We start from the raw sequence: 42777 nt of genomic DNA, 5'->3' as shown, positions 1-42777 counted from the left end.
GCACAGTATTAAAAGCACGCACCATATCAAACACGGCGGCTAGAGCAGATGGACTATTGAAATCGTCCTCTATAGCCTGCTTAAAGTCAGCATAAAACTTAGTTTTAGCAACGTTCACTTCGGCTGACAAATCAGCACCTTTTTTAGATGCAACAAAGTGCTCCAACTCATCTTTATATATATATATACGCTCTAACGCACTTTCAGCCTCTATCAGCTTTGAGTCTGCAAACTCAAGTGGTTGACGGTAGTGCGTAGTCAGCAAGAATAAACGCAACACCTCAGCATCATAACTCTTCAATATATCGCGTATAGTAAAGAAATTGCCCAATGATTTAGACATCTTCTCTTTATTGATATTAACAAACCCATTATGCATCCACACGCGGGCAAGTTCACAGTCACAGGCAGCCTCACTTTGGGCAATCTCATTCTCGTGGTGTGGAAACACTAAGTCTTGCCCGCCACCGTGTATATCAAGCGGCAGTTCCATAAGCCCCTTGCTCATAGCACTGCATTCTATATGCCAGCCCGGACGCCCTTTGCCAAACGGAGACTCCCAATAAGGCTCCCCCGCCTTTGCAGATTTCCACACGGCAAAATCAAGCGGATTTTCTTTCTGCTCGTTCACATCTATGCGCGCACCCGCTTGCATGTCTTCTAAATTCCTATGAGATAGTTTGCCGTATTCTGCAAAATTTGCCACGCTATAATACACATCACCATTTGATTCATAAGCAAGCCCTTTATCAACAAGGAGCTTGCAAAGCTCAATAATGTCGTCCATATACTCGGTTGCACACGGAGTATGAGTCGGAGGCAGAACACCCAGCGAAGACATATCTTCATCGTGCTTGGCAATAAACTCTGTGGTAATATCGCGCCAATCCCTACCAGTTTCGTTTGCACGTTTTATAATTTTATCGTCAATATCTGTGAAGTTCTTTACAAATGTCACCTTCATACCCAGCCACTCTAAGCTACGGCGCACCAAGTCAAAGGCTACAGCACTACGTGCATGTCCTATATGGCAGAGGTCATAAACGGTGACACCGCACACATACATAGATACCTCGCCCGCCCTCTGCGGAGTAAAGGGTTCTCGCTTACCAGTCAGGGTATTATAAATCTGCAACACTCCAATACCTAGTCCTTAGCAGGTATATTTTTAGCGAACACACTTTCGGCTGCGGCAATACCAACACCAAGCTTTACGTCAACCCCAAACACCTTAAGAGCCATTTCAAGCGCACTTATCGCTATAATAGTATCAAAATAGCCGTGATAGCCTAAATGCGATATGCGTATCGCCTTGCCCTTAACGTTGTCTTGCGCATTAGCTACGGTTACGCCTAGCTTAAGACCCATATATTTCTTTAGTTGTGTCCCATCTATCCCCTCTGGCACACATACCATAGTAGCAGAGTTTGCAGGACGCTCCTTGGCAAACAACTTCAAGCCTAACGCTTCAACCGCCTCACGAGTAGCATCGGCACAAACTGCATGACGTTTATATACGTTAGCCAACCCCTCACTATTTAATAGCTCAAGAGATTTCTTTAACCCGCGAACAATACTCACCGCTGGCGTCCACGCACTAACAGAAGTCGTTTGTTTCTTTAACTCAGTAGTCAAGTTAAAATAAAATTTAGGTAGCTTTGCAGTCTTTGTAAAACCCCACGCCTTATCGCTCAATGCAATAAACGCCAGACCGGGAGGCAACATTAACGCCTTTTGCGAACCTGTAATGAGTATATCTATTCCCCATTCGTCCATTTTGGTGTCATACACGCCCACAGTCGTGATGCCATCCACCACAAAAATTGTATTTTTATAGTTCTTTATAAGCTCCGCAAGCTCTTTAATTGGGTGGTATACAGTAGTAGAAGTTTCGCTCCCTTGTATGAAAACGGCACGGGTGTCGGGGTGCTTGTCCAAATAACCCTTTACATCCTCAACTTTAGCCGCATAGCCCCAATCATAGGTTAGCTCGTCCACTACTAGCCCATAAGCTTTAACAATATTAACCCAACGTTCGCCAAACTTACCCGCATTGATAACAAGCACCCGAACGCCAGCAGACAACGTATTAACTACAGATGCCTCCATAGCCCCAGTGCCACTACAAGCGAGAATCAACACATCACGAGAGGTGCCAAACACTGCCCTTAACTCTCTGCGTGCATCCTGAAACAACGCCTCAAAACGAGGGTCGTGGTGGTGCATTATGGGTTTGGCCATTTCCAAAAGAGATTCTTCTGGAATAGGTGTAGGTCCAGGTGCTATCAAATAATCTTTTAGCATAAACTACCCCTTAAAACATAACGAAACAACAGATATTGTATCACTATTTAATGAAATAAGCAAGGGGTAAAATGGCAGGGGTGGCTGAAAACTATTTTTTGCTCCATAGGCGCATACCGCTACTGATATATTCCCCCTCGTAGCCACGTTCTTGTAATAACTTTGCGGCTAGCGCATTGTAGCGGCTAGTGTTGGCACTCACTGACTCACGCTCATCATTTTCACGGGTAATGAGTCTGTCGGATGCCACCTCGTCTATAATTTTCAACAATCTGTCATAGTTATCATCATCTACGTTCACTATTATGCTTTTATCAAATGACATTAGGTATGGCATAAACACAAGGCTATTAGCAAACACAATGATAGGCACATTATGGTTACTCTCAACCAAAGTTGTCAAACTGGGCTTGTCCTGCACTGTTAGCTGGTCTAAATGCTTAAAAGTTGAGCTTATAAAAATGAAAGCAACCATTAGCCCTGCAAACACGCTGCGAGACAACTTGCCATCCGATAGCGTCCAGAGCAAGAAAACAATAGTTAGTGCTATCGTGGGGAATATAGGATAAACATAGCGAGGCGGTCTCCCCGCACCAATATTAGGCAGAATTATAATGTAGCAGACCATAGCTATTAGCAACAAAGCGAGCACCACAAAGTTAGCTCTTTTATCAGAAACAAAACGTTTTATTCCAACTGCCCGCACCTGAACGACAAGCATAACAGCCCCTATAAACGCTATGTAATAAAAGCCCTCTGCAAATAAAAATCTGTTTATATGACCAATATATGCCGTAATAACTCGTTTTACGGCAATAAAGGATGGATGAACAGCGTTAGCTCCAGCGGTATGCATGATAGCTGGATTTACGAGCAGATATAACACCCCTGCTATTGCTAGAGTAACTACACACCAACCGATGTCAACAAACCTCCGTTTGGCTAACAGATAAAGGAATACTGGAATGGCAATCATAGCAAACCATACACTAAAAAAATAATGTGTCCATAAGCCAAAAAAGAACGTTATGCCAAGTGTTACATAGCAACATTTGCTACGTAAGCCCCCCCCCCCCGTCTAACGCAGAGGTGGTGCAAGTATTCTTGACTATACACATAGCTACATACACAAGCAATATGTAAAAGAAAGTGGACATAGCATAAACTCTAGTATAAGTTTCAATTCCAATAGCGGCACCGCTGAAACCCCATAAAAGGAGCGGTAGCAATGCCAGCCTGTCTGGTAGCAGTAGCCGAGAGATGAAAAACAACACTAGGCACGTGCCTACAAAATAGAGCATATTCACAGCCACGCCAAGCCAAATGCTATACGTATCAGGAAACATTGATGAAACAAAATGTAGTTGCAAAAAAGGCAGTGAAGGTGCAGACCAATCATCATTTTTTGGTATATCAAGTATTTGTTTATATTGTTGCCAGCCCTCTCCACGTTGTGCAGTAAGTTTTTCAAGGTAATAACGCCCGAAATGCCATTCATCAAACACAACTTGTTTATTATCTGACTGGTCGTTTGCTAGCTGATAAGCCCATACTTCGTCAATTTCTAAATACGTCTTGTGTTTAGTATGGTATGCAATAACACCAAGCTGTGCGACTATTATCACAGCTACCAATATGCAATTAGAAAATCTTAACTTTTCTAGCTTGTTATAGACACCCTTATATAAAAACAGGTATAAAATAGTCACAACAACAGCAGAAAACAGCAAAAACAACGGAATAAAGCTATTAGGTAACATTGAATATCTGCTCAAATAAACCTTTTCAATATTTATATGTGCATACGTATTAGGTAACACCTCAAATGTAGTCCATTTACCTACTTTCAATCTATCCGAGCAGTTGTTCCCATTAAAAAAGCTACTAAACTCAGTCTGTTGTTTATTGCCCGCACTATCAGAGTATGTCATAACAGGCACAGCCTCAGTATAGTCTGTAAGTCCAGAGATTACAAATGACAGCCGCCTGTATTTATCGCTAGCTTTACCGCCTGCATTGACAACTATTTTTGCACCAGCACCAGTTTTAACAATGTATCGGTCACTATCCAACTCTACGTATTGCTGAAAAGCCATAGGGACCCCCGTATAGCCCACCATAGCATCGCCAAGTCCGCGATAGATTAGCACAACAGACATTAAAGTCGCTGAGATAAATAGAAACTTCCGCATAATGTGTGGCATTGTATAGAAAATAAACGTAGGTGTCCAGCTAATAGTTGCCTTTATCCCTTTAACCTTGTCATAACTTCCCACAATACATACCTCCAATAAAAAATATATGAGGGGCATTTTAACTTGTGGAATTCACAGGGGTAAAATACGCTTGACCTTTTAGAAATAGAGCACTATAATCGCCCGCTATATGGACTTTGATTTATCTATAACATCTTTTCTTATCGTATGCCCGCTGGTATTTCTTGCTGGGCTGGTTGATGCTGTCGGCGGCGGCGGCGGGCTAATAGCCTTGCCCGCATACATACTGGCAGGTGTCCCTATTCACTACGCACTAGGCACAAATAAACTATCTGGCATACTAGGGACTGCTACCGCCACATACCGATACTATAAGAATAACTTTTTAGATATGGGACTTGCCGTTCCCTGCCTTATCAGTGCACTTATAGGCTCTGCAATCGGAGCAAACCTCACACTGCTGGCAAATGAAAAGCTCTTGGGAAGTTTATTGCTAATCGTTCTGCCTGTTGCCACTTTCTATGTTATCAGGGACAAGACATTCACAAGCGAGCTATCCCCTTATCCCAGACACTATCAGATTGCAGGCACTGTAGCGATATCGTTTTTTTTGGGAGCTTATGACGGATTTTATGGGCCTGGAACGGGGACATTCCTTGCCTTACTATATGGTGGACTAGTAAAGATGGATATACGCACAGCCACTGGCAATGCTAAATTCATCAATGTGGCATCTAATGTGGGTGCATTGGCAGTGTTTTTGACTAACGGCAAGGCAATTATCCCGCTGGGGCTATGCGCAGGATTATTCAGCATATTGGGTGGGTATGTAGGCTCAGGACTGGTAATAACTAGAGGGAGCAAAGTTGTCCGCCCTATTATAGTTGGGGTGCTGACACTGCTTATGATAAACGTTGCATACAATACTATAATAAAACAATAACTTCCCACAATACATACCCCTAATAAAAAATATATGAGGGGCATTTTAACTTGTGGAATTACACTAATAAAATTCTGATTGACTTTTAACGCTCATCAGGCTAGATTAACGCAATAATATTTAGGGAGGCGACTTATGGCTTACACTATAGACAACGAAAAATGTTTAGGCTGCGGTGCTTGCGCCGCTACATGTCCCGTTAGTGCTATTGAAAGTGACAGCGGTAAATACAAAATAAACGCTGATGTCTGTATTGAATGTGGCTCTTGCGCAAGCGATTGCCCCGCAAACGCAATACACAAATAACTGGTTTCTGAAATGGGACGTCTCTTTCAGGCGTCCCATTTTTAATGCGTTACTATGGTGCCTACGTCCTCACCTGATACAATCTTAGCTAAATCGCCTTTATTATACAGACTAAACACCACTATTGGCACGCTATTTTCCATACAAAGCGTAATGGATGCGACTGCTATTACGCTTTGTATGGAAAATAGCGTGCCAATAGTGGTGTTTAGTCTGTATAATAAAGGCGATTTAGCTAAGATTGTATCAGGTGAGGACGTAGGCACCATAGTAACGCATTAAAAATGGGACGCCTGAAAGAGACGTCCCATTTTTAATGCGTTACTATGGTGCCTACGTCCTCACCTGATACAATCTTAGCTAAATCGCCTTTATTATACAGACTAAACACCACTATTGGCACGCTATTTTCCATACAAAGCGTAATAGCAGTCGCATCCATTACGCTCAAATTTTGTGTGATAACGTCCATATAGTTGATTTTATCATATTTAGTAGCAGTTTTATCTTTCATAGGGTCTGCGGTATAGACCCCATCCACCTTTGTGGCTTTAATCAACACATTGGCATCTATCTCTGATGCCCTTAGTGCAGCCGCCGTATCGGTGGTAAAATATGGATTGCCCGTTCCAGCTGCAAATATCATCGCTCTGCCCTTTTCCATATGGCGCATAGCCCTCTGGCGGATAAATGGCTCAGCTATCTGATTCATCTGTATTGCTGTTTGCAGTCGGCACGGAACGCCAGCTCTTTCCAGCGCATCCTGCACAGAAAGGGCGTTGATAACGGTAGCCAACATACCCATATAGTCGCCTGTCACCCTGTTCATCCCCGTTGCAGCACCAGATACACCACGATAGATATTGCCACCGCCTATAACTATCCCAATTTTAGCACCCATAGAGTGTATAGTGGCAACTTCATCTGCTATATAGCGAACTACATTGCTGTCTATACCAAACTGCTGTTCGCCCATAAGTGCCTCGCCACTCAACTTCAACAATATCCGATTATATTTCATAACACGCCCCTCACCTTATCATCTTGAAAAACCGCTCAAAACGAATAGAACCTCCCGGCTCTTTAGAAAAATAAACTACAACAGCCTTGCCCTTGATAATTTTCTCAGATACGAAACCCCAATAACGGCTATCTAAACTGGAATCTCTGTTATCCCCCAACATCAGATACATACCATCAGGCACAACAAATTCTGCCACGTTGTCAACTATATCTATGTATGATGTCAGACGTTCCTGCGGAATATACGGCTCTACAAGCTCTTCTCCATTTAAGAAAACTTTCTTATTCTTAATAGCAATCCTATCGCCCGGTAGCCCTATAACACGTTTAATAAAATTCTTGTCAGGTTCCAGCGGATATTCAAAGACGACTATCTCGCCAAATTTAGGTTTGCGAAACAGATAGCTTACCTTATCAACCAATATTCTATCGCCGATTTGCAGCGTTTCAAGCATAGAACCAGAGGGGATAATATAGTTCCCCATAACAAACGTAAGGATAAACATAGCTATAACGAACGCTACAATCAGCGAATCAATAAATTCTTTAACCACTTTCATAACACCTCTTATAACTTACTGAAACCTATACACAACTATAGACTGCTTCTGCCTATCATACCACGCACTAAATATATACTCCATCTGCTGCTCCATCAGCACATACGTTACGTCTCTACGGACAGAATCAGGTATATACCGCGAGGCGCGCACCCCAACAACACGAACAACAGCCACCTTGCCGCTTACATCGGTTAAAGGGCTACTGAGTTTGCCTTCATCTGTCTGCGCCACTGCCGACCGCAACTCTGGCGAAACATCCTCTAAACGCACCCAATCCATATCCACATAGGTGCCGCCAACTGACTCTACTGCACCCTTAAAATCTTTCTTATTTTTCTTGAGCTTGTCATACTGAACCTGACTATCAAAGAATGCAAGCTCTACACAGTATTCCACCCCTGCTTTATAGGCACTACCCTGCTGCAAAAAATCGTGCAAGTCTTCCTCTGTAATGATTGCACGATTTAACATTGCAGAAAGCAACTTGTTTCTTATAATGCCATTCTTGGCGATAAACGTCAGTTCTGGTGTCAGCCGCTTTTCTCTGGCTAGTATCTGACTAATAAGCCCGCGCAAAGACGAGTTCCTGTCTTGCAGCCTGATGAGCGTATCCTGTATCTCTTTATCAGTAGTGGCGATTCCTATACGCGCTGCCGCTACCTGCAAGGTGAGATTGTCTATAATAGTATCCAATGTTTCGCTATAGTAAGCGTCCCATTTGAGCTTACGCTCATCTTCGTTTTTAATGGCGTTAATAGCCCGCACCCGTGCAGGCGCAAAACGCTCAACATCGTGCTGAGTTACTATCTCGTTGCCGACCTGTGCGACTATTTTATCAACAATATCAGCGTTTGCTTTTTGTGGCAGACAGAAATTCGTTAAAATTAAAGTCGTCAAGATAACGTATGTCAGCTTTGCTACGAAGCGCATTTATAAAATCCTCCATCATACTCTGACGTTTTACAGTGTATAGTTCCGCTATGAGCAACGGTTTCATATTAGCAAAGGACGTTCGCGTTACATCTGCCCGCTCGTCCATCCTAAATATGTGATAGCCATATTCCGACTCCACAATGCGACTCACTGCCCCCGGCGACAGCTTAAACGCCGCAACAAAGAATTCTGGATAGTTGCTCTCTCTGATAAAGCCTAAATCTCCGCCATCAGTTTTTTCTGCTCCATCAGAGTACTTACGGGCTACCTCAGAAAATGTTATGCCCGCTCCAAGTTCCTCAATAACCTTTTGCGCCTTAATCTTATCAGTAGTGAATATATGCCTTATACGTGCTACATTGCCAACTGGAACGCCTTTTGTCTTGCTTTCGTATAATTTGCGCAACTCCTCTTCGGTAATATTGCCTATATTTAAGGTTATATTTCTAACAAGCTCATCAACGATTAACCTTTCTTCTGCCAACTTTGCTAGCTCGTTAGCATTAATATCGTATCGCCCCGTTATAGCCCTTAATTCCTTAGCCCCTTGAGCTGTTAATAATTGCTGGGATAACTTATTTTGGTGGTCATCATGGCGCGTAGTAATCCCCCGCCGTTCCGCTTCCTCTAATAGTAATTTATGCTCTACAAATCCTTGTGAAATCGCATTTTTAACACTTGTGTTATTCATATCGCTAGCACCTATCTCCCAGATAGTAGCACTGGAGTAGTTCCATAGGTCGCTAACAGTGTAAGCCCTACCATTTATCTCAACGATAGCTTTTACGTCTTTGCCGCCTCCACCCTTGCCCGAGTCTCCGCAGGCAAAGCAGATTAGCGATAGCAAGACAGCTGACATGATAGCACGATAGCGTTTCATACACCTCCCATTATGGCACAATTGTAACTCAATAAGGCAGATATAGCAATTAGTTATTTAATAATTCCTGCGCCTGCTGGATAGACGTTTCGCTCACCTCGCCTGCTATCATCTTGGCAACAATATTCTTGCGCTCATCAGAACCTAGCAGTCTTATCGTAGTCCGTGCGGTGTCTCCGTCTGTCCCTTTCTCTATATAATACTGTGCATCGCCCTTTGCCGCTACAACGGGCAGATGAGTTATAACTAACACTTGTTTCTTTTTAGCCAGATGTATCAGTCGCTCAGCCACCCGTTTAGCTGTAACGCCACTTATACCCGTATCTATCTCGTCAAATATAAGCGTAGCTACAGAGTCGCTCTCACTAAATACCTCTTTCAAGGCTAACATTACACGCGATATCTCACCGCCTGATGCCACATGCGCCAAAGGTGCAGGCTCAAAACCTTTATTCACTGATATATGAAACTTAGCCTCAATACCACCACGCTCGTCCAATTCATCTTTATCAACAAAAACAGTCAGAAATTTACTATTCGGTAGCTCTAGCTCATTCAATATCTCTACTACTTGGGCAGAGATTTGAGCGGCGGCTTTCCTGCGCTCTGTATTAAGTTCATCCGCTATTTTTTGTGCTGTAATGCGCAACTCCTCTCCCCTAGCGGCAAGTTTTTCTGCAAGCCCATCGCTGTCAACAAAATCCTTCAGCCGCCCTGCCAGCTCGCTACCTTTACTGACAACGGCTTCAAGCGTGCCTCCATGCTTCCTCATTAAATCTTGCAACATATATTTGCGCTGAACTAACCTGTCTAGTTCAACGGGAGAAACGTCTTGTTTGTCAAGCATCGCGGACAACTCTTTTGAGGCACTGCCCAGACTATCAACCGCTAGCGTCAGGCTCTCTAATATCGGCGATACTTCACCAGTTAAAGCCGCAAACGGCTCTAGTGCCCTAATAGCCTTTGACACAAACCCTACGGCATTGCTCTCCCCCTCAGAAATATCGTCTAGCGAAGCACTTGCCGCAAGTCTAATATTTTCAATATTAGACAGAAACTGCACCCTGTTTGGTAGCTCTTTGTCATCGTCTATAGCAATATTCGCCCGCCGTATCTCATCAAGCTGAAACTCCGCTATCTCTCTATTTTTACGCAAATCCTCTATGCTCTCCAATAATGCTCTATGCTCGTCCTTTGCTACTTTATATGCCTTAAAAGCAGTGCTGTAAGCGTCCCGTAGCTCACGAGCAACGATATGGTCTATAAAATTTATATGGCGCGACTCGTCTAATAGCACTTGATGTTCATGCTGTCCGTGAATATCAGCCAGATAAGGCGCAAAACTTTTTAACTCCGTAACACTTGCCATCTTGCCATTCACAGAAACTTTATTCTTGCCTGTGTCGTCAACTTCTCTGCGAATACTCAGCTCTTCATCTATATTGTATTGCTCACGCAAGTCCTGCGGGATATGTCCAACATTATCAAAGATTGCCTCAACTGATAGCTTACTAGCTCGCTCACGCAACATATCTCGTTGAAACCGCCCGCCTAACAGTAGCTTGAACGCACCTATCATTACAGATTTACCAGCACCCGTCTCGCCTGTAAGGGTATTCATACCCTTATTCAGTTCAAAGCTGACACTCTCAATAACAGAAACATTCTTTATAGAAAGATAGTTCAACATTTAGAAGTCGCCCCCCAGCCAAGTTTATTAGCTAGATGGTCAAAGAACCCGCGCCCCTCCTTATAGTAGAATAACGATTCAAAGGGCGACTGCCGCACCAGCATTTCGTCCCCCTTAGTCATTACTATACCCTGCTTGCCATCACAATATACGGTTGTATCGTGACGCGTGTCAGCCATTACAATTCGGACTACGCTTTCAGGTGATATTAAAACACTACGGCTATCCGTTGCATGTGCACATATCGGGGATAAAAGCATTAACCTAAGACTAGAATCAACAATAGGACCACCCACAGATAACGAATAGCCCGTAGAGCCTGTAGCCGTTGACACCATATAGCCATCTGCCCTGTAATGGTTTATCAACTTATCGTTCACATATACGTTAAACTCTGATATACGCGAGCCTTTATTTATTGCAATCTCATTGAGCGCATTATAGCTAGCTTTTTCTACACCCAACGAATCTTTTACCACACACTCCACCCGCATAAGACGCCTAATAGGTAACTTTCCAGCTACAGCCAGCTCTAACGTGTCGTTCGCTTCCTCAATATCAAACTCTGCAATAAAGCCTATCTTGCCAACAAATATCCCAAATATTGGCGCACAACTTGCCCCGCTAGCCTGCGCAGCAGACAAAAGCGTGCCGTCTCCACCTATGGCTATGATTATATCAGCATTAGAATTAGTAGCCTTGCATTCTGGCAACACCTTAACTCCGAGCTGTTCCAGCTTGCTCGCTACAGACTCTAAAACCTTGCAAGCACCGCTGTGAGCATGATTTACAATAATAGCTGCTGACCTTATCATTGACTAACCTTGCTCGGCATCTCTTTACCCTTGACTTCAGTTTCAATAAGAACTTCAACATCTTTGACTTTGCCACCTTTTATAGAACGCAACATGCCGATGGTGTCCTCATTTATAAAGTATTTCTTTATAACACCAAACTCTTTAGTCAAAAAACTCAGCATAGAGAACGTCTCATCGTTATTGATAGTTGCCTTGTCTCTTATAGAGTTCAGAACACGTTCCATGCTCATAAACGAACGCTTGTTCAGGTTTGCATAGCGGTCTTTCTGCTCCTCTAGCTGGCTACGATAGTTCTTTATCACCTCATTAGAGCGGATATATTTATTGCGCACATCAACAACTTCTGCACGCAGGCGCAATAGTTCATTCGCCTTGTCCTCAGATACCAATTTTTCTACTATCTTCAACATCTTAGCATTCCTGTCAGACGCACTAGCGAGGTTCTGCGATAGTTTGCGGTTGGTCTCCTTTAAGTCCTCAATATTTTTCAGATTCTTGCCATGCTCCGTCCTGAAAGTAATGAGCTGCTCACGCAACCCTTTCATATTAGCATTAAGCGCAACCACATTACTGTTATCATGCATGTATTCCACTACACTCACAAGCTGCCCATTATCCAATATAGGGGAGAATACCAACTCATAAGTGCGTTCAGCACCAAAACTATTTACTTGCACAGTGGCTGATTTAGGCTCCTTTGACTCCACAACGTCTTGATATAAGCACCACTTGCAACGCGCCTCAAAGCCGTATAGCACCTTATGACATTTGCCCGCAAGGTCGCCACTCTGCCCGCAGAAAACCTGCGCCGCAGTATTGGATATGTCAATATTAAAGCCCTCTAAAACGGTTACAATAGGCTCACGGAAAGAGTCTATTATGCGATGGATTGCTAACGTGTCTTCTCTAGCTTTTTCAGTTTCACGTTTAGCGTCTTCTATAACGAGTTTTAAGTCGTCAATACTCTTTAATTGCTCATTAGAAAGCTTATTCATAGCATCAACATTATCACTGGCAGCAGAGATAATGCCGTCTTTGCCCTCTATGTCTTGCTTCAGCTGCTCTATGGTGACGTGGTAGCCCTTTATCTCTTCTGCAAGTGCCACCTTATCTTTGTTCAAACTCTCAATCTCTTTGGTGGCAACATCGTGCTGATTCTGCCAATCCTTAGTTTCATTTTGAGCCTTGACATACTCCTCGCTAGATACGTGCGATTTATGTATATCTTTAATCTGCTGATTCAACTCATTTATACTCTTGTCGCGCTCAGCAATCTGCTGACGGTAGTGAACTAAGTCCTCCTCATGTTCACTCTTCAACATGTAGTTTTCAAGTCTTTTAGCTGTAGCAGTCTCCATTGCTTTCATATTGATAACGGCTTTGGCTAGCTTGTCTTGTAAAATTTTCTTGTCCGTTTCCAGCAACTCAACCTTTTGGAGGAGTTTAGCATCAGCATTGTTGCCATCAATATCTTCCGCCATATCTGCGACATGCGCCAGTTTCTTGTCTAGCAAATCAACTTGCAACTCCAATTCGGCGGTCTTCTTAGATGCTTCCTCTACATCGCGCTCCCTAGCCTCCAATTTGAGCTGCAAGGCATCATATTCCGCCCGAATAGCAGCCACATCAGGAGCCTCTTTCTTGTCCTGCTCAATAGTTTTGCGCCGCTCCGCAAGCTCCTCTTCACGTTTAGCTAAATCCCGCTCCCGCCCTTTTGCATCAGCCAGACGCTTGTCAAGGTCTTCTACGTGGTCTTGCAGGTCTTTGTTAGTGTCCTGCAAGTCTCTAGTCTCACCTTTTAACTTTTTGTTGACATCGCGTAGCCTCTGATTCTCAGCAAGTAGCTCGCCACCAGACTCATACAGGCTATCGTCTATGTCAGGGATAATTCCGCCAAGCTCACCAATTTGACTCTTCAGCCCTGCAGCACTTTTCTTAGACCTTTCAAGCTGGACTAGCAGGTCATCGTTCTGCTCTTGCAGGAAAGAAAGCTCCTCTTCTAAATCATCCTTACTGCCCGCCAACTTCTCTTTCAGGCGAGCAATCTCCTTGTTTTTCTTTTTAATCGCTTTATCAAAGACATCTTTAGAGACAACACTATCGTGCTCGCCCTCTTCGCCCCCCTCATCCCCTTCGTATATATCCTCTACGTCTTCATCACCATCAGGTTCAACGCCATTCTGTGCCTGCTTTAGCTCTGTTATTTCCTTTTCTAAACTGGCAATCTGCTCCTCTCTGCCCTTTAGAAGCATTTCCAGCTCAGCTACTTGTAAATGGTCTTCCTCTAACACTGAGTCCGCTCCATATTCGTCTCTCACATGAGCAGATGAATATAATGCTGAAACAAACCTATTTAGCCTGATATGTTTTTGAGTATCTTGTAAAACGACAATGTATTTGCTATCAGACACCTTAAAGTGCAGAAAATACAAGACTATTACGCCTCTAGGTGTGTTAAAGTAGCTGCAATACTCCTTAGGTTTTTTAAGGCGAGCTGCAACAGCCGGTGGCATCTTAATAGGAACGACATCACCCTTGCGGATGCTGACCGCACCGCCAGTGCTTTCATTGTGAACGAGCACAGCAAATGGCAATTTGCGCGTTACGTTGGCGATTCTCTGAATAAATGGCTCTAAATGTTTGCTCACCTAACCATACCTGCCGCCAACGAATAGACATCTACCCTGCTCGCACCGCCCGATTTCAACACTCTAGCCGCTTCAGCTAGCGTCGCCCCTGTAGTCATAATATCATCCACCAGCAATATATCTTTTTCATGCACATCCACATCAGCATACAGTTCAAAAGCACCTTTAACATTTTCAAACCTAGCAGTTCTTCGCAATTTAGCCTGATAAGACGTGTTTCTAATGCGAACCAACGGCATTTCAACCTTCACTGATAACCTAGCAGCAACTTCACGCACTATCACCGACACGGGCTGAACAAAGCGAGCAAAACGTCTAATGATATGAAAAGGTATCGGCACAATCATATCGTAATGCCCATTCACATTAGCCAATATACACAGCCGCGCAAGCTGTGAAACACCCCTAATGCACCAGTCAAATTTTATACGCCGCAAGGCGGTTCTCAGCGCACCCTCATAACGGTAGTCAGCATAACAAAAATCTGCATCGGCACAGTAGCCCTCACAAGCTAAATTAAGTCTAGCTAAACCAGCCACACAATTGGCGCATAAAATCTCATCATATCCGCAATCCCCACCACAACTGATACATTTAGGGACAAATATACTAGACAACATACACTGGCTAACTAAATGGCTTTACTAAAATATCGCCCGTCATAGCCTGCGGCACAGGCAACCCCAATATTGCAAGTATTGTCGGCGCAATATCAGCCAACTTGCCACTGTCCTTTATAAACTGGCATTTATAGTTATATATTATCAATGGAACAGGGTTGGTCGTATGCGCAGTATGGGGCTGATTATGCGCCTCGTCCCACATCTCCTCGCTATTGCCATGGTCAGCGGTAATTATAAGCACCGCATCCATCTCATCAGCAAGATTAGCCACACTGCCTACCATAACATCAACTATCTTGCACGCATCAATAGCCGCTAACTCCACGCCAGTATGCCCCACCATATCAGGGTTGGCAAAGTTCATTATAACAACATCTAAATCATCGTCATAAAAAGCCTTTCTGAACTTGTCAACAACATTCGCAATACTCATCTCGGGTTTTAGGTCGTAAGTAGCTACATCCCTAGGAGATGGCACAAGTATGCGCCTCTCACCCTCAAAAGACTCCTCTCTGCCACCGTTGAAAAAGAAAGTCACGTGGGCATATTTTTCGGTCTCGGCGATTCGCAACTGACGCAAACCATGCTTGCTCAAAACCTCGCCAAGTGTATCAATCAATTCCTCTTTTCTAAATATTACAGGGACGGCTATTGATTCGTCATACTCTGTCATAGTGATAATATTTATAGCAGGTTTTGCACCCCTGTTAAAGCTATCAAAATTGTCGGCATAAAATGCCGCAAGCATTTCACGCACCCTATCTGAACGAAAGTTCATAAATATCAGACTATCGCCGTCCTTTACCCTGCCGTCCACACCCGATAACTTAGTCGGTTCAATAAACTCATCAGTAATGCCTTTGCTGTAAGAATCACGTAAAGCATCAGAAAGGCTGTTAGTTTCATTACACGCACCATCCACTATGCCATTACGTAGGAGCTGATATGACTCTTCAATGCGTTCCCAGTGTTTATCCCTGTCCATGCCATAAAACCTGCCACAAATATCTGACAGGCAACCCGTGTTATTTTCTTTCAGCCACTTTTCTAAATCTTCTACATACCCAACAGCACTATTAGGCGGAGTGTCCCGTCCATCTGTGAGAGCATGGATAAATATGTCTTTAACGCCCATAGATTTTGCTAGTTTCGCTACCCCCTTAAAGTGCGATATATGACTATGCACCCCGCCATCGCTCAATAGCCCTAACAGGTGCAACCTGCCACCTTTACCAGCTTTCTTAAAAAAATCTTGCAACTCTTGAATGTTGCGCACCGAGTCGTCCTCAAATGCTTTTGTAATCTTTAACAGGTCTTGATATACCACACGCCCTGCACCTATGTTGGTGTGCCCTACCTCAGAGTTGCCCATCTGTCCAGCTGGTAAGCCTACAGATTCGCCACTTGCACCTATTAAAATATGAGGGGCTACCTGCTGTATCCTATCCAGATTGATAGGGTCACTAAGTAGCACAGCGTTGTGAGAGGTCTCCGCCCTATAACCCCAGCCATCTAATATCAATAATATAACACGTTTCATAATTCTGCAGATTGTATCATAAAACAAACCTCTTGACAACCATTCTATTTTATGATAAAGATTATCTACAATTAGAATTGGGTATTGATTAGATATTGATTAGATATTGATTGGATATTAAGTTAGGTATTAAGATAATTAAGCCGACTAGTAGCTATTCGCCGTTTGGCGTTTATGGTATTAGTCGGCTTTCTATTTTTATCTAGTTTGCGCGTTTTAGGACAATGAATGCGTTAGTTGTCGCGGGCTTGGCATGGAGGATTATGGCTCTCTCTATTTACACCAATGTATGGTCTTCTGTGGCGCAGAGGAATCTTGAGTCTGCCAACAACACGCTTGGCAAGTCAATAGAACGGCTGTCGTCAGGGTTGCGCATAAACCATGCGTCAGACGATGCTTCGGGATTAGCCGTATCAGAGAAGTTGCGGACACAGATTAGTGCGTTGACTAAGGCTGCAAACAATGCGCAGGACGCCGTTTCGTTTTTACAAACAGCAGATGGCGGCATGGAAGTCATAGGCGATATGTTGCAACGTATGCGTGAGCTTGCGAGTCAGGCGGGCAATGGTAGCCATACGAGTAATGATAGACGGGAGCTGCAAAAAGAGTTTGAGCAGCTCAAGGCAGAAATTAACAGGGTATCAAACGCAACGGAGTTTAATACTAAGAGGTTATTATCAGGCGATGCTGCAGGTTTATGGTCGGCAACGAGCAACGATGTTGATGTTATATTCAGGAGTGCTCCTGTATCAGGAGATTACAAGCTAACATTTAGCACTAAGGCAGGGGAAAATGCAGTCTATCAGACAGCACAACTCATGGACTATACGAAGTCGTTGGTATATCCGAAAGGTCTGACTAACATACAGGTAGAGGGACTAGACGACGTCACACAAGTCCACTTCACCGTGAACGATGATACGGTGCATATAGAGCCATCGCAAGTTGCCAGTAACAACTGGGCAGTGCCGACGACTGGTGGGCTACAGACAAACAATATTGCTGACTACAGCCAAGTGATATTAGAGCAATTACATGGGGTTACTACTGTATTCACAGGTACTGTGACCAACGATGGTGTTCCCACTACGTATCTGGTTGACGGCTACAGCTATCCGTATGATAACTTCTCAGGCTTTTATATGGGATATGAGATAGTTTCTGGGGCTGACGCCGTAGACGGAACAACACATACACAATCTGGCATGGGCAATACCACCTTTATAAACCTTGCTGATGGCACAAGAGCATGGCAGCTTCAAGGCGGTGGCAGTTCTAGTAGCTATCTCCGCTCATTTTACGTGGACCCTGCCGACGGAACAAAGCATTATCCAGTTGTTTTTGGAACACTCATCAATTGGGGCGGAATTATGAATTACAGGGCAAGCATATATACGCCAAATACTAATGGCCATTATAACAGTATTCAGTATTTCATCTCTGCAAGTGCTGTTAATAGCATGGCTGTTGGCGACAAGGCATTGTTTTACTACCAAGCGAATAGCCCCGATGTTGAGGTAAAACCGGGCATTAGTGCGTGGACAAGTCCAGCCAACAACTGGATTATTAACTCTGCGAATATGACGTATATAAAGACTGTTTCACTGAATATAGATGTGCCTAATGGGACTAATATAGTGGGTTCTAATTTATCTCCTAAGGTTTTTTGGGATATAAGAGACCCTCACGTTGAGTTCACAGCTATGACTATAGAGAACGGGGAGTTCAAGGAGATAAAGATTAGCTGGGATAGGGACTTGAACGTGCCCGATGATGAACTGACCGGCGGCGAATGGAGATGGACAATGCCGACACCAGCAGAGGTTAAGCTAAAAGATTCTATTGTTGGTGGCAGATATGTATTTAGTAACGATGATGGCAAAAAGCTATTAGACAATACGCAGACGTTAAGCATATATGGGAATAATAAGAATGTTGACGTATACATAGAGGGGGAAGATACTGTTGCTGATTTAGTCAAGAAGCTAGCCGATGCGATAGGTTTGTTAGGTATGGCAGGGGATATATCTGTTAATAATCTCGTTAAGATTGTTGAGCCTAATACAGCCACCACCACCACCAGCGGGGGGGGGGGGGGGGGGGGCAATTGCCGGCACTATATTTTTACAGACTGCGCTAACAGGGGGAGCATCAGAGTTAAGGTTTGCAGGAGATGAGGCGTTATTAAATGCGCTGGGCATATCAACTATACAGAAAGCAGAGGCTAGTGGCATAAATGCAACAGTGTCTGATGCACATACAGGCAGGCTAGTAGGCAGCGACACGGTATCGGACTTTATGCTACGAGGAGTTATAAAGGGAGTTGATATAAAGTTTGCGTCTGATATTGGAGTGAAGGCAAGTTTTAACGTTACAACAGGACAGGTTATATTTACCCCTGATGCTACTAAGCCTGTATATTTACATATAGTTGATAATTCTACCAGAGTGCAGACAGGTTCGGACGAGGGGCAATATATAGATATTACTATAGGGCGTATGGATACTATTGCGCTTGAGATAGATGATGTCTATGTAGTCACTATGGAAGATTCGCAGAGAGCATTAAGTAAGATAGATACAGCATTAGAGCGAGTGAATAGTGCTCGTTCAAACATTGGGGCGAAAATAAACAGGCTGGAATACGCACAGAATAATATTAGAGTGACGAAGCAGAACACCATAGCAGCAGAGTCTCGCATAAGAGACCTAGATGTAGCAGCAGAATCATCTTCATTTACTAACAACCAGATACTCGTGAACGCAGCAGTGGCTATGCTAGCTCAAGCTAACCAATTGCCACAACTGGCTCTGCAATTGATAGGAAGATAAATATTGACAGCGTATCAGATAAAGGCTAATCTGACTAGCTGAAACTATGTTTATTGCGCCTATAGCTCAGTTGGATAGAGCAACAGACTTCTAATCTGTGGGTCGCAGGTTCAACTCCTGCTGGGCGCACTCAAAATAAATTATATTGGGAGCGATAGCAGATGAAATACAACTTCGCCGAGTTTGAAGAGAAGTGGCAAAACGCATGGGAAATGTCAAACGTATTCAAGGTGGAAATTGACAAAACAAAGCCCAAATATTATTGCCTTGAAATGTTCCCCTACCCATCGGGCAACATACATATGGGACATTTGCGCAACTACGCCATAGGAGACGTAACAGCCCGATATAAAACAATGCGTGGCTTTAACGTAATCCACCCGATAGGCTGGGACGCATTCGGACTGCCCGCAGAAAACGCCGCCAAGCAGAATAACCGCCACCCCGCCGAGTGGACATTCGCAAATATAGAGAAGATGAAACACCAACTCAAGCAGATGGGACTATCCTACGACTGGTCGCGTGAGGTGGCTACCTGCACACCCGAATACTACAAATGGGAACAAGAACTATTTATAAAGATGTGGGAACGCGGACTTGCATATAAGCGGAAATCTTTTGTCAACTGGTGTCCGTCCTGCGAAACAGTGCTTGCCAATGAACAGGTAGAGGACGGCAAATGCTGGCGTTGCTCATCAGAGGTGTTCCAAAAAGAGCTAAGTCAGTGGTGCTTTAAGATAACAAACTATGCCGATGAACTGCTAGAAAACACATACAGCAAGCTATCGGGCAATTGGCCTGAAAAGGTGCTAGTTATGCAACGCAACTGGATAGGTAAATCCACCGGTGCCGAAATAGTATTTGACGTGTCTGCAGAGCAAGACAAGACAGGAGTTGATGAAAAAATCACAGTATTCTCAACCCGCCCCGACACGTTATACGGCGCAACCTTTATGCTACTAGCTGCCGAACATCCGCTCTCTAAAAAGCTGATAGCTGGCACTAAATACGAGCCTGACGGCTTGAAGTTTATAGAGGAGATTACCAGCGAAACAAAAGAAAACCGCACTAACGATAAAGCAAAGAAAGGGTTTTTCACAGGCAGATATTGCATAAACCCCGCAAATGGCGCAAAGCTACCGATATACATAGCTAACTACGTCCTGATAGACTATGGAACGGGTGCCGTTATGGCAGTGCCAGCACACGATGAGCGCGACTTTGACTTTGCAACTAAATACAAACTGCCTATCATACAGGTAATAGACTCTGGGAATGCTGAACCGCTGACAGAGGCTTACACGGGGGATGGCAAGCTAATCAACTCTGACAAGCTGAACGGCTTGTCGGTGAATGAGGCAAAAGTTGCTATCAGTGAAATATTAGAGAATAATGGTAGCGGCAAAAAAACCACTACATACAGGTTGCGCGACTGGGGAATTAGCCGCCAACGCTACTGGGGCGCACCAATACCGTTTGTGTATTGCGATAACTGCGGGATAGTAAGCGTTCCCGTAGAGCAACTACCCGTTGAACTGCCAAAAGACATTGACTTTCGCGTGAACGGCAACCCGCTGGAAAGTTCAGCATCATTCGTCAATACCACCTGCCCTAAATGCGGCGCACCCGCTCGTAGAGAGACTGACACGATGGATACGTTTGTTGAGTCGTCTTGGTATTTTCTGCGCTACTGCTCACCACACCACACTAAAGACATGTTTGATAAAGATAGCGTGGCATATTGGGCACCTATAGACCAATATATCGGCGGAGTAGAACATGCTGTCATGCACCTGCTATACGCCCGCTTTTACACTATGGTTCTGCGCGATTTCGGATATGTGAGCTTTGCCGAACCATTCACTAGACTGCTTACACAGGGAATGGTATGCAAGGAGACTGAACACTGCGATGAACATGGCTGGCTATACCCCAGCGAGGTGCAAGATGGCAAGTGTATCAAATGTGGCAAACCCGTTAAACGCGGACGCGTGGAGAAGATGAGTAAGTCTAAAAAGAACGTTGTTGACCCTGATGAACTGCTGCGCGACTTCGGAGCTGATACAATTAGGCTGTTCTCACTCTTCGCCGCCCCCCCAGAAAAAGAGATAGAGTGGTCGCAAAGTGGCGTTGAGGGGTGCTACCGATTTATAAACAGGGTCTATCGGCTGGTAGATGCACATATTGAGCTGTTAAATAGCAACATTACCCCACTAGAAAAGCCTGCAGGCGGTGTCAGTGTAGAAATACTGCGGCAGACACACACTGCCATTAAACGCGTAACAGCCGACATTGAACGCTTTCAGCTAAACACGGCAGTTGCAGCCATAATGGAGTTTGTCAATGCACTATACGTTTCACAGACGGAGCTAGCAAGCGATACAGACAAGGGGGCATTTAAGTTCGCCATAGTCGCACTATTAAAACTATTAGCCCCATTCACCCCGCACATAGCTGAGGAGCTATGGGAACGCACAGGCAATAATAAAAAAGTAAAATTCATTAGCCGTGCTGATTGGCTGGACTACGATGAAACTGTGCTTGAACGCGACGAGGTGACATTTGTCGTGCAGGTGAACGGCAAACTGCGCGCGCAAATGAGCCTGCCGAAAACAATATCAGAGCAAGATGCCGTAGTCGCCGCACTTAAAGACGACAAAGTTCAGGCGCATATTGCAGGAAAAGAGATTGTCAAAAAAATATACGTTCCGCTAAAGCTAGTAAATATAGTGGTCAAATGAAACGCCAAGTTGTTTTAATAAAACATCTAGTTGCTTTATTGCCCATCCTACTTGTAGTTTTGACTGCTACCGGTTGCGGTTATTCGTTTGTCCGCCACGGGGACACTGGTAGCTTTCAGGGCAGGACGTTTTATCTCGCTGAGCTTGTCAATGATACAGACGACTACACTATTACACGAGAATTTCAGCGTAGCGTTACGCACTATTTGCAACTGTATGGGCTGACAGCCAGTGACGGCAGGGCAGACTACATATTAAGAATACGCTTAAAAGATATTGGTATTAGCTCGTCCATCCGCTCTGCCACTAGAGAAGCACGAACGTCTAGCCTTACACTGACATATAGGTTTATATTAGAAGATAGAACGGGCAAGACGTTATACGACAACACCCTATCGGCTAGAGAGGATTTCACGGTTGGCGATGAGATAGCCATATACAACAAAGCATATTCCGTAGCCTTTAACAACATTACAGAGACGCTCTTTACGAGCTTTTACAATGGCATCAAAATCATCCGTTAAGACGTTACTAGTCGGTAGCGACCAATTCGTCAACAAGCGGCTTGATGCTATTTGTGCGAGCCTGTCTGATTGTGAGCGTCATACATATTTTGCCGAAGATATTGATGGAGCTGAAAAACAATCAGAGTTTTTTAGTGCATTTTTGAGCGTAAGTCTGTTTGACGAGGGGAAACTATTCATTATCCGCCATGCGGAGAAACTAAAAGGAACAGACAAATTCCTTGCCAACACCAGTCGCTCAAACACCAGCTCAATTATCATAATCAGCACTGATGTTGCTGCCAGCAAGCAGTTGCAAACAGCGGCTAGCGATGCGGGGTTCACGCTAGAGGCAGAATCTGCAAGACGTGAAGAGGATAGCAACTTTTCATTTGTGAATGCATTCCTCGCCAAAGACCGCAAAAAATGCGCAGAAATTGCCGCTAAACTAGGTGAACACAAAGACGGCGAGCGGGCATTCTATCTACTAACTAGCTATATTGCAGGGCTATACTTTAAGCTGGCACTGCCGAAACTATATACAGCAAATAACCCGTTCTTTAAGGGCAAAAGCTACTTTATGCAAAGCGTCAATAACTATGCTAACCGCTGGAAAGCCGAAGAAACCGTTGGCATTATTAACACTATGCTTGAAATAGATACCGACTTGAAAACGGGCAAAATAGCTCCCGAATATATGCTGACAAATCTGCTAGGCTACTGCGCCAGCTCTATGTAAAATCTAGCTACTTCCTGCCCGTCTATATCAACCGTCACTGGGTATTTAGCCCCTTTATTATCCACCGAAAAGCGTGAAAGCATAGAACGTTTGGCAATAATAATCCTATGCTTTCTATCGTCCCCTGTGTTCTCACGGACATAGCTAGCCACCCAGCCACGCAGATTGACAGGCACATTAAGGGATTTGCCATCTTTCTGTATGTCTTCCAACGTTAGCGTATCTCCATCTTTCACTCGTATTATCCTTTCTGGAGCGATAGATTGTCGCTTGCCGTTTAACACTACACTAAACATATATCCTAGCTGCTGCTTTGGAGTGCTACCAGATTCTTTTACTGGTTGGTTCACCACTGACGCTACGGCGGCTGGTTGAGCAGCTCCTGCAACCACATCTAACGATACCTCTGCAAACTTTACGTTGTCTTTGCGGAAGACTACCTTTGTTGAGTAGTCAACCGTTAGCTCCTTGCCTTGGTCGTTCAGATTGCCTAAGCCCAATATGTCACAGGTAATGCCTGTGGTGTAGTTGCTCTCTATACCCTTGATAGAAACCTTGTCGCCCTTTTTGAGCTGCAATTTTTCGTTATTCTTTAAGTATTTGGAACTGCCATTAACCGTCACAAGCACCTGTTCCAGCTTAGCGGAAGGCACGTATATGGGCGGGTTTTCAGGTATAATATCCATTATCTTCATAAACTCGCCGATTACGTAGTTGTGATACAGCACTTTCAGCTCGTTAGAAGTTATATCTTTAGCTGTTTCTATCCCGAATGCGGGGATGCAATAGTTGCGCAAAGCATACCACGTAGCAGTTTTCTGCATCTCCTTAAACTTAGTTTTAGGGTCGTTTGTCATAGTGTTAAAATATGCTAGCATGTGCGATTTATTCTCTATACGGGCGTTAGCCCCCTCTAATGCACGCATAGCCATAGACTTGAGGTCTAACACCTTGCCGTCTTTGCAGATATACTTGTCATCATCCACTATTACCGATTGCCCAAACTTATTCGGGTTGCGCTGCTCGTTCACGTAGCTACTTGTGTGAAACCCCCAGCCGTCATGCAAGTTAAGAAAAATATCAGCCTTTGACATATACTCTATTATCACTTGAACAACTTTTACATCCGTTCTATCGGTCGCTTTAATATCATCAGTAAATAGACGATTCATATCGCCATCTGGTCCCCTGTTGTTCAACATTATTGACTTTAAGTTGGTGCGCGGCATTAGTATAAGGTTGCCCTGCTCCAGCTTAAAGTTTATATAGGAGTCGGCTGAAAGGAAGCCCCCCGGCTCGTCCCCCTGAATGCCACCTAATATCAGCATTGTCTTGCCAAGTCGCCTGCCATATATGGAATAAACGTGCAGTTCGTAGTCCGTTCCCTCAAAATAGACCTTGTGAACCTGTGATGGGCGTTTTACGTCCGCCGCTATGCAGTTAACGGCACCTATAAAACATAGTGCTAAAGCTATAACTAGACGCATTATCTAGCCCTCCAGTCTTCTGATTTAATCTTAAAACTACCCGGACATCCTGTGATTACAAGCGTCTTCATACCCTTGTCTGCGTTAATATCTGATATGTAGTCTTGCTTAAAACGGATAATGATAGCATTGCCGCCCAGCACCTGATGACTAACATCGCTGATATTGACGGCTATCTTGCCCGATTTAGAGAACAAGTCCCGCTTTGACTCCTCCCATGCCGCACGTCTAGGGAAACGCATATCATAAAAAGCCATATATTTGTCTATATCGGCTGAAGTCCATACCTTGAGCCAGTCTGCTAAGAAGGCATCCACCCCTGCTTTTATATGCTCAGTAGCTGACAGCATGCGCATTTCCTCACTAATCAACTTCTCCGAGCCGTTGTCATAGACTAGATAAAACTTCTTATGCCCATAAGTTATCATATTGTCAGCACAATAGAACTGGTTGAAATCATAGACCAGCGTAGTCGCATTCTGGCGATATATATTGACGTTGTCTAGCTTGACCAATTTATTCGGATATTGCGCCATCAGTTGTCGTTTCTTGTCTAGGTAGCTTTGTGCATTCCAGCCGGAATAGCTTGAATATTGAGGATGAACGTAGCCTTTGAACGTATCATAGTCGGCAGAGTTCCAAGCAGCTATAAACCTATTAAGCTCCGATAGATGTTTTTCACGGGTAGCTTTATATTCCGCACTTGTCATCATTTGAGCGTCATCTATAATAACTATAGGCATCCCGATATAAACATATTTTTGTATGCGAGCTAAGTCTTCATCTAGCAAGGCAACGCAACCTTGCGTGATAGGCTTGTCGCGCTCATCTGGGTTAAAGCCATGCAGCCAAATGCCCCCGCCAGTGCGCTGCATTATCCTATCTATAGGGTTCGGGTAGTTCGTAGGATAAGCAGCTATGCCATACATCTTACCCCAGTTGCCATAGCGGGCGAGCAACTCTTTCTGTGTTATGTGCGATATAATGTAATACACACCCTCAGGCGTTTTGCCATCGTGAAGTGCCAGCTTGCTACCTTCTGCCCGTCCAAGCATAACGTCTGCACTCTCTAATAGACGCTCTGTATCGCCAGATATTTCAAGGATATATATTTTTTTTAGTTTTTTATCAACAACCGCTGTGTAGTGCGGGAGTGCACCTGCACTCATAACATTGCCTATCAGCCTGTTTCCCGTAGCATCGGCGGCGCATAGCGGCACAGACAGCAACGAACATAGCAAAAATGCAAAGGTAAAATACATAGCCCTAAACATTGGGCTAGGGTATAGATTTTTTATAGATTTGTCAAATGCATATATTGTTCAAGTTAGCCGTCATATCCTAGCCGTTTGGAAATCTCCCCTGCAAACTTTTGCAACACGGGCAATATTTCATCTGTCATCTTTTTGTGACTCATACGACTAGAGGGTGCAGTTACCCCGAGCACCGCAACTGGTAAATTAGAACAATCCTTTATTGCAGTGCCTATACAGGACACACCTAGCTCATATTCCTCCTCGTCAAAGGCATAGCCCTGCGTCCTTATCTCCGCAAGCTTTTTCCGTAGTTCAGTGACGGTGGATATGGTATTAGGGGTGTACTGTTCCAGCTCTTCGGTTTGGTATAGCCTACTAAACTCTTCCTCAGTGCTGAATGATAATAGTAGCTTGCCTACTGCGGTGGGATGTGCAGGCACGTCGCGCCCTGCGCGAGATGCTACACGCACAGACTTAGACGTCTCTTCCAACCCCAAATATATGACCCTGTCTTCACGCAAGATACCGATATAGACAGATTCGTCCACTAGTTCAACAACTTTTTGCATAAACGGGTGCGCTAGCGACAACAAACCTAGCCTGTTTATAAACTTCTGTCCCAAGTCAAACACCTTTGCGCCTAGCATGTAGTTTTCTGTCTTTGTGTTCTGCTCTATGTAGCCTTTATCACAGAGTGTGGCTAACAGACGGAAAATTTTATTCTTATGCAGTCCCAGTAGCTTGGAAAGCTCCGTCACGCCAAGCTCGCTCCCATCAGTTTTTCTAAAGACCTCCAATAGCATTAAGGCATGTGAAACTGATTGCACAGACTGAATTTTAGCATTAGCGCGCATAATCTGTTCTCCTAGCGTGCGCGAGCTGGCTTCAGCTCTAAATATAGGTCTTTCAGGTGCACATACTTTTGCGAGTTGTGCAAGGTCGCTGCTATATCAGCATCGGTTACTTCACGCACTACTTTAGCTGGAAAGCCCATGAGCATAGAGCGCGGCGGGAATATTTTCTTCGGTGGCACCAGCGAGCCGCCACCAACAATACAACCATCAGGGATAACCGCGCCATCCAACACAACTGCACCGATACCAACCAGCACACCATTACCTATGGTACAGCCGTGCAGACAAACATTGTGCCCAATGGTGGTATCTTCCCCCACTATGCACGGCAAAGAGTCCTTTGTGACGTGCAGAACAGCGTTATCTTGAATATTGCTACCCCTGCCGATAGATATATAGTCAACGTCGCCACGAAGAACTACGCCATACCAGATGCCTACATCGTCAGCTAGACGCACATCGCCAACAACAGTTGCCCCGTCTGCAATGAATACACGCTCTCCGCGTGTAATCCCCTTTAATAACCTATTCCTGACATTTTCCACAGACTCGCTCCTTAAATGTTTGCCCTTAACAGTGGGAAATTTAGTCTCTCACGTAGTTCAAGATACCTTTCGGCACACAGTTTCGCAAGTGCCCTGACTCTGGCGATATAACCCGTCCGCTCGGTTACAGATATAGCATTCCTCGCATCTAGCAGATTAAACGTATGACTGCACTTCAGAGTATAGTCATAGGCAGGCAATACTAGGTCTAGCCCAGATAGCCTTTTAGATTCCTTTTCATACATGTCAAATAGTGAAAACAGCATATCAGTGTCGGCAACTTCAAAGTTGTATTTAGAAAACTGAACTTCGTTCTGATGATAGACATCCCCGTAAGTAATGTTTCTATTCCATTTTAGGTCATACACAGAGCTAACGCCCTGCAAATACATTGTAATACGTTCAAGCCCATAAGTAATCTCACCCATAATAGGCTTTAATTCTATTCCGCCGACCTGTTGAAAATAAGTGAACTGGGTAATCTCCATCCCGTCAAGCCACACCTCCCAGCCTAGTCCCCAAGCACCCAATGTAGGCGATTCCCAGTCGTCCTCTACAAAGCGAATGTCGTGTTTGAGCGTGTCAATAGATAGCTCTTTGAGGCTGTCTAGGTATAGCTCTTGTATATCATCGGGAGAGGGTTTCAATACTACCTGATATTGGTAATAGTGCTGTAGCCTGTTCGGATTCTCACCATACCTGCCGTCAGTAGGACGTCTGCTAGGCTCTACATAAGCGGCGCGCCAAGGCTCTGGTCCAAGCGACCTTAAGAATGTTGCAGGGTTGAACGTGCCCGCCCCTACCTCAATATCGTAAGGTTGATACACTAAACAACCCCTGTCAGCCCAAAAGTGCTGCAAGGTCATTATAACATCTTGGAAATACATAGCACTAATCTACCACGTTTTACGCGTGCTGTCCATTGATTTTTAGAGGACTATGGTATATGAAAATTTTTTAACTCATGTAATGCCACAGTTAAAATGCCCCTCAATTCCACAAGTTAAAATGCCCCTATTTAGGTGTTAAAGGTATGCTGTTTTCCGTTGTAAAATATAGAGAATGATTTATCAATGAATTCGCGGACGAGAACTTTGTTAACTCTAGGGGCGTGAACAGACTTGGAGGGTATTTGAAAGAAGTGTCCATTTTTTTGTATAGTCCAGTCATTACGCAGTTTAGCCAAACTTTCCAGATAGCAGTAGTCTTTGAGTTGCGCTTTAGCTGGTAGTTGGCGGTGGGCGTCAGGCACTGTTTCTTTGGGTATAGATAGCTTTCTGTTATGAAGTTCAAGGTAGTCTGGTAATGCTGTATTTGCTTCTTGTAGTGATTTTATCTCATTGAGTGCTAACCAAGGGATAAGCCTATCTTTGAGTGTCCTGTTGGAACGCTCAACTCTACCTTATCTGGATTGCTATTGCTCTTGTTGTTAGATGGCTTATCCTTTAAGCCGTGTTCTAACCCACTTAACCCAAATAAACGATACTTCCTAACCGCCCTTACTACAATTGACCTGTTAACCTTTAACCTCTCAGCTACTTCGTCATACGATAACTTGCCACTGAGCACATCCTCTACCCCTTTAATCTTGCCATAACTTCCCACAATACATACCCCTAATAAAAAATATATGAGGGGCATTTTAACTTGTGCAATTCACAGGGGCATTTTAACTTGTGCAATTACAAAATTTTTTAACTCATTGACATTACATTTTTGTGATGTTATATTTAACTATGGTTAAGAAGTCAGAACCGAACAGGCAGTATAAGGATAGCATGTTCACTAAGTTGTTTGGCAAGAAAGCTGCCGCGCTGGAGTTATACAATGCAATAGCTGGAACTAGCTACGATGAAAATACTAACATTGAGATGAATACTCTTGGCAATATCCTGTATATGGGGATAAGAAATGATGTATCTTTTATAATAGACGATAGGCTTGTAGTGCTGGTAGAGCACCAGTCAACCATAAATGAAAACTTGCCAGTTAGATTGTTATTATATATAGCTAAGATATATGATAGTGTGATAAGTGATAAAGACGTGTATAGGAAAGATTTAATTAAGCTACCTCGTCCAGAGTTCATAGTGTTATATAATGGTGCGGAAACTATGCCCAATAAGAAGATATTAAAGTTATCAAAGGCGTATGAGCTAGGGAAGAATAAAGGCAAAAATAAGATAATGCTTGATTTAGAGGTGCCTGTGTATAATATAAACAAAGGGCATAACGATAAGATTGTGAGCAAGGGGGAGACGTTAAGGGGCTATGTAGAGTTTATGGCAAGTGTGAGGGAGTATAAGGAACAGGGCGATGAACTGAATATAGCGATTAAGAAAGCTATAGAGGCGTGTGTGAAACGAGGAATATTGGTGGAGTTTTTACATAGAAATGCTACGGAGGTTATGGGTATGTTAAATGCAGAGTTCAATATGGAACTAGCTCAACAGGTATGGAAAGAAGAAGGCGAAAGAAAAGGTATGAGAGAGGGAGTAATGAGCACTCTATCCCTTATGGAAAGGGGTTTGAGTGTTGCCGAGGTCAAGAAACAACTATTAGGTAGCACAAACAAGGCTACAAAGAGCAAAAACACGACTAAAAAGGCTAAGTAGCAAATCGGTAGGACTAAAAGGTTCTGCATCGTCTCCAGCCAGCGTTGAGGGCTTGCCAATACTGTCGTCCTTGCGTGTGGCAACCTCAAGATACATTTTCTTGACAGATGCCAAAATTTCTCTAACAGAAAATTAGTGAATACATTATAAAATTGCTCCGTATTGACAATGCTATAAACTAAGCATATAATATTATGCAATATGAGGTATGATATGATTAGCATTGAGGTAGTGCCTATTTCCATTGTTATGCCAGAGGACGTTGACTACGATAGTTTCATAGCTATTGCACGGGGTGTGATAAGCGAAAATGGGGAAGTATTGACACGGTTAGCCGTGATAGAGTGAATCTGTGGCGATAGACAAAAATTGGGTCTTATCAATAAATGAAGAGATTGTAACCCAATATGGTGGCACCAGCGGTGTGCGTGACTATGGGTTGCTTGAAAGTGCTCTAAACAGGGCTGATACTATAAGGCATTATAAGCCAACAGCGAATATATTTGAGCTAGTGGCTAGTGTGTCTTACTCTCTAATAAAAAATCACCCATTTTTTGACGGCAACAAACGTGTAGGCTTTGTTGTCTGTGAGGCTATGTTAGCTATAAATGACTATAAGCTAGAAGTCTCACAGGACGAGAAGTATCAGCAGTTTATGGCTGTTGCTAGCGGTGTTGCAAGCGAAGAAAACCTTGCTCAATGGCTAGAAACGAAAGCAACCAAACTAGCGAAATGAGATAGCCCTATTGACAATGCTATAAACTAAGCATACAATATTGCGGAATAGAGGTATGATATGCTTAGCATTGAGACGATACAAGACAATATAAACCAGCTTGTTGGCAAGTATAATGTCAAGCGCATTCATCTGTTTGGCTCTTATGCCAACGGCAATGCGACTGACAGCTCAGACGTTGACCTATTAGTTGAGTTTAATATAGCTGTGCCTTCAATCTTTGCCGTGTTGGGTTTTAGAGAGGAATTACAAAATAGATTGCAACATGATGTTGACGTGGTTAGCTTGCCATTAGTAAATCCTAGTGCACTACAATATAGACAAGACAATAAACGTTTATGATAGACCGCGTTCTTGAACGGGCTACTATGACAGAAAAATGAAAGCTAAACTCCTATCTATATTATCTGCCCTATTGCTATTTTTATTCATAAATGCTTGCGACAAAAGTCCGCACTATACCACTACGGAGTTCTACCTAATGGGGACGATTGTGTCTGTTAGTCTGCCTGATGCAGATGCTAAGCTCGCAGGGGAACTGAACACTTTCATAAAAATGTTGTCTGATACAGTCTGGAACGACAGCAAAAAAATATCAACCACAAGCGGTGCCGTGCAGATAAACGAATTTACATATAGGCTACTAGAAAAAGCACCACAATACGAACGTTTGAGCAACGGCAGTTTCAACATAGCGATAGGCACGCTCACCAGTCTATATGGTTTCCCAGAGGGACCTTTCCGCACCCCCGCTACTAGCGAGATAAAACTGGCGTTAGAGCTAATCAAAACACGTAAAGTGGAGCTTCACGTTGCTAATGAGAGTTTTTTTGCTAATGGTAATGGTCTAAATGTTGATTTAGGTGGCTTTGCTAAGGGTAGCATCGTGGACGAAGGGGTTAGATTTTTACGAGACAAGGGACTCAAAAACTTTATTATAAACGCTGGGGGCGACCTATACGCCGCTGGTATGAAAAGCGAAAATACCGCATGGAGCACTGCTATTGCCTCCCCTGATAAGAAAAAGGAATATATCGCCAAGCTAATGCTTTCCAATAGGGCACTGGCAACCAGCGGCAGTTACGAACGGAACTTTACTGATACGTCAGGAAACGATGTGTCGCACATATTTGATGCTAAACTGGGAGCTATAGAAGGTTCTTACAAGAGTGTAAGCGTGGTCGCTGACACAGCAGAGCTGGCAGATGCGCTAGCGACAATCTACTACCTGTCGCCGCTAGAACGAATAGAAACACTATGCGTACAAAACGACACACCAGTCCTTATAGTAGATAAAGATAGTGCAGAATATAGGCTTTGCGGGTGGGAGCGATAAAAACATTTGACAACGTCTTGCAGTTCGCATACAATACCCCCCACTTTGTTTTATAAGGAGCATACATAATGACCGAAAGCATAATAACAATAAGCATCTTCACCCCCCCCCCCCGCATAATCAATGCTCGTGCGGATTTTTGGCAGTTGCCTCTGTGGAGGTAGCTGTTTATGCATAGTTTTAACGTCAATACTTTCTTTAATCGGTTTAGACATCTATTCTTCGTCTTTATATCGTTAGTATCCATTTTCTGTATCTATGCATTATTGTCCTTTGTCTATGTAGGCAGAACGGATGCAGTGCCCTTGAAATGGCAGAAACATTTAGAAATATCACAGAAAGAGCTATACAGTAACCTAGATAACTTCAGCATAGTTGGTGTTGACAGGAACGTTATCAGGAGTAATTCTGATAACGCAACTATAAGGGTTGATGTAGGAGATAGAGGAGCAAAGGACTATGTTAGATTATCATTAGTTGTTGCTAGACTAAACACTACTAACTACTATCCGAAAGGTTGGTGGTTGCAATACACTGATAGAACAGGCAAAGAACAGGCTAGAACACTAACTAGACTGCAAAATGGCTTTAATTCATCAAAGCTAATCAAGGGTGGTATCCCCGCACAATTCAACGTATTTTCTAGTGACGTTGGACGTGGCTTTTCTATGGAACTAGAGCGGGCTTATCTAAGTAAGTATCCTGTGCTACCAAATAGCTTTATTGCACCATTTATCACACTTGCACTCTTTGCGGTGCTAATAGTTTGGTGCTGTGTATATAAGGGGCTACATAACTGGTTACTCGCTAGAAACTGGGCGTTGGCTGTTATAATAGTATTAGCTCAGTTGCTTGTGTTCGCCTATAATAGAGAGCAGTGTAAAACATTTACATGGGAAGATATGCCTATGTATATGTTTGCTAACATTTCAGGCTCGGATATGGGTTTAGATACTAACACGCCTTTTGAGAAGCTGCAAAAACCAGAGTTTGGAAAATGGTATTCTGGCTATGACTTTGAGAGGCAGCTTTCTGCCCAATCTGATGAAGGGTTAGCGCACTTAAATCAATTACGTAGCAGAGATTCATTATACTCCATTACGAACTTCATATTGCTTCATCTGACATCGGCAATATTTTTTATGGGCAGGTTTAGTTTGTGGATTGCAACATCGTTGAATATGCTGTATTTTGTAGCCACAGCATTTATCCTATACCTTGTTTCTAGGCGTTTCCTGTCGGGCAAGCTGGCTTTGTTGCCACTACTCTTTTATGGTTTTAGTAATGCAGCTATCAGCATGATTTTAATGGCTCGTCCAACGATGTTGCCCGCTTTTTTCTTTATGTTGCTACTATATATCGCTCTTGCTCTACTTGACAAACCCAGCCTATCAAAGCGGTTTTATGTGCTATTAGCGTTTGTGTTCTTTTTAGGTTTTGATTCTTATGTCTATATCCCAGTATGGCTTGCTGGCATATCCATCATACCGCTAATACATCTATTCAGACAAAAACGATTTCAAGATATTATTAAATGTGCCATCTCGTTGGTGGCTGGGTTTGTGATGTATTACCTGTTTATCACGGGACCATTTCTTGATTTCCTTGGCAGAACAAGTATGAATATGTCCACCAATCGGTTTTTTGAGCGTTTATTCATTAGTTCTTATGTTATCAATAATGACCTGTTTGGCGGGATATTGATATATTGGTTATTGATTGTGGCAATATTTGCTTGCATCTGTATATACCAAGTTAAATTTTGTGGCAAACCAGTGAATACCTCTAGGAGCACAACCCTCAAGTGTGTTGCGATTGCGCTTGGCATCTCCCTAACATTACTTACCGATGCAAAATTCGCTCCTCCTGTTCATTGGGTGCATACTTATCATTTCTTCCCTATTATGCCAGCAATGGTTCTATTGTTAGTGGTCATCTCAAAAGAATTGTTTGCTAGTGTAGTTGGTAATGCAATACTATGGAAAAGAACGCTAGCTGTTATTGTTGTGATATTTACCATATCGTGGCGTTATTGCTACGTTGTGTATGACCCTTATAGTTTCAATGGCATTGACGTAATTGACGTATGGAGAGCTACTCCAGACTATGCATCCATTAGTAGTTCTTACAAGGATACTCCTGCTATTGCTATAGAGCACATATTTCAACCCGATGTTGATATGCATCTGCGTCAAACGATGATTATACCTGCCGATATTGGCTCACGTATGAAGGAATCATTAAATAAGGCGTTGAATGACATTAAAGACGATAGACAGGTTATTGTCTACGTGCCACATGATATTACTAATACAGAATTAGCAAGTCTGCTAAGGAAAATAATATCCGAGGATGATGTTCAAGCTGTCTTTGACACTATGCAACAGCACGGCTACACAAAACGAGTGCCATTCATAGGTGGAATGAGCTGGATATTCTCTAAAGGGTGATAGTATCTCGTTATAGTTTAATCAGCTTTGTTGGTGTGCCAGCGGGCAATATCTGTTTGACGATGTCTAGCGATGTCGGCGTGCCCGTGATGCACACCTCGCGTTTGCCACTCTCCCTAGCGGGCATTAGTGCCTGCACCCGCTTGACCATTGAATATGTGCCGTCAGCTAGCTGAATAGCGGGGAAAGCCCCCGCAATCACATCGGCAAGTAGCGGAAAGTGCGTGCAACCTAGTATTAGCGTATCTATACCCCGCTCAGCCAGCTCATCTATATACATTTTAGCTGTTATACGTGGCAGTTCGCCTGTCCACACCCCCTCTTCTGCCAGCGATACTAACAGAGGGCACGCCTTTTGCCAAATCTGCACGCGAGGGTCATAAGCGGCTATTGCGCTGGTGTATGCTCCGCTTGACACAGTGGCACGGGTGGCGATAACACCGAGCTTTTTATTTTTGGTCATTGCAAGCCCACTCTCCACGCTAGCCTGAACTACCCCTAATACGGGTATGCTGAACGCTTGTTCTAGGGCAGGTATAGCACAGACCGATATGGTATTGCAGGCGACTACCAGTGCACTGACGCGGTATGTTTTTAGCAGATATGAGGCATCTTCAAGGGCATATTTGGTAATCACCTCACTGGAGTTGTTGCCGTAGGGTGCTCGCGCACAATCTCCGAGGTAGAATATATCAGCAGCGGGGAATGCTTTGCTTAATTCCCCGTATATAGTCAACCCGCCGACACCTGAATCAAATACGCCGATAGCCATAATACTCGCTATTGTATATAATTTGACTATTGCTGTCAATTATGCTAACCTAGTAATATGAATGTATTGGTGACTGGCGGACTGGGCTATATTGGCTCTCATGCGGTGTTGTGCCTGCTCAAATCGGGCTTTGATGTTACTATCGCTGATAATCTATCTAATTGCGATATAAGTGTCCATAAACGACTTGAAGAGCTGTCAGACAAGCCTATTAAACTATATACTACAGACGTGCGAGCTTCTCTATCAAAAATATTTGAAGAGGATAAGATTGATGCGGTTATTCATTTTGCTGCTCTGAAAGCAGTTGGGGAGAGTATCCAAAAACCGCTTGAATATTACGATAATAATGTATATGGTGCAATCAACCTACTAGAGACTATGTCGCACTACGGGGTAAAGAGTTTTGTGTTTAGCTCCAGTGCGGTGGTCTATGGCGACTCTGGTCTGCCATACAGAGAAGATGCGCCTGTCTCTGCGGCAACTAACCCGTATGGACAGACTAAGATTATGATAGAAAACATATTACAAGATTTATATAGGGCTGATAACAGCTGGCATATCGCTATTCTGCGCTATTTTAACCCCATAGGGGCGCATGAGAGCGGCAAAATCGGCGAAAATCCAGTAGGGATACCTAATAATTTGATGCCTTACGTGGCAAAGGTTGCATCGGGTGAATTGAAAGAGCTATCAGTCTTCGGTGGCGATTATTCAACCCCTGATGGCACAGGCATTAGAGACTATATTCACGTCTGCGACCTAGCTGAGGGACATATTGCGGCACTTAACTATATCGCAAATAAAACGGGGGCACATACATGGAACTTGGGAACGGGCAAAGGCTACTCTGTCCTAGAAATTGTTAATACATTTATAAATATAACGGGTGTTCAACTACCATATAAGGTTGTTGCAAGACGCGCTGGCGATGTGCCTGTGTCATATTGCGACCCAAGCAAAGCCCAGCATGAGCTTGGCTGGCAAGCCACAAGAACGCTGACTGATATGGTAAAGGACACTTGGCACTGGGAACGAGCAAGAACAGCTGATGAGCGTTTATAAAGGAGGAGCGTTTATGAAGTCTGAAAACACAATAACAATAAGTATCTCAACCCCCCCCCCCCCCGCATAATCAATGCTCGTGCGGGTCTTGGGCAGTTGCCTCTGTGGAGGTAGCTGTCTATGCATAGTTTTAACGTCAACAAGTTTAGACATTTACTCTTCATTTTCATATCACTAGTAGTCATTGTTTGCATCTATGCACTTCTATCATTCGTCTATGTAGGCAGAACAGATGCAGTCCCTCTGAAGTGGCAGAAGCACCTAGAAATATCACAGCAAGAACTATATAAAAACTTAGACAACTTCAGTGTAGTCGGCGTGGACAAAAATGTTTTGCGTAGCGATACATCTGATAAATCAAGTATAATCGTTGATTTAGGCAATAGAACATCAAAGGACTACAAGCGAGTGTCATTGCTCATCTCTAGGCTTAATACTACCAACGGCGGTCATAAAGGAACGTGGCTGTCTTTTACAGACAAGTCAGGAAAAGCAGTGAATAAAACGTTTAGTTTATTAAAAGATGGCTTTAATTCGTCAAAGCTCATACAAGGCAGTGTTCCTAGACAATTTACGATAACAACATGGAATGGGAACGCAGGCTTTTCTATGGAACTTGAACGAGTGTATTTGAGTAAATACCCCGTGTTGCCTAATAGTTTCATTGCCCCGTTTATCATGCTCTCAATCTTTGCGTTAGCTATATCTTGGTGTTGCTTTTACAAAGGACTGCACAGGTGGCTATTAGCTAGGAACTGGGCTTTATGTATCATAATAATTGCCGTTCAACTGATGTTTGTAGCCTACTATAGAAACCAAGCTGTAGGAGCTATAGGCGAAGAGATGGGCAGTATTATGGCAGCCAATAGTGCTCGTGTTGAAATAATCCTTAGTCCAACAGTTGATATTAGCAAATGTAAAAATTGCAGTGACGGCAGTGTTTGGTATTCACAGCAGAATGTAATTGAGGCTATGACCGCACAGTCCGATGAGGGGTTAGCTCATCTGAATAAACTAAGGAGCAGATGGCTAATCCACTCCCCAACTCATTATATTCAACTTCACCTAGTCTCAATGTTGTTTCCAAATACGTTTAGTTTCTGGATTGGAGTGCTCCTTAACGTTCCCTATTATATATGTATTTGTGTTCTACTATACGCCATTTCGAGACGTTTCCTGTCGGGCAAGTTAGCATTGTTGCCACTTATTTTTTATGCATCCAGTGCGGCTATATATACGCCTCTATGGGCACGTTCATATACACTTGTGTCTTTCTTTTGCATGCTGTCGGTGTATTTGGTGCTAGAAATACTAACTCAACCGAAACTAACGAATAAAGTGTATATACTATTGGCGATATGCACGTTTCTAGGAGTTGATGCGCATAACTCTGTCGGAGTGTGGCTTGTTGCTATATCCTTTGTGCCTGTCCTTTGGCTGTTTAAGAATAAGCGTTTTATAGAGATTGCCAAGTGCGCAACTGCTATAGTAGTTGCGGGTATTATGTATCTAATTTTTATTGTACATCCGATTTTTGACGCAAGGTACGCTCCGCCCGCCGATTTAGAGCCAATGAGCGTTAGCTTGTTCTTAAAAATGTTATTACAATCGCTAGTACTGCTTAATAACAACCTTTTTGGAGGGATAATAAACTGGTACTTACTGACAGTGGCGATTATGGGCATCCTATACTACAATAATGTTAGATTGTATATTAAACCTATCTATCCTAATTCTGATAATTGTGAAAAGAATACGTCGCCACAAACGAGTTCCGTGTTGCTGTATGCAAGTATAGCAACAGCTATAGTTGTCTATATATTAGCTTATGAGTGCTCTGAGGCATTCCTGCGTTACCCCTCTATGTGGCATCTAGTAGCAATGATTTCTCCAATGGTTCTGTTACTTGTTCTGTTTATAAACGAACTTATTGGTATGGTGGCTACTCGTCTCTTGACGCGTAAAATGCTTGCTAGCATTATATTGATGCTTTCTTTTATTAGCTTTTTTAATAGAGTGGCACCTGAAAAGATATGTATGCACCCGGGATTCGAACTTCCCACCACTAACTATGCAAAAATTGCTGAAGCATATAGGGATATGCCCGCTATTGGCGGCGTGTCTGCTGCGAATGTGGGGGTGCTAGTCGCTATGAACTTGCGTGAATCTATAAATATAGAATCTAGCGAAACAGCGTTCAATAGAGCATTAGAACACGTAAAGTCCGATAAAAGTATTATCGTTTTTCTTTCTCCAAGGCAGAAAGATGTTTTTGTTTTAGATACATTGCGTCGTCACGGCTACACAAAACGTGCGCCCTTTATAGATGGCATTAGCTGGATATTCTCTAAAGAACGGTAATCTTAGCTACCCCGCCCATATACGGCACTAAGATATCGGGGATTAGCACCGAACCGTCTTCCTGTTGATAGTTTTCCAGCACGGCAACCAATGTTCTGCCCACAGCAAGCCCTGAGCCGTTTAGTGTATGGACGAATGCTGGTTTGCCGTTTTTATCTTTATAGCGGATATTTGCCCTGCGCGCCTGAAAATCCTTGCAATTACTACAGCTTGATATTTCCCTATAGGCATTCTGCCCAGGTAGCCACACCTCAATGTCATAGGTTTTAGTGGCAGAGAAGCCTATATCTCCCGAACAGAGCGTTATCACCCTATATGGTATTTTCAGCCGTTTCAGCACCTCTTCTGCCTCTAGTAGCATATCCTCAAGCTCGTCCATAGATGTCTCTGGTGTAGCGAACTTCACAAGCTCTACTTTGTTAAACTGGTGCTGGCGGATAAGTCCACGCACGTCCTTGCCGTAGCTACCCGCTTCACGTCTGAAACAAGCAGAATATGCTGTGTATTTAATAGGCAATGCACTTTCAGGCAAAATTTCGCCTGCATACATATTAGTAACAGGCACTTCGGCAGTAGGGGATAGGTATAGGTCGTCCCGCTCACACCAGAAAGCCTCCTCTTGGAACTTCGGTAGCTGTCCTGTGCCCGTCATAGCGGCAGGGTTCAGCATTTGCGGGGGCATAGTTTCTTTGTAGCCCCTAGATGCGTGCAAGTCCATCATAAAGTTTATCAGTGCACGCTCAAGCCTAGCACCCAAGCCGACTAACATCGTAAATCTAGCTTTTACCACCTTTGTGCCACGTTCAAAGTCTAGTATCCCCAGCTCTGTGCCTATATCCCAGTGAGCTTTTGGCTTGAATGAAAATTGCGTAGGTTCGCCCACCGTGCGATACACAGGGTTGTCATTTTCGTCTTTGCCGCTCGGCACGGAGTCGTCTATTAGGTTTGGTATTACAAGCATTGCAGATTGCAACTTTGTCTCTATATCATTTTGCCTTTGCGTTAGTTCGTCAGTGCGGGCGGCTAGGCTATTAACTTCATTCATTAAGCTCTGGGCATCCTCCCCATTGCGTTTAAGCTCGCCCACCTTTTTGGATAGCTCATTGCGTTTGCGACGAAGCTCTTCTACCTCTTGCAAGACGCTTTTGCGTTCGGTGTCTAGGCTAATGATAGCATCTAAATCAATATCTGCCCCGCGCTCATTACATTTGCGCTGAACAGTGTCTCTGTCAGAGATGATAGTCTTTATATCAAGCATAATAACACCCCACAAAACTATTGAGGTGAATTATAGGTGGTTTTTAGACAGATTGCAAGTGCTAGTGATTAGCAAATATAGGTTCGTATAGCTCTATCAATTTAAGCCCACCCTCTGGTGATATGTGGTCATGGTCTATATACATCACCGTTCCGTCTATAACGCCGTAGCAATACGTGTCGTCACATAGACGTGAGGCTAGGTCTATTAGGTGCAAATTTTCCCCAAACTTATTTAATATTTCTATAATAGGCTTTACACGCTCATTATAGTTTTTTCGTAGCATTTTAGTGTCTTTATTCTTATCGGCGTGGTCAGACACGTTAAATGGAAACTCTGGAGGCTGCATTTGCAACCAAACCCTAGCACCCTTATGATATTGTTTCACAAGTTTAATGGTTTGTTCTAATCCATTCTCTAGTGCACTTAAACCTTTAAGTTCGTTTTCTGTTATGTAATAATACTCCGTTTCATCGGGATGAGTATTTCTTTCATAGGCTGTCCAACCAATAAGTCGCGTTGCAAGTTTTAAGGTTATCACAAAGTCCGCTATATTGTCCTCTCTAACAGCTTGCTCCAATAGATGCATGCATCTATCTTGATTTATAGAAAGCCTTGAATCTTCTAGGCGCATACCAGGGATAGCTCCAAAGCACATAAAAAAGTCAATCCTTTTGCCACTCCCACGAGATAACTTTTCCCAAAGCGGAAACTGAGTTTCAGCATAGCTATCGCCTGTTATCAGCACAATAGGTTCATCACTTTTATTTTCTTTAGACTCAAGGACATCTCTTTCAACACATCTTTTCATATAGTCCATTCTCTCTGGCATATATCCAAATTCTAAAGGCAAAAGCAGCTTGTTATGCGTCTGCCAAGCAATACTTGCGGCAATTATAGCACAACAAATCATCGTAGCCGTAGTGAACATGAATTTGCGATTTGCAAGCACTTGCCTATGCCTTACAGGTTGTTCCACAAACCTGTATGATAACACAGACAAGATATATGTCAGCAAGACAACTATAAATACACCCTTAAGGCTTAAATCAGTTTCATCAGTCTGATATTTCCAAAACACCATTAGAGGCCAGTGCCATAGATACATTGAGTATGAGAGTTTGCCAATATGAACAAATGGTTTCCAAGATAAGAGCCTACCCGCTACGCCACTGCCCTCAGCGGATATGCATAAAAACGCACCCATTACAGGCATAAGCGCAAGAGTGCCCGGAAAATGGCTTTTCCTAGCATAGTCCAACCACACAACGCTGATGCAAATTAGAAGTAAGCCTGCTATGCCCGCTACATTACCCCATACCCTTAACCCCCCTGCATCCGTCGATGCCCGCAATGGGAGTGGGAGAAAAGAATATGCTCTTGCGGAAGAAGGGTATTTAGCTTGATAGATAGCTAAAATACTTCCTGTCAGTAGCTCCCACGCCCTAAAGGGTAGCATATAAAATACTAGCGGTTGGTGCTTAAAAATAAGATGAACATTCAACGCAAAGGATATAACCCACAGAATAACCAAAGCTTTCAATACGTGTTTATTCAGGTATTTAACCAATAGGAATAATACTAGTGGAAATAGTATATAAAACTGCTCCTCTACTCCTAAAGACCACGTATGTAGCAATGGTTTTGTAACTGCTGGCGTTGACCAGTAGTTGCCAGCATCTTTCCAAAAGAATATGTTAGCTGTGAACGAAAAAACATATTTTAAGGAATCAAAATAGCTAGGCGCATACACCATAGTGAACAGACAAAACGCAGCTATAGTTGACGCTAACGCCATAAAGACCAGTGGCGGGATTATACGCCTAACCCTACGTTCGTAAAATTTTAGAAAACTAAACCCCCCGCCTGATTTTTTAATCCCACTGGCGCATGGGAGAAAATATTCTTCGCCTGCAAGGTGTGACGTAGCTTCAGAGTTAGCTAATGAGCGCTGCCCCCCCCCCCCGTCATAACAGTGTTTGATTTTTGAACGTTGCCAGTCATCTCACTATATATAATACTAGTGATTAAAAACCCTGATATTACATAGAATATATCCACACCAGCGTAACCACCACCAAAGAACTTGGTGAAATCTAAATGAAAAAGCATTATAGAGATAACAGCAAATGCCCTCAACCCATCTATATCAGCACGATAGCTCATAAGGCAGGATTATATAGATTTTTAGATAAATTGCAAGTGCTAGTGATTAGCAAATATGGGTTCGTATAGTTCCCGTAGTTTAATATGTCCATCAAGTGTTATATGGTTAGTATCCATATACATCGCCACGTCATCTAGCACAGCATAGCAGTATTTGGCATCGCAGATACGCTCTGCTGGCAATATTAAGCGAACGTCAAAACGTTTTAAGGCTGATATTAGCCCGCTTTGCCTGTCGTCGTATATTTTCCTGTCCATTTTAGCCTCACCTTTAAGCCCTTTGCGATAGACTATGTCGCCTACGTCAAAGTTCATTTCTGGTGCCGTTTGTATCCATATTCTAGCGTTTGGATGTTCTTTTTTAACAAGGTCAATTGTGTATTTTAGCCCATATTCAAGCGCAGGTAGTCCTATTAGCCCGCTATCGGTAATGTATATTAGCTCCTGCCCATTATCATCCTTTAGCTGAGCCTCATAATCTGTCAAACCATAAGTATGCAGTGCTAGCCGTGCGACTATGACAAAATCGGTTATATTGTCGGCTTTAATAGTTTCCTCTAGCTTGTTATGGCAT

At 43.4% G+C, this 42777-nt stretch carries 40 protein-coding genes, 1 tRNA gene and 1 pseudogene; 17 read left to right on the top strand and 25 right to left on the bottom strand.

The annotated features are described in order from the left end of the window. The 4 genes from cysS to AC1MDJ_RS01640 all read right to left on the bottom strand — a co-directional run. Nucleotides 1–1138: cysteine--tRNA ligase (gene cysS, locus AC1MDJ_RS01655; RefSeq protein ID WP_479689216.1), on the bottom strand; the 1138-nt coding region annotated here is incomplete at its 3' end. Nucleotides 1139–1146: 8 nt separating this feature from the next. Next, on the bottom strand, nucleotides 1147–2304 hold the full coding sequence (locus AC1MDJ_RS01650) for a pyridoxal-phosphate-dependent aminotransferase family protein (protein WP_479689215.1): 1158 nt from the start codon (nucleotides 2302–2304) through the stop codon (nucleotides 1147–1149). A 91-nt stretch (nucleotides 2305–2395) separates the two neighbouring features. Then, nucleotides 2396–3280, bottom strand: a complete 885-nt coding sequence (locus AC1MDJ_RS01645; RefSeq protein WP_479689214.1) for a hypothetical protein — start codon at nucleotides 3278–3280, stop codon at nucleotides 2396–2398. Between the two features lie 79 nt (nucleotides 3281–3359). Further along, on the bottom strand, nucleotides 3360–4580 hold the full coding sequence (locus AC1MDJ_RS01640) for a hypothetical protein (RefSeq protein ID WP_479689213.1): 1221 nt from the start codon (nucleotides 4578–4580) through the stop codon (nucleotides 3360–3362). Nucleotides 4581–4689: 109 nt separating this feature from the next. On the opposite strand from AC1MDJ_RS01640, the gene AC1MDJ_RS01635 reads away from it, so the two are divergent. The 3 genes from AC1MDJ_RS01635 to AC1MDJ_RS01625 all read left to right on the top strand — a co-directional run bounded on the left by AC1MDJ_RS01635 (nucleotide 4690) and on the right by AC1MDJ_RS01625 (nucleotide 6051). Next, nucleotides 4690–5463, top strand: a complete 774-nt coding sequence (locus AC1MDJ_RS01635; RefSeq protein WP_479689212.1) for a sulfite exporter TauE/SafE family protein — start codon at nucleotides 4690–4692, stop codon at nucleotides 5461–5463. A 135-nt stretch (nucleotides 5464–5598) separates the two neighbouring features. After that, complete coding sequence (locus AC1MDJ_RS01630; protein WP_479689211.1) at nucleotides 5599–5769, top strand: indolepyruvate ferredoxin oxidoreductase subunit alpha; 171 nt, start codon at nucleotides 5599–5601, stop codon at nucleotides 5767–5769. A 153-nt stretch (nucleotides 5770–5922) separates the two neighbouring features. Continuing rightward, nucleotides 5923–6051 (top strand): hypothetical protein, encoded by a 129-nt coding sequence (locus tag AC1MDJ_RS01625; RefSeq protein ID WP_479689210.1) that lies wholly within the window; start codon nucleotides 5923–5925, stop codon nucleotides 6049–6051. 31 nt (nucleotides 6052–6082) lie between these two features. Here the strand turns inward: AC1MDJ_RS01625 and pyrH are convergent, their stop codons facing one another. The 9 genes from pyrH to gpmI form a co-directional block, all read right to left on the bottom strand. Next, nucleotides 6083–6790, bottom strand: coding sequence for a UMP kinase (gene pyrH / locus AC1MDJ_RS01620; protein ID WP_479689209.1), 708 nt, complete (start codon nucleotides 6788–6790; stop codon nucleotides 6083–6085). Nucleotides 6791–6800: 10 nt separating this feature from the next. After that, complete coding sequence (gene lepB / locus AC1MDJ_RS01615) at nucleotides 6801–7352, bottom strand: signal peptidase I (RefSeq protein WP_479689208.1); 552 nt, start codon at nucleotides 7350–7352, stop codon at nucleotides 6801–6803. Nucleotides 7353–7367: 15 nt separating this feature from the next. Next, a complete protein-coding gene (locus AC1MDJ_RS01610) occupies nucleotides 7368–8285 on the bottom strand; it encodes a SurA N-terminal domain-containing protein (RefSeq protein ID WP_479689207.1) in 918 nt (305 codons plus the stop codon). After that, nucleotides 8200–9168 (bottom strand): peptidylprolyl isomerase, encoded by a 969-nt coding sequence (locus AC1MDJ_RS01605; protein ID WP_479689206.1) that lies wholly within the window; start codon nucleotides 9166–9168, stop codon nucleotides 8200–8202. The genes AC1MDJ_RS01610 and AC1MDJ_RS01605 overlap by 86 nt, the downstream gene beginning before the upstream one ends. A gap of 49 nt (nucleotides 9169–9217) precedes the next feature. Then, nucleotides 9218–10858 carry a DNA repair protein RecN gene (locus tag AC1MDJ_RS01600; protein WP_479689205.1) on the bottom strand — a complete coding sequence of 547 codons (1641 nt, stop codon included), beginning with the start codon at nucleotides 10856–10858 and terminating at the stop codon, nucleotides 9218–9220. Next, nucleotides 10852–11673 (bottom strand): NAD(+)/NADH kinase, encoded by an 822-nt coding sequence (locus AC1MDJ_RS01595; protein WP_479689204.1) that lies wholly within the window; start codon nucleotides 11671–11673, stop codon nucleotides 10852–10854. The genes AC1MDJ_RS01600 and AC1MDJ_RS01595 overlap by 7 nt, the downstream gene beginning before the upstream one ends. Further along, nucleotides 11670–14324 (bottom strand): coiled-coil domain-containing protein, encoded by a 2655-nt coding sequence (locus AC1MDJ_RS01590; RefSeq protein ID WP_479689203.1) that lies wholly within the window; start codon nucleotides 14322–14324, stop codon nucleotides 11670–11672. The genes AC1MDJ_RS01595 and AC1MDJ_RS01590 overlap by 4 nt, the downstream gene beginning before the upstream one ends. After that, on the bottom strand, nucleotides 14321–14863 hold the full coding sequence (locus tag AC1MDJ_RS01585) for a ComF family protein (protein WP_479689202.1): 543 nt from the start codon (nucleotides 14861–14863) through the stop codon (nucleotides 14321–14323). Before AC1MDJ_RS01585 ends, AC1MDJ_RS01590 begins: the two co-directional genes overlap by 4 nt. Before the next feature lie 88 nt (nucleotides 14864–14951). Further along, the gene (gene gpmI, locus AC1MDJ_RS01580; protein WP_479689201.1) at nucleotides 14952–16487 is read right to left on the bottom strand and encodes a 2,3-bisphosphoglycerate-independent phosphoglycerate mutase; all 1536 of its coding nucleotides are present in this window, start codon (nucleotides 16485–16487) and stop codon (nucleotides 14952–14954) included. 263 nt (nucleotides 16488–16750) lie between these two features. On the opposite strand from gpmI, the gene AC1MDJ_RS01575 reads away from it, so the two are divergent. The 6 genes from AC1MDJ_RS01575 to AC1MDJ_RS01550 all read left to right on the top strand — a co-directional run bounded on the left by AC1MDJ_RS01575 (nucleotide 16751) and on the right by AC1MDJ_RS01550 (nucleotide 23302). Next, the gene (locus AC1MDJ_RS01575; RefSeq protein WP_479689200.1) at nucleotides 16751–18664 is read left to right on the top strand and encodes a flagellin N-terminal helical domain-containing protein; all 1914 of its coding nucleotides are present in this window, start codon (nucleotides 16751–16753) and stop codon (nucleotides 18662–18664) included. A gap of 121 nt (nucleotides 18665–18785) precedes the next feature. Beyond that, complete coding sequence (locus AC1MDJ_RS01570; RefSeq protein WP_479689218.1) at nucleotides 18786–19319, top strand: flagellin; 534 nt, start codon at nucleotides 18786–18788, stop codon at nucleotides 19317–19319. A 55-nt stretch (nucleotides 19320–19374) separates the two neighbouring features. Further along, nucleotides 19375–19448, top strand: a tRNA-Arg gene (locus AC1MDJ_RS01565). Nucleotides 19449–19480: 32 nt separating this feature from the next. Beyond that, a complete protein-coding gene (leuS, locus tag AC1MDJ_RS01560; protein ID WP_479689199.1) occupies nucleotides 19481–22060 on the top strand; it encodes a leucine--tRNA ligase in 2580 nt (859 codons plus the stop codon). After that, nucleotides 22057–22584, top strand: coding sequence for an LPS assembly lipoprotein LptE (gene lptE / locus AC1MDJ_RS01555; protein ID WP_479689198.1), 528 nt, complete (start codon nucleotides 22057–22059; stop codon nucleotides 22582–22584). Before leuS ends, lptE begins: the two co-directional genes overlap by 4 nt. Beyond that, on the top strand, nucleotides 22562–23302 hold the full coding sequence (locus AC1MDJ_RS01550) for a DNA polymerase III subunit delta (protein WP_479689197.1): 741 nt from the start codon (nucleotides 22562–22564) through the stop codon (nucleotides 23300–23302). Before lptE ends, AC1MDJ_RS01550 begins: the two co-directional genes overlap by 23 nt. Here the strand turns inward: AC1MDJ_RS01550 and AC1MDJ_RS01545 are convergent. The 7 genes from AC1MDJ_RS01545 to AC1MDJ_RS01515 form a co-directional block, all read right to left on the bottom strand. Then, nucleotides 23281–24789 carry a M99 family carboxypeptidase catalytic domain-containing protein gene (locus AC1MDJ_RS01545; protein WP_479689196.1) on the bottom strand — a complete coding sequence of 503 codons (1509 nt, stop codon included), beginning with the start codon at nucleotides 24787–24789 and terminating at the stop codon, nucleotides 23281–23283. The two genes, AC1MDJ_RS01550 and AC1MDJ_RS01545, sit on opposite strands and share 22 nt — an antisense overlap. Next, entirely contained in the window at nucleotides 24789–26063 is a 1275-nt protein-coding gene (locus tag AC1MDJ_RS01540; protein ID WP_479689195.1) for a L,D-transpeptidase family protein, read from the bottom strand. Before AC1MDJ_RS01540 ends, AC1MDJ_RS01545 begins: the two co-directional genes overlap by 1 nt. 53 nt (nucleotides 26064–26116) lie before the next feature. Continuing rightward, nucleotides 26117–26899, bottom strand: coding sequence for an IclR family transcriptional regulator (locus AC1MDJ_RS01535; protein WP_479689194.1), 783 nt, complete (start codon nucleotides 26897–26899; stop codon nucleotides 26117–26119). Nucleotides 26900–26910: 11 nt separating this feature from the next. Next, entirely contained in the window at nucleotides 26911–27444 is a 534-nt protein-coding gene (locus AC1MDJ_RS01530) for a gamma carbonic anhydrase family protein (RefSeq protein ID WP_479689193.1), read from the bottom strand. A gap of 11 nt (nucleotides 27445–27455) precedes the next feature. Continuing rightward, the gene (locus AC1MDJ_RS01525; RefSeq protein WP_479689192.1) at nucleotides 27456–28331 is read right to left on the bottom strand and encodes a glycine--tRNA ligase subunit alpha; all 876 of its coding nucleotides are present in this window, start codon (nucleotides 28329–28331) and stop codon (nucleotides 27456–27458) included. Between the two features lie 131 nt (nucleotides 28332–28462). Then, nucleotides 28463–28696 (bottom strand): hypothetical protein, encoded by a 234-nt coding sequence (locus tag AC1MDJ_RS01520; protein ID WP_479689191.1) that lies wholly within the window; start codon nucleotides 28694–28696, stop codon nucleotides 28463–28465. A gap of 95 nt (nucleotides 28697–28791) precedes the next feature. Beyond that, the gene (locus AC1MDJ_RS01515) at nucleotides 28792–29049 is read right to left on the bottom strand and encodes a helix-turn-helix domain-containing protein (protein ID WP_479689190.1); all 258 of its coding nucleotides are present in this window, start codon (nucleotides 29047–29049) and stop codon (nucleotides 28792–28794) included. A gap of 131 nt (nucleotides 29050–29180) precedes the next feature. On the opposite strand from AC1MDJ_RS01515, the gene AC1MDJ_RS01510 reads away from it, so the two are divergent. From AC1MDJ_RS01510 to AC1MDJ_RS01485, 6 genes are all read left to right on the top strand, one after another. Then, entirely contained in the window at nucleotides 29181–30059 is an 879-nt protein-coding gene (locus tag AC1MDJ_RS01510; protein WP_479689189.1) for an RpnC/YadD family protein, read from the top strand. 213 nt (nucleotides 30060–30272) lie between these two features. After that, complete coding sequence (locus AC1MDJ_RS01505) at nucleotides 30273–30407, top strand: hypothetical protein (RefSeq protein WP_479689188.1); 135 nt, start codon at nucleotides 30273–30275, stop codon at nucleotides 30405–30407. Nucleotides 30408–30411: 4 nt separating this feature from the next. Beyond that, complete coding sequence (locus tag AC1MDJ_RS01500) at nucleotides 30412–30795, top strand: type II toxin-antitoxin system death-on-curing family toxin (protein ID WP_479689187.1); 384 nt, start codon at nucleotides 30412–30414, stop codon at nucleotides 30793–30795. A gap of 60 nt (nucleotides 30796–30855) precedes the next feature. Then, nucleotides 30856–31137, top strand: coding sequence for a nucleotidyltransferase family protein (locus tag AC1MDJ_RS01495; RefSeq protein ID WP_479689186.1), 282 nt, complete (start codon nucleotides 30856–30858; stop codon nucleotides 31135–31137). A gap of 37 nt (nucleotides 31138–31174) precedes the next feature. Next, a complete protein-coding gene (locus AC1MDJ_RS01490; RefSeq protein WP_479689185.1) occupies nucleotides 31175–32131 on the top strand; it encodes an FAD:protein FMN transferase in 957 nt (318 codons plus the stop codon). A 170-nt stretch (nucleotides 32132–32301) separates the two neighbouring features. Then, a complete protein-coding gene (locus AC1MDJ_RS01485; RefSeq protein ID WP_479689184.1) occupies nucleotides 32302–34581 on the top strand; it encodes a hypothetical protein in 2280 nt (759 codons plus the stop codon). A gap of 10 nt (nucleotides 34582–34591) precedes the next feature. Here the strand turns inward: AC1MDJ_RS01485 and murI are convergent, their stop codons facing one another. Next, nucleotides 34592–35353 carry a glutamate racemase gene (gene murI, locus AC1MDJ_RS01480; protein WP_479689183.1) on the bottom strand — a complete coding sequence of 254 codons (762 nt, stop codon included), beginning with the start codon at nucleotides 35351–35353 and terminating at the stop codon, nucleotides 34592–34594. A gap of 57 nt (nucleotides 35354–35410) precedes the next feature. On the opposite strand from murI, the gene galE reads away from it, so the two are divergent. Both galE and AC1MDJ_RS01470 read left to right on the top strand, forming a co-directional pair. After that, entirely contained in the window at nucleotides 35411–36418 is a 1008-nt protein-coding gene (gene galE / locus AC1MDJ_RS01475) for a UDP-glucose 4-epimerase GalE (RefSeq protein WP_479689182.1), read from the top strand. 120 nt (nucleotides 36419–36538) lie between these two features. Beyond that, nucleotides 36539–38779, top strand: a complete 2241-nt coding sequence (locus AC1MDJ_RS01470; RefSeq protein WP_479689181.1) for a hypothetical protein — start codon at nucleotides 36539–36541, stop codon at nucleotides 38777–38779. On the opposite strand, the gene serS is transcribed toward AC1MDJ_RS01470, so the two are convergent. From serS to AC1MDJ_RS01450, 4 genes and pseudogenes are all read right to left on the bottom strand, one after another. After that, a complete protein-coding gene (gene serS / locus AC1MDJ_RS01465; RefSeq protein ID WP_479689180.1) occupies nucleotides 38766–40037 on the bottom strand; it encodes a serine--tRNA ligase in 1272 nt (423 codons plus the stop codon). The genes AC1MDJ_RS01470 and serS overlap by 14 nt on opposite strands. 61 nt (nucleotides 40038–40098) lie before the next feature. Further along, nucleotides 40099–41916, bottom strand: coding sequence for an acyltransferase family protein (locus AC1MDJ_RS01460; protein ID WP_479689217.1), 1818 nt, complete (start codon nucleotides 41914–41916; stop codon nucleotides 40099–40101). Nucleotides 41917–42038: 122 nt separating this feature from the next. Then, nucleotides 42039–42203: pseudogene (locus AC1MDJ_RS01455) on the bottom strand (acyltransferase family protein); the annotation flags it as partial. Nucleotides 42204–42242: 39 nt separating this feature from the next. Then, nucleotides 42243–42777 (bottom strand): SGNH hydrolase domain-containing protein (locus AC1MDJ_RS01450; RefSeq protein ID WP_479689179.1); only part of this gene is annotated, 535 nt, incomplete at its 5' end.

Source organism: Candidatus Termitispirillum reticulitermitis (genome assembly GCF_054655775.1).
This window is presented reverse-complemented; position numbering and strand designations above follow the sequence as displayed.

Coding starts and splice junctions, on each gene's coding strand:
- AC1MDJ_RS01495 (WP_479689186.1), top strand. CDS start 30,856: ATGCTTAGCATTGAGACGATACAAGACAATATAAACCAGCTTGTTGGC.
- AC1MDJ_RS01605 (WP_479689206.1), bottom strand. CDS start 9,168: ATGAAACGCTATCGTGCTATCATGTCAGCTGTCTTGCTATCGCTAATC.
- AC1MDJ_RS01595 (WP_479689204.1), bottom strand. CDS start 11,673: ATGATAAGGTCAGCAGCTATTATTGTAAATCATGCTCACAGCGGTGCT.
- serS (WP_479689180.1), bottom strand. CDS start 40,037: ATGCTTGATATAAAGACTATCATCTCTGACAGAGACACTGTTCAGCGC.
- AC1MDJ_RS01470 (WP_479689181.1), top strand. CDS start 36,539: ATGCATAGTTTTAACGTCAACAAGTTTAGACATTTACTCTTCATTTTC.
- AC1MDJ_RS01625 (WP_479689210.1), top strand. CDS start 5,923: ATGGATGCGACTGCTATTACGCTTTGTATGGAAAATAGCGTGCCAATA.
- AC1MDJ_RS01610 (WP_479689207.1), bottom strand. CDS start 8,285: ATGCGCTTCGTAGCAAAGCTGACATACGTTATCTTGACGACTTTAATT.
- gpmI (WP_479689201.1), bottom strand. CDS start 16,487: ATGAAACGTGTTATATTATTGATATTAGATGGCTGGGGTTATAGGGCG.
- leuS (WP_479689199.1), top strand. CDS start 19,481: ATGAAATACAACTTCGCCGAGTTTGAAGAGAAGTGGCAAAACGCATGG.
- lepB (WP_479689208.1), bottom strand. CDS start 7,352: ATGAAAGTGGTTAAAGAATTTATTGATTCGCTGATTGTAGCGTTCGTT.
- AC1MDJ_RS01635 (WP_479689212.1), top strand. CDS start 4,690: ATGGACTTTGATTTATCTATAACATCTTTTCTTATCGTATGCCCGCTG.
- AC1MDJ_RS01600 (WP_479689205.1), bottom strand. CDS start 10,858: ATGTTGAACTATCTTTCTATAAAGAATGTTTCTGTTATTGAGAGTGTC.
- AC1MDJ_RS01630 (WP_479689211.1), top strand. CDS start 5,599: ATGGCTTACACTATAGACAACGAAAAATGTTTAGGCTGCGGTGCTTGC.
- AC1MDJ_RS01645 (WP_479689214.1), bottom strand. CDS start 3,280: ATGATTGCCATTCCAGTATTCCTTTATCTGTTAGCCAAACGGAGGTTT.
- AC1MDJ_RS01535 (WP_479689194.1), bottom strand. CDS start 26,899: ATGCGCGCTAATGCTAAAATTCAGTCTGTGCAATCAGTTTCACATGCC.
- pyrH (WP_479689209.1), bottom strand. CDS start 6,790: ATGAAATATAATCGGATATTGTTGAAGTTGAGTGGCGAGGCACTTATG.
- AC1MDJ_RS01525 (WP_479689192.1), bottom strand. CDS start 28,331: ATGTATTTCCAAGATGTTATAATGACCTTGCAGCACTTTTGGGCTGAC.
- AC1MDJ_RS01485 (WP_479689184.1), top strand. CDS start 32,302: ATGCATAGTTTTAACGTCAATACTTTCTTTAATCGGTTTAGACATCTA.
- AC1MDJ_RS01510 (WP_479689189.1), top strand. CDS start 29,181: ATGGTTAAGAAGTCAGAACCGAACAGGCAGTATAAGGATAGCATGTTC.
- AC1MDJ_RS01540 (WP_479689195.1), bottom strand. CDS start 26,063: ATGTTTAGGGCTATGTATTTTACCTTTGCATTTTTGCTATGTTCGTTG.
- AC1MDJ_RS01570 (WP_479689218.1), top strand. CDS start 18,786: ATGCTACGAGGAGTTATAAAGGGAGTTGATATAAAGTTTGCGTCTGAT.
- galE (WP_479689182.1), top strand. CDS start 35,411: ATGAATGTATTGGTGACTGGCGGACTGGGCTATATTGGCTCTCATGCG.
- murI (WP_479689183.1), bottom strand. CDS start 35,353: ATGGCTATCGGCGTATTTGATTCAGGTGTCGGCGGGTTGACTATATAC.
- AC1MDJ_RS01650 (WP_479689215.1), bottom strand. CDS start 2,304: ATGCTAAAAGATTATTTGATAGCACCTGGACCTACACCTATTCCAGAA.
- AC1MDJ_RS01490 (WP_479689185.1), top strand. CDS start 31,175: ATGAAAGCTAAACTCCTATCTATATTATCTGCCCTATTGCTATTTTTA.
- lptE (WP_479689198.1), top strand. CDS start 22,057: ATGAAACGCCAAGTTGTTTTAATAAAACATCTAGTTGCTTTATTGCCC.
- AC1MDJ_RS01545 (WP_479689196.1), bottom strand. CDS start 24,789: ATGCGTCTAGTTATAGCTTTAGCACTATGTTTTATAGGTGCCGTTAAC.
- AC1MDJ_RS01575 (WP_479689200.1), top strand. CDS start 16,751: ATGGCTCTCTCTATTTACACCAATGTATGGTCTTCTGTGGCGCAGAGG.
- AC1MDJ_RS01550 (WP_479689197.1), top strand. CDS start 22,562: ATGGCATCAAAATCATCCGTTAAGACGTTACTAGTCGGTAGCGACCAA.
- AC1MDJ_RS01505 (WP_479689188.1), top strand. CDS start 30,273: ATGATTAGCATTGAGGTAGTGCCTATTTCCATTGTTATGCCAGAGGAC.